This window comes from Thalassovita aquimarina (assembly GCF_018219815.1).
GTDB classification, from domain to species: Bacteria; Pseudomonadota; Alphaproteobacteria; order Rhodobacterales; family Rhodobacteraceae; genus Thalassobius; species Thalassobius aquimarinus.
In genome coordinates, this window is sequence record NZ_JADMKU010000014.1 from 1 (window position 1) to 57026 (window position 57026).

Here is a 57026-nt window from a genome sequence, read left to right on the forward strand (position 1 = left end):
GCGTCCCGTTGGCGCCTCAGCGCCGCCGGTGAAGGGGGTTCTAAGGATAACCACCAACCTCCGCAAGCAGTTTTTTCTGCCAAAGCATACTTTTTTCAAAGATTTTACAAAATCGAATGAAGTCAATATGATACACGCTGAAAAACTTGCCGCGATCTGATGCTGGTCCGAATAAATGCCGCTTCGCAGCGAACGCGAACACTACATCTAGGGTTATCGACGGAAACACCCCCCAAAAACCGGACGGAATCGCCCGAGTCGGCTGCAGATTCCCGCGAGATCGGCGCCCTTCACGGGCAGCCCCGCCATCGGCAGAATGACGTCACACCAGCCGAACCCGACGCGGGACCCTCAGACGCGACAGCAGCAGAGCGACCACCACCGCCAGATAGACCAGCGGCTCCAGCGGGAAGCCTTTCACCAGCAGGGTGAAATGCAGCGCCCCGAGCAGCACCACCGCATAGGTCAGCCGGTGCAGCTTGCGCCACCCCCGCCCCAACCGCCGCAGCGACGCATTGTTGGAGGTCAGCACCAAAGGCAGCATCAACAGGAACGCGGCCATGCCGACGGTGATATAGGGCCGCTTGACGATATCCGCCCAGACCCGTCCGGGCGTCTGCACATCCAGCACCGCCCATACCGAAAGATGCGCCACAACGTAGGCAAAGGCCAGCAGCCCCAATGCGCGGCGGAACTTCAGCAGGTTGATCCCCCCGTACCGGCGCAGCGGCGTGACCGCGAGGCCGGCGATCAGCAGCTTCAACGCCCATTCACCATAGGCATGTTCCAGCGCCTTGACCGGATCGACACCAAGCGCGCCGTTCAGGCCCTGCCAGAACAGATATGGGATCGGAATGAGCCCAATACAATAGGCACACCATGTCGGCAGCCTGCGAGCGCTGCGGTTCAGCCAATCGATCATGACCTGCCCTCGCAGCACCCGGTCCCCGCCTGCACCGGCGGGCAAGGATGCGTGCCATAAGAGCAAAAGACGCAGCAATCGCCCGCAAGCGGGGTCAGCAGCGCCGCGCAGGCCGGACACTCATAGAACCACTGGCAAGCGTCTTCCGGCATGGTTTCGGCCTGGGCATGGCCGCACTTGGGACAGGTCAGGACCGAAACCGTCTCTATGTCTCGTTGCGGCGCCATGATCAGAAGTTTCTCTTGAGATCCATGCCGCCGTAAAGCGATGCGACCTCGTCATAACCATTGAACATCAGCGTCGGGACCCGCTTGGCGAAAAGCCCGCCACCGATCCGGCGCTCCGTCGCTTGCGACCAGCGAGGATGGTCAACGGTCGGGTTCACGTTGCTGTAGAATCCGTATTCGCGCGCATTGGTCTTGTTCCAGGTGGTCGGCGGTTGCTTATCGGTCAGAGTGATGCGGACCACAGACTTGATCGACTTGAAGCCGTATTTCCACGGCACCACCAGCCGCAGCGGCGCGCCGTTCTGGTTGGGCATCGGTTTGCCATAGATCCCGGTCGCCATGATGGTGAGCGGATGCATCGCCTCGTCCAGGCGCAGACCTTCGACATAGGGCCAGTCCAGGATCGGTGCCTTCTGCCCCGGCATTTCCGCGGGCCGGTACAGGGTTTCGAAGGCCACGTAGCGGGCGCCGGACTGCACCCCGGCCAGGGCCAGCAGATCGGCCAGTTCGAACCCGTTCCACGGCACCACCATCGACCAGGCCTCGACACAGCGGAAGCGGTAGATGCGGTCCTCGATCGTCATCTTGCTCATGATGTCGTCGAAGTCGTAATCGCCGGGCTTGTCGACCAGGCCGTCGATCTTGACCGTCCAGGGCTTGGTGGTCAGCGTATGGGCATTGCGCGCCGGGTCGTCCTTGCCGGTGCCGAATTCATAGAAATTGTTGTAGCTGGTGATGTCTTCCCAACTGTTGGGCTGCAACGGCGCCGCCCGTGCCGCACCGCCAATTCCGGCCAGGCCAACCCCGGCCAGCCCCGCCATGATCTGACGGCGGTTCAGGAAGGCCGCCTCGGTCGTGACATCGTTTTCGGTCAGTGTGTTTTTCCAGCGTCCGGCCATTGCGGCATCCTTTGTTGCGAGATTGCCCGAAAGGTACCCCGCCCCGCCCCCGCGTCCAAACCACATCGGCTCACATTCCCGTGCCGGGGTTGAAATATTCCCCCACCTTGGCCGATAGAGTTTCTTGGCACAGAAATTTTTGACCTGAATCAAAGAGGTATTGTTGCCGCAAGTTAACCTGTGCCGAAGCTCAGCCACCAAGGCGACCGACCCAAGGGAGGATCAAAAATGAAATCGTTTATACTGGCCGCGGGCCTTGCCCTCACAGCCAGCATCGCCAGCGCCGATGGAATCGTCAGCTACACCACCGATGACAGCTTCGAAGATGTCGTCTTCGGGCTGGAAAACGCGATCCTCGATCAGGGGCTGGTGATCGATGGCACCAGCCACGTGGGAGATATGCTGGAACGGACCAAGGCCGATGTGGGATCGGACGTGACCATCTTCACGCATGCCGATGTCTACAGTTTCTGTTCGGCCAACCTGTCGCGCAAGGTGATGGAAGCCGATCCGATGAATATCCGCTTCTGCCCTTATGACATATTCGTGGCCCAGCTACCGGATGACGACGGCGAGACCATCATCGGCTACCGCACCTTCCCCGAAGGCCCGATGCAAGAGGTGCAGGCGCTACTGGACACCATCGCGCGCTCCGCGATCGGGATGGAGTAAGCCCCCGCCCCGACAGGGAACCGATATACAGAACCGGAAATGCCCCGCCCGAACCGGCGGGGTTTTTCATGTCTACCCATCGGGTCGGCCATTTTCGAAGGACGCGATTAACGTAAGGTAAACCTTACTTTGGGCAGAAGTCCCCTCGTGGTATTCTGCGGGCATCAGGAAGGCAGAATTCCCTCATGCCCCTTGCCGAATTGAATGACGCTCTCGAAATGATCTACAGCTCGGTCGACGACGACGCCGCGCTGTCGCGCCTTGCGCCCCGGCTGGGCCGGATGATCGGTGCGGCTGCGGGCGACATCGTGACCGAGCGTCCGCAAGACGACCTTATCGTCACCCATTCCAGTTTCGGCTTCGATCCCGCCTTCCTGGAAAATCACGACAGCGACTTCCTTGGCGAAAACACCTGGTTCGGCGCGTTGCGGCGTCTTCCGGCGGAACGGTTTCACGCCGTCGAGGACGAGGCGCCCATGCCGCGCGACACACGCTATTCCAACGGATGGGTCCGGCCGCAGCATTTCGACCAGTCGCTGGGCGCGGTCCTGGACTGCGCGCAGGGACAATATTCCTGGATCGGATTCGTGCGGGAAAGCGGCAGCCCTAAATACGGTCCCGAGGACCGATTCCTGAACGACCTCCTTCCGCATCTGCGGCGCATGATGCGGCTGCGCCGCCGTCTTTTCCAGACTGATGAGGAAAAAGTGGAAGCCTACGCTTTGCTGGACAGGCTGCATCTTCCGGTCTTCCTGTTGCAGCAGGATTTCAAGGTATCCGCCATGAACGAAGCTGCGGAACGCCTGCAGTCGGCCGACTGTTTCATCCGCCTGTCGCGCGACGGGCGGCTCATGATGGAGGGCTGCCAAAACGATCTGCTGACGCGCAAGCTCCGGCAGGCGGGGCAGCCGCACGAGGTTTCCACGAAGCCCCCGTTTGAATCGATGGTCATCCACGGCAAGGGCGGCAAGCTGGCGGTGATGCATTTCATTCCACTGCCCCACCGTGGACCCAGCGGCGCAGCGGGCCACATCGCCGCCGTCGTCCGGCCGGTGGATTGTCCGCTGACGGATGTGACCTGCCTGCTGGCCCAGGCCTACGACCTGACCGACACCGAAGCCCGGCTCGCCAATTTCATCGGGTCCGGCGCCTCGCTCTGCGATTTTGCCGAAGCGGCGGGCATGGCCCCCTCGACCGCGCGGTGGCATCTGAAGAATATCGAACAGAAAACCGGGACCTCGCGAATCGAACAGGTCGTGGCTCTGGTGCGGAACTTCCAATCCGTCCCCGCCTGAGCACTCCTTTTCCGAGAGACCGCCAAAACCCCTTAAAATCAAAGGTCGAAACCCCCGCCCGGATCAGGTCAGGAATCCCTTACCTTTGCGATGTTAGCGGCCGATCCCCCCCTGCATGGGAGGGGTCCGGATATCGCGATTGGAGGAAAAGAATACCTCCAATCATCGTCCCCCGGCATTTCCGGAACATGACGAACAACAGCAACCCTTCCAACAGGAGGCGCATGACTGCCATGTCCATCCCTCTCCGATCCCTTTCAGCACTCGTTCTTTCAGGCATCCTCTTTTCGACCGGAATCGCATCCGCGACGCACATCTCAGCGGCTGACGTCGCAGCCAAGAAACAGACGCGTGCCGGTCTTTATCTGACCGCCCTCGAAGCTGCCGACATGCTGGCCGATCCGGACATCCTGTTCGTCGACGTGCGCACCCGCGCCGAGGTGTCCTTCGTCGGCCTGCCGACCCGCGTCGACGCCAATATCCCGCTGATGCTAATGCCCAGGGACGCGGCCTATGACCCCAAGAAGCAGACCTACAAACTGCAGCTCAATCCCGATTTCATCTTTGCCTTTGAAAGCCTCCTTGCCGATCTGGAATACGACGAAGAGGCCCCGATCGTGCTGATCTGCCGGTCCGGATCGCGCAGCGCGAAGGCGGCCAACATGCTGCACGAACTGGGCTATGCGAACATCTATTCGGTCATCGACGGTTTCGAAGGTGACAAGGTGAAAAACGGCCCCCATTCCGGCCACCGCGAAGTGAACGGCTGGAAAAACGCCGGCCTGGGCTGGAGCTATTCGGTCACCCCGGCACAACACTATATCATGGACGCGGATTGATACCTGTTTCCCCAATCCCCATCGGATCAAGCCCGTCCATGAAAAAGCCCGCCCCGATCCGGGGCGGGCTTCGTTCTTTCTCAGGCGCCGGGATCAGTGAACCACGGCATCCTCGGGCGGCTGCCGGTTCGACGATCCGATCCGGTCACCGATGATAAGCCCCTCGGCCCCGGCGGAGACCTCGATCACGTCGCCGTCCTTCACGTCGCCCGCCAACAGCAGTTCCGCCAGCGGATCCTGCAACGCGCGCTGGATCACCCGCTTCAGCGGCCGTGCGCCAAACACCGGGTCATAGCCTTCGTCGGCCAGCCATTTCTTGGCGGCGTCGTCCAGGTCCAGCGTGATCTTGCGACCAGCCAGACGCTTGGCCAGGCGACGCAGCTGGATATCGACGATGCCATCCATGTCAGCCCGGCCCAGCCGGTCGAAGATGATGGTTTCGTCCAGACGGTTGAGGAATTCGGGCCGGAAATGCGCCCGCACCGCATCCATCACGTCGCGCTTGGCATCGGACGCATCGGCCCCTTCGGGCAGCTGGCTCAGCGCCTGCGCGCCCAGGTTCGAGGTCAGCACGATCAGCGTCTGCTTGAAATCGACCTTGCGGCCCTGACCATCGGTCAGCACGCCATCGTCCAGCACCTGCAACAGCACGTTGAACACGTCCGGATGCGCCTTTTCGACCTCGTCGAACAGTACCACCTGGTAGGGCCGGCGACGGACCGCTTCGGTCAGCACCCCGCCTTCGTCATACCCGACATAGCCCGGAGGCGCGCCGATCAGGCGGGCGACGCTGTGCTTTTCCATGAATTCCGACATGTCGATGCGCACCATCGCGTTATCGTCGTCGAACAGGTACTCGGCCACCGCCTTGGTCAGCTCGGTCTTACCGACACCGGTCGGCCCGAGGAACAGGAACGACCCGAGCGGACGGTTTTCGTCGTTCAGACCGGCCCGCGCGCGGCGCACCGCGTTGGCCACCGCCTTGACGGCCGTATTCTGGCCGATCACCCGGCGGTGCAGTTCCTCTTCCATCCGCAAGAGCTTGTCGCGTTCGCCTTCCAGCATCTTCGCGGTGGGAATACCGGTCCAGCGCTCGACAACGGCGGCGATCTGCTCGGGGCGCACGGCCTCTTCGACCATCATGCCCTGCTCTTCCTGCGCTTCCGCTTCGGAAAGCTGCTTTTCCAGACCGGGGATGACGCCGTAGGACAGCTCGCCGGCCTTGGCCAGGTTGCCTTCGCGCTTGGCGATTTCCAGCTCGGCGCGGGCATGGTCCAGCTGTTCCTTAAGGTCGCGGGCAGACGCCAGCTTGTCACGCTCGGCCTGCCAGCTGGCGGTCATCTCGGCGCTGCGCTGCTGCAGGTCCGACAGTTCCTTCTCGAGGGTTTCCAGCCGGTCCTTCGACGCGGCGTCGTCCTCCAGCTTCAGCGCCTCGACCTCGATCTGCATCTGCAGGATCTGCCGGTCGAGCTGATCGAGCTCCTCGGGTTTGCTGTCGACTTCCATCCGCAGACGGCTGGCAGCCTCATCCACGAGGTCGATCGCCTTGTCGGGCAGGAACCGGTCGGTAATATAACGGTGCGACAGGGTCGCCGCCGACACCAGGGCGCTGTCCGAAATCCGCACCCCGTGGTGCAGTTCGTACTTTTCCTTGATGCCGCGCAGGATCGAAATCGTGTCCTCGACGGTGGGTTCTTCCACCATCACCGGCTGGAACCGGCGGGCCAGTGCGGCGTCCTTTTCCACGTATTTGCGGTATTCATCCAGCGTGGTCGCACCGATGCAGTGCAATTCGCCCCGCGCCAGCGCCGGCTTGATCAGGTTGGCGGCATCCATCGCACCGTCGGTCTTGCCCGCGCCTACCAGCGTGTGCATCTCGTCGATGAACAGGATGATTTCGCCCGCAGCTGCTTCGATTTCCTTCAGGATCGCCTTCAGGCGTTCCTCGAATTCGCCGCGGTATTTCGCACCTGCAATCAACGCGCCCATGTCCAAAGCCAGCAGCTTCTTGTTCTTCAGGCTTTCGGGCACGTCACCATTGATGATGCGCAGCGCCAGGCCTTCCGCGATCGCGGTCTTACCCACGCCGGGTTCGCCGATCAGAACCGGGTTGTTCTTGGTCCGGCGGCTCAACACCTGCATCGAGCGGCGGATTTCCTCGTCCCGGCCGATGATCGGGTCGATCTTGCCCTGTTCGGCGGCCTCGGTCAGGTCGCGGGCGTATTTCTTCAGCGCGTCATAACCTTCCTCGGCCGAGGCGCTGTCGGCGGTGCGGCCCTTGCGGATGTCGTTGATCGCGGCGTTCAGCTTCTGCGGCGTCACGGCGCCTGCATCCAGCGCGTCCTTGGCCTTGGATTTGACCATCGCCAGCGCCATCAGCATGCGTTCGACCGGCACAAAACTGTCGCCCGCCTTGGTGGCGAGCTTTTCCGCCTCGTCCAGAACCCGGGCGGTGGTGTTGTCCATGTAGACCTGACCAGCATCCCCCGAAACCTTGGGCTGCTTGGCCATCGCGGCCTCGATCGCCTCGACCACGCGTTCGGGCGTGCCGCCGGCGCGCTTGATCAGGTTGGCCGCAAGCCCCTGATCATCGTCCATCAATGCCTTGAGAATATGTTCGGGAACCAGTCGCTGATGGTTTTCCCGCATCGCGATCGTCTGCGCTGCCTGGATGAAGCCGCGGGACCGTTCGGTGAACTTGTTCAAGTCCATCGTTTTCTCCTTTTCTACAAGCGCCCAAATCCTGTTGCGCCCGCTTCGCGGCACGCCCCGTTATGGGCCTCACAAATGAGGTGGTTACTCATCACGGATAGTTCAAGACCTCGCCAACAGCAGGTCTCAACAAACAACGATTCGGGACGTAATTGAAACATGAGGGGACCTTAGCACCCCGTACTCAGTCAGTCGTGAACCGGTATGGAGCCTTGGCCTTGAATATCACGCGGATCGAAGTCTCGCAGATGATCGGCGGCAGGGAAACCGGTCGCGTATCGGGTTTCGTGTCGCTTCATTCCTACGAGGGCCATGTGCAAATGCATTGCGCCGTGTACGGAACCACCCCATCCACCTGCCGCGACGCATTGATTGCCGAAGCATTGCGGCAACTGGGACGGATGCCGGAATTCCGTTCGGGCGCGCGCAGTTTTTCCTGCGCACCGGGGATTCTGGCGGCGCAAACGGCCCACGCTTGACGCATCCGCGATATCCCGCGAAAAGGGCGCAATCTTCTTACAGGAGCCCCCCATGTCCGATGACCGTCTGATCGTAGCCCTTGATGTTCCCAACGCCCTCGAAGGGCTGCAACTGGCCGAAAAGCTGGGCGATGCGGTGTCCTTCTACAAGATCGGCCTTGGTATGCTGACCGGGGGCGGTCTGGCCCTGGCCAATGAGCTGAAGCAGGATTTCGGCAAGCGCATCTTTCTGGACATGAAACTGTTCGATATCGGCGCGACGGTGGAAAGCGCCGTGCGCGGGCTCGCGCAGTTCGATCTGGATTTCCTCACCGTGCACGGCGATCCGCATGTGGTGCGCGCCGCCAAGGAAGGCGCGGCCGGCAAGGATCTGAAAATCCTCGCCGTGACGATCCTGACCTCACTCGACCGTGACGACCTGGATGCCAGCCTGATCAAGCCGGGCAAGGTGGGCGACCTTGTTCTGGAACGCGCCGCCCGCGCGTTCGAGGCCGGTGCCGATGGCATCATCGCCTCGCCGCAGGAAGCCGCGCAGATCCGCGCCCTGCCCGAGGCCGAAGGCCGCCTGATCGTCACCCCCGGCGTTCGCCCCGCAGGCGCCGATCTGGGTGACCAGAAACGAGTCGCCACCCCGGCACAGGCGGTGGCCGACGGCGTCGACCACATCGTGGTTGGCCGTCCGATCTGGCAGGCAGAAGACCCGCGCGCCGCAGCCGAGGCAATTCTGGCGGAAATGAACAGCGCGCAGGCCACGGCGCCCAACGCCTGATCGGTTCGGGCACCATACAAGCCGCGCCGGGGGCCAGTCATTGCCGATACGGCGCCCGGTGCCCTAATCCCCCCGATCACGCAGATAGAGCCACAACCGCTCGGCGAAATGAGGAATCGCCCTTGGGTGGGCCAAGTAGGCGCCGGCCTCCATCAGTTGCCAACGCTGCCCTTCATTGCCCAGCCTGATATCGGCCGCCCGCGCCGCGCCCAGATGCGCGGCAAAGAACCAGACCGGCAGCCTGTCGTCGCTCTTGAAACTGCGCTTCCAGATCAGGTCACTGTCTTGCAGCACAACCGACAGCTCTTCGCGGGTTTCGCGGATCACGCATTGTTCCGGCGTTTCCCCCGGATTGCTGCCGCCGCCGGGAAAATCCCAATAGCCGGGCCACGGTATCCCCGGCTTTTCGTCGCGCAGCATCACGGCAAGCTTGTCGCCGATGAAAAGCGCCAGCTTTGCGCCGCGAAATGCTGTATTCTCTGTCCTGCCGGTCATATACCCGCCCTTGCACGTCTCACTGGAACATCCCGCCCATGCCATCGCTTTGTCGAGATTGCCTGACCAGTTTTGACACCGGCCCACGCTGCCCCGCCTGCGGCCGCCCGAGAATCGTGCCCCATCCTGAACTGTTTTCACTGTCCATCGCACATATGGATTGTGACGCATTCTATGCATCGGTGGAAAAACGCGACAATCCCGACTTGGCTGACAAACCCGTGATCATCGGCGGCGGGAAACGCGGCGTGGTGTCCACCGCCTGCTATATCGCGCGCATTCGCGGGGTGCGGTCGGCCATGCCGATGTTCCAGGCGCTGAAACTGTGCCCCGACGCTGTGGTGATCAAACCGCGGATGCAGGTCTATGCCGAGGTGTCGCGCGAGATTCGCCGGATGATGCAGGATCTGACGCCGGACGTGCAACCGCTATCCCTGGACGAAGCCTTCATGGACCTCAGCGGCACCGAACGGCTGCACGGCGCGCCGCCCGCCGTGATGCTGGCGCGGCTGGTCAAGCGGATGAAGGACGAACTGGGCGTCACCGGGTCGATCGGGCTGAGCCACAACAAGTTCCTCGCCAAGGTCGCGTCGGACCTGCAGAAACCGCGGGGGTTTTCGGTGATCGGCGAAGCGGAAACCGCCGATTTCCTGCGCGACAAACCGGTGCGGATGATCTGGGGCGTCGGTCAGGCGACGCAGGCGGCGCTGGACAAGGCGGGGATCAGGACCTTCACCGATCTGCTGCGATGGGACCGGGAGGATCTGAATCAGCGCTTCGGGTCGATGGGCGACCGGCTGTGGCACCTGGCGCGCGGTCAGGACCGGCGCCGCGTCACCGCCCATGAACCGATCAAATCCATTTCCAACGAAACGACGTTTTTCGAAGACACCTCCGACCCCGATATCCTTGACGGTCACCTGTGGCGGATGGCGGAAAAGGTCGCCGACCGGGCCAAGGCCAAGGGGTTGGCGGGCCGGGTCGTGACGCTGAAGCTCAAGCGGGCCGATTTCAAGACGCTGACGCGCCGCCACAAGCTGCACAGCGCGACGCAGCTGGCCGACGCGATCTATCGCAACGCCCGCGCCCTGTTCGATCAGCTTCCGGGGCGCGGTCCGTACCGGCTTATCGGTGTCGGGTTGTCGGAACTTTGCCCCGAAGCCCAGGCCGACCTGTCGGGTGACCTGCTCGACCCCGGAGCGGCGACCCGCGGCAAGGCCGAACGCGCCACCGACGCGATCCGCGAACGTTTCGGCAAGGATGCGATCAGGAAAGGCCGGGCCCTGCGCTGATCATTCCGCCGCCAAACGCTTGTCCTGCGCCCCGATATCCGCGATCCGCGCGACGACCCCGCGCAGCAGGCGGCGGAACGCGGCGAAATCCTCGTTCGGCCGGATCGCCTTTTCATCCATGTAAAGCGACCGGTCGATTTCCACCTGCACCGTGTGCTGGCGCCGCGACGGGCGGCCGTAATGCTGCGTGGTATAGGCCCCGGCGAACGGCGCGTTGCGCGCAACGCGCAGCCCCGCGTCGCGAAAGGCCGCTTCGATCTGATCGACGATATCGCCCGAAGCGGACGCCCCGAACCGGTCGCCCAGCACGATATCCGGGCGCGGTGTGCCGGAACGCACGACATTTTCCAGCGCCTCATGCGGCATTGAATGGCAATCGATCAGGATCGCTTCGCCGAAACCGGCATGCGATTCGTCCAGGAGCTTCTGCAACTGCTGGTGATAGGGCACCCAGTAGCCGTTGATTCGCCGCTGCGCCTCGGCCAGCGATATCTTGCCGCTGTAAATCGCCCGCCCATTGGCCACCACGCGCGGCACGATGCCCAGACCGGACGCGATTCGCGGGTTGTGCCCGCCGCCGCGCACCCCTTCGATCAAAGCCGGGTCCAGTTCCTCGGCACTGCGATTGAGATCGATGAACGCCCGCGGCGGCCCCGCCATCAGGAACGGCGCACCGAATCGCGGCGCGCAGTCGAACAGCTTGTCCACAAAGGCGTCTTCGGAACTGCGGATCAATTGGCGATCCAGCACTGTACGGCGCAGGAAAGATGCGGGATAATCACAACCGCTGTGGGGGGACGCGAAAACAACGCTTGTACTGCGTTTTTCGGGGTGAACGATCTCGAATGCGACCTTGGGCAAGACGGGCTCCTTTTCAGGAAATATCATAGCCCGATTATTCTTGTTGCCAAAAGCCCTTGATCCCCCCGCCGACTCCTTTTATAGAGCGCGAACCGGCGCGGAATTCCGCGCCCCTTTCTTTGGGGCTCGGGGCCAAACTGGACAAATACGGGCGATTAGCTCAGCGGTAGAGCACTTCGTTGACATCGAAGGGGTCACAAGTTCGATCCTTGTATCGCCCACCATTTACTTCGCTTCCCAGGAAGCGACCCGCAACCCAGGCGCAAAGGCGCGCCGCGAATGAAGGAGATGACCATGAAGGTCAAGAACTCGCTCCGCTCGCTGAAGCAGCGTCACCGCGACTGCCGTGTCGTGCGCCGTAAAGGCCGCGTTTACGTGATCAACAAGACGCAGCGCCGCTTCAAGGCCCGTCAGGGCTAAGCGTAGCTTCCATAGCTTTAAAAAGACCGTCCTGATTTCAGGGCGGTTTTTTTTTGCGCAAGCCGCCGGCACTTGGGCGCATGTTTGCGCGGCCCTGCGATTCCCGGCATCCCCGCCGCTCCGCTCAGGCCGGCATCTGATCTGTGTCATAAAAGAATGACCCGAATCACTGCATGGAACATGACAGCAATCAGCGAACGAGTTTCGACATGACAGCCCCCGCCTCCAAGCCGACCGTCGCACCGCGCCCCAAAGGCGAAACCACGCAGCAACCTGCCAGCGCGGCGAAACCGCCGCTGCCGCCACGCCACAATGCGCCGGGCACGACCGTCCACCCGCATGACGCGCTGGACCGGTCGCTGCGCGCCGCCATGGCCAAGTTCACCGCCGGCGTGTCGCCCTATGCCGCTTCCGAGGCCTGGGTCGACTGGGCAACGCATCTGGCCTTCGCGCCGGGGCGGCAATCCGAATTGATCGCGCAAGCCCAGAAGAACATGTTCAAGCTCGCCGCTTTCGCCGCGAACCAGTTTTCCGACGCCCCGGAAATGCCGTTCCACCCTAACGGCAACGACCACCGCTTCACCCATCCCGACTGGACCAAACCACCATTTTCCCTGATGCAGCAAAGCTTCCTTGCGATGCAGGACTGGTGGGACCAGGCCACGACCGACACGCCCGGCGCTCAGAAGAAGAACACCGACCGCGTGTCCTTCATGATCCGTCAGATGCTGGATACGGCATCGCCGTCGAACATACCGCTGCTCAACCCAGAAATTTTGGAAACCGCACGCCAGACCAAGGGGCAGTCCTTTATCGACGGATTGCAGAACCTGGCCGAAGACATCTCCGATCTCATCACCGAGAAACCGTTTGACGCGCCCAAGGAATTTCGCGTCGGCGAAACTCTCGCCGCCACGCCGGGACAGGTGGTGTATCGCAACGAATTGTTCGAACTGATCCAGTACAGCCCGCAAACCGCACAGGTGCATGCCGAACCGATCCTGATCGTGCCGGCCTGGATCATGAAATACTACATCCTCGATCTCAGCCGCCACAATTCGCTGATCGGGTATCTGGTGGCGCAGGGCTTCACCGTCTTCGCCATTTCCTGGGTCAACCCGACCGCCGATCAAAGCGACCTGTCGATGGAGGATTACCGGCAGGACGGCGTGATGGCGGCGCTGGACGCGGTATCGGACATCGTGCCGGACCGGAAAATCCACGCCTGCGGCTATTGCCTGGGGGGCACGATCCTGTCGATCGCGGCGGCCACCATGGCCCGCGACGGCGATGACCGGCTGGCCTCGGTCACGCTGCTGGCGGCGCAGACCGACTTTTCCGAGGCGGGCGAACTGATGCTGTTCGTCGACGAAAGCCAGATCGCGTTCCTCGAGGATATGATGTGGTCGCAGGGTTACCTCGATCAGCGGCAGATGAGCGGCGCCTTCCAAGCGCTTCGGGCCGAAGATTTGGTCTGGACCCGCGCCGTGCGCCGCTATCTCATGGGGCTGGAGGACCGGCAGGCCGATATCTCGGTCTGGAACATGGATGCGACGCGGATGCCCTACCGGATGCATTCGCAATACCTGCGCGGGCTTTTTCTGGAAAACCGGCTGAGCGCGGGGCGCTTCGCGGTCGACGGGCGGGTGATCGCACTGAAGGACATCAAGGCGCCGTTCTTCGTCGTCGCGACAGAGAAAGATCACATCGCGCCCTGGCGATCTGTCTACAAGACCAAGCTGTTCACCGATGGCGACCTGACCTTCGTCCTGACCAAGGGCGGCCATAATGGCGGCATCGTCAGCGAACCGGGCCACAAGGGGCGGTATTACCGAATCGGGTTCCGGCCCGCCGATGCGCTATACAGCGACCCCGACAGCTGGGTCGCTGCGCATGATCCCAAAGATGGATCGTGGTGGCCGGAATGGTCCGACTGGCTGAACAGGGCGCAATCCGACGACCGCAAGGTCGCCCCGCCGACGATGGGCGCGCCAGACAAGGGCTATCCGCCGCTGGCACCGGCGCCGGGAACCTATGTGTTCCAGAAATAGATCAGCGCAGGATACCTGTCGTCAGCAATACCATCGTGCGCTGTGACACATAGCCGGTCGCGGGCAATTCGTTCGCACGCTGGAACTGGCGCAACGCTTTGCGGGTCTGCTTGTCGAAATTGCCGTCTATCTTTCCCGGGTTGAGCCCAACCCTTTTCAGAGATTGCTCCACCAGCAGCCGTGAAATGGGATTTGCGGCGACCGTGCGTTCCTCTGCCTTGTCGCGTTCGATCTGTTCCCGGTCGACACGATCCCGTTCCAGTTCGGCGATCCGGTCGCGCGCGTCCCGGGCGTGTGCGCCGAAGGGATATGTGTCGAGGTAGTTCCGGTAGGCCGCGATCGTATCCGCCCTGCGCGCCCGGTCCCATGCCGCCGGTTCGCCCCGGCTGCGTTCGATTTCGGCCAACCGGTCACGGGCGGTTTCGGCGTAAATGCCGTTGGGATAACGGTTGAGGTAGTCACGGTATCCGGCTTCGGTCCCAAGCGCACCGCTGCGCTGCCAATAGGCCCGGTCCTGCCGTTCCAGTTCCTCGCGCCGCTGTGACGCCTCGCGACGAATCTGCCCCACCTGCTGCGCGGTCAGATACCCCGTTTGGGTATAATTCCGGCTTTTCTGGTAGCGCCGGATCGCGGACCGGCTATTGGCGCCGAAAACGCCGTCCACGCCGCCGGTGTCGAAGCCCAGCAACGTCAGGTCCCGTTGCAGGTTGCGGCGGTCGTCCCAGGACAGGCCAAGCGCTTTCTCCTCCGCTTCCGCACGAAGGCGCGGTTCGTCTTCGGCCTCCGCGATCAGGCGGCGCGCTTCCCCCGCGAACAAACCGTTCGGAAACCGATCGAGATAGCTGCGATAGGCCGCAACCGTGCCCAGGTCGCGCACGGCGCTCCAGTAAGCCGCATCGCTTTCGTTCACCGGGTCGACATCGCCGTCCCCCAGCCCGAGCGGAAGGTCATCGGGCAGATACCCCCTCATCGTCACGCCTTTTGGCAGGTTGCGCGCGATCCGGCCCAGCGGCTGCGGCGCAGCCATCACCGCGTTGCCCAGCAACGGCTGCAGCTTGTCCGCCGGCCCCTCCAGGAGCGCGACGCCCTGGGCAAGCGGCAGTCGCCGCGCCCCGACACGCAATCCCGGTCCGGGGGCTTCGCGGCTGCTCCAGGACGGAGCCACCACCAGAACGCCATGCCCCGGGTGGCCGCCGAGGATTTGGGCCAGCCCCCCCAGAGAAACCCCGTAGCGTCCGACGGTCATGTCCGACAGGTCGCGGTAATCGCGCCCCAGAAGCCAGCTGTCGGTGGAAGAGGCCACGATACGTCCCGATGCGATCACGACGATCCGGTCGGCATCGCCCTTGGCCAACGCGCTGCGAAACGATTCCGCCGCGCGTGTCATGGTCGTGGCTTTCCAGTCTTGGCCGCCGAAAACTTCAAAACCGGCCTCGCGCAGGATGCTTGACCATGTGTCGAAGGACGCCGCGCGCGGTTCGGCCGGGGCGTTGTCATAGCTCCGGTTGGTCAGGATCAGCGCGTAATCCGCCGCTCTGGCATCATGGGTCCACAGCAGCATTGCGGCCACTAGACCGGTGAAAACGGAAGATATTCGCATGGCAGCCCCCTTAGGTTCTGCCCCCAGCTTAGTCGTAACTGCGCTGATCCTCGATAACTTTTCCGTCGTTGGGCAGAGATCCGGGCGAAACCAGCTGAATCTTGCCCTTCATCTTCAGCAGGTCGATAACCGATGACGCATAGGCATCGGGTTCCTGCGCCTCGGTTTCGATCTGAACCGTCATCGTGTCCATTTCGCCATCGCGCCCGGCGATGACGCGTGCCTTGACGATGTCATCATGCTTGGCGACCAGTTGCGCCACCTGTTCGGGGCGCACGAACATACCCTTGATCTTGGTGGTCTGGTCGGCCCGGCCCATCCAGCCCTTGATACGCATATTGGTGCGACCGCAGGGGCTTTGCCCGGCCATCACCGCGCTCAGGTCGCCGGTGGCGAAGCGGATCAGCGGGTAGTCGGGGTTCAGCGTCGTCACCACGACTTCGCCCACCTCGCCCGGGGCGACCGGGTCGCCGGTGCCGGGGCGGACGATTTCGACGATCACGCCCTCGTCGACGATCATGCCTTCCATCGCCTCCGATTCGTAGGCGACGTTGCCCAGATCGGCGGTGGCATAACATTGCATGCAGGTGATGGCGCGATCCGCGTATTCCTGCCGCAACGAGGGGAACAACGCGCCGCCGCCGACGGCGGCCTTGGTGATGCCCAGCTTCAGCCCCATCGCTTCGGCCTTGTCGAGGATGATCTTGAGATAGTCGGGCGTGCCGGCATAGGCGGTGACGCCAACGTCATGGGCGGCGCGGGCCTGCAACTCGGTCTGGCCGGTTCCGGCGGGCAAAACCGCCGCGCCCACGGTGCGCGCGCCGTTTTCGAAAATCATCCCCGCCGGGGTCAGGTGATAGCCGAAGCAGTTCTGCACGATATCGCCCTTGCCGATGCCGCAGGCATGCAGGAAGCGGCCCATCCGCCACCAGTCGTAATCGGTCCCGCCGGGTTCATAGATCGGGCCCGGCGACTGAAAGATATGCGCGAAACCGCTGGCAGGCTTCGACGTCAAACCGCCGAACGGGTAATCCCCACCCTGCGCCCGGACCAGATCGGATTTGCGCACCACCGGCAACCCGGCCAGGTCCGCCACCGACTTGATCGCCCCCGCATCGACATCCTTCAGGCTGTCGCCATAGCCGGACAGGGGCTGCGCCCGGGCAATCTGTTCCGGCAGGGCCGTGGCCAGGGCGGCGGCGCGTTCATCCGCGCTGCGGGTTTCGAGATCGTCAAAAAAGCGGCTCATGGTAACAGTCTCCAGTGCGGGTGGCTTGGCAATTGTTCACCCGGCTGATTGGCATCCAGCTGGGGCAGGACGCTGCCCTGCCCGTTTTTCAGTTTTGTCTCAGCTCAGCCAGCGCTTGCGGCGGCGGTAGGACCGCACGTCGCGGAAGCTCTTGCGGCCCTCGTCGGACACGCCAAGGTAAAATTCCTTAACGTCCGGGTTTTCGCGCAAATCCGCAGCCGGGCCATCCATCACGACACGCCCCGATTCAAGGATGTACCCGTAATGGGCAAAGCGCAGCGCGACATTGGTGTTCTGCTCCGCAAGCAGGAAGGTCACGCCTTCCTTTTCGTTAAGGTTCTTCACGATGTTGAAGATTTCCTCGACCAGCTGCGGCGCCAGTCCCATCGACGGTTCATCAAGAAGGATCGTTTCGGGGCGGCTCATGATCGCGCGACCGATGGCCACCATCTGTTGCTCACCGCCCGAGGTATAGCCGGCCTGGCTTCTGCGCCGCTCTTTCAGGCGCGGGAAGTACTGATAGACCATTTCCAGGTCCGCATCGACCGCGCCCTTGCCGTCCTTGCGGGTATAGGCGCCGGTCATCAGGTTTTCTTCCACGGTCAGGTGTTCGAAGCAGTGACGGCCTTCCATCACCTGGATCACACCCTTGTCCACAAGTTCGGCGGGGGCCCGATCCTGCACGCGTTCACCACGATAGAAAATGCTGCCTTTGGTGACCTCGCCGCGTTCTGAATGCAGCAGGTTCGAAATGGCCTTCAGCGTGGTGGTCTTGCCGGCGCCGTTGCCGCCCAGCAGCGCGGTGATCCCGCCCTTTGGCACCTTCAGAGACACGCCTTTCAGCACCAGGATCACGTGGTTGTAGATCACCTCGATATTGTTGACCTCCAGAAGGGTCTCGTCGGTGGGTCCTGCATCCAGCATCTGCGTTAACTTTCTGGTTATCGTTTGGTGGGGTCCCGGCCGCGCGCGATGGCGCGGCCGGAACGAGGGGAGGATTAGTTACAACGCTCGGCGATGTTGTTTTCTTTGGCATACGCCTCGGAATCCGCGGCAACCAGCGGCGCCAGAACGTCCTGATCCGACTGCATGTAGTCGGTGATCATGCTCCAGGTGCCGGCTTTCGCGTCCCACTGGGTCACAGCACCGAAGCCATCACCACCGTGGTTTTCACAGCTCACCTTGAAGGACGGGCCGAAGTTCGGCAGACCAAGCATGGTCATCTTGCCTTCGGTGATCTCAAGGTTTTCCATACCATCGCGCATCATCGCGGGGGTGATGGCCGAGGTGCCGTGGATCTGCTGAGCGGTCTTGGCCGCTTCGGCCGCCAGCATCGCCGCGTAAAGGCCGCGGTTATACAGGACGGTACCGATCTGGTCACCCGCGCCCGCTGCCTTGCCTTCGTCGACAACATAGTCCTGAATGTCCTGGAACAGCGGATAATCCGAACCCACGTTGTGGAAGGTCAGCGCCTTGTAGCCATCCGCGGCTTCGCCAGCGGCTTTCACGTCGTTTTCCGAACCCGACCACCAGACACCGATGAAGTTTTCCATCGGGAAGCGGATGTTCACGGCTTCCTGGATCGCGACCTGGTTCATCACGCCCCAGCCCCACATGATCACGTAATCGGGACGTTCGCGACGGATTTGCAGCCACTGCGATTTCTGTTCCTGACCGGGGTGGTCCACCGGCAGCAGGGTCAGATCGTAGCCGTGCTTCTTGGACAGCTCTTCCAGGGTACGGATCGGTTCCTTGCCGTAAGCCGAGTTGTGATAGACCAGCGCGACCTTCTTGCCGCTGAGGTCACCGCCGTTGATGTCAAGCAGGTGCTTGATCGCGATCGACGCCCCGTCCCAGTAGTTCGCCGGGTAGTTGAAGACGTTGCTGAACACCTTGCCGTTCTTGGCCGAGGTCCGGCCATAGCCCATCGAGTGCAGCGGGATACCATCCGCGGTCACCTTGGGGATCAGCTGATAGGTGATACCGGTCGACAGCGGCTGATAGACCAGCGCGCCGGAACCCTTGGTGGATTCGTAGCATTCGACACCTTTTTCGGTGTTATAGCCGGTTTCGCATTCGATCAGGTTGATCTTTTCGCCGCCGATACCGCCATCGCGTTCGTTCAGCAGGGTGAAATAGTCGGCATAGCCGTCGGCAAACGGAATGCCGTTCGCGGCATAGGGGCCGGTCCGGTAGCTGAGCGACGTGAAGGTCAGGTCAGCCATGGCCGGCGATGCCGCCATAAGAGCAGCAACCGCTGCCGTGATCAGTTTCATTTTCATCGGTAAAATTCCTCCCTTTGGTCATATCCGATGGATTGGTGCCGGGGTTATTCTCCCGGGCATTTGGCAGGGCCCGTCCTTAGTGCGGGAAGGGCCAAAGCCTTAGTTTTTCCTTGGCGACGCGCCACAGTTGCGCCAGCCCGTGAGGTTCGGCGATCAGAAAGATGATGATCATCGCCCCCACGATCATGAATTCAAGATGCGCGGCCAGATCGGTCGGCCAGCCCAGCTGCCCCACCAGAATGTTCTTCAGCAACACCGGCAGCAGCACCAGGAAGGCCGCCCCGGCAAAGGATCCGAAAATCGACCCCAGGCCGCCGATGATGATCATGAACAACACCAGGAACGATTTGGTGATGCCGAAGGCCTCGCCCACCTCGACCGCGCCGAGATAAACCGAGAAGAACAGCGCGCCCGACACGCCGATGAAGAACGAACTCACGGCAAAGGCGCTGAGCTTGGATTTCAGCGGATCGACGCCGATGATTTCAGCCGCGATATCCATGTCGCGGATCGCCATCCATTTCCGCCCCTGCATGCCGCGGGTCAGGTTGCGTGCCACGATCGCGCAGATCGTCACAAAGACGAGGCAGAACAGATAGGCCGCCCAGGCATGGGTGTTGGGGCCGGTCACCGCGATGCCGAACACGGTGCGTTCCGGCGACGAAATCTGGCCCGAGGCCGAGTAGTTGTAGAACCACGGCACCTTGTTGAACAGCCACACCAGAAAGAACTGCGCCGCCAGCGTCGCCACCGCGAGGTAGAACCCCTTGATCCGCAAGCTGGGCAGGCCAAAGGCCACGCCGACCAACGCGGTCACGCCACCGGCCAGCAGCACGTGGAAGAAGATGTTCACTTCCGGGAAGGAGGTCATGAGCTTGTAGCAGGCATAGGCGCCCACCGCCATGAAACCGCCGGTCCCCAGCGACACCTGTCCGCAATAGCCCACCAGGATGTTCAGCCCGATCGCCGCGATCGAATAGATCAGGAACGGCATGAAGACCGCGTTCACCCAGTAATCGTTGATCACCACCGGGACGATCAGAAAGGCGAAAAACAGGACGAAGTAATAGCGGTACCGGTCGAACTTGATCGGGAAGGTCTGGTTGTCGTCGACATAGGACGTTTTGAAGTCGCCCGCCTCACGATAGAACATGTTTATTCCTCTTCGAATTCTGCGCTTACAGCGGGTGCTGCGCCTGCGCCTCTTCACGGCGCGCGGCATCGAGTTTCTTGGACTTGGCGGCATAGCCGCTGTCTTCGGCGAAGCGGACCAGCTTCAGGTAGGCGAAGATCCCCACCGCGAAACCGACGAAAGCCAGGATCGCCGAAATCGTCAACTGTCGCCCGGAAAACCCATCCGCGGTCAGGGCCAGGTAGCCGAAGGCCCAGAACCCTGCCCAAGCGACGACGTTGATCAGTGCGAGAAGCTTCTGCATGGCTCAGACCCTTTCGATGATCTTTTCACCGAACAGACCCTGCGGACGGAACACCAGGAACAGCAGCGCCAGCACATAGGCGAACCAGTTCTCGGTCGCGCCGCCGACCAGCGGTCCAATGGTGAATTCGAACATCTTTTCACCCACGCCGATGATCAGCCCGCCGACGATGGCCCCGGGGATCGAGGTGAAGCCGCCCAGCATCAGCACCGGCAGCGCCTTCAGCGCGATCAGCGACAGCGAAAACTGCACGCCCGATTTCGCGCCCCACATGATGCCCGCGACCAGAGCCACGAACCCGGCCACCGACCACACCATCACCCAGATGAAGTTCAGGCTGATGCCGACCGACAGCGCCGCCTGGTGATCGTCGGCCACCGCGCGCATTGCCCGGCCCTGCTTGGTGTACTGGCTGAACAGAACCAGCACGACCACCAGAATTGCGGCGATTCCTGTCGCGACGATGTCGAGCTTGTCGATGAAGAAGCCATAGAAATCTTCGTTGCCGAAGCCCAGCCAGCGGCTGTTGTCTTCGATCCAGAAACTGCCGCCCTGGGGCAGGCCCACGTCCAGTTTCTTGATGTCCGACCCCCACATCAGGTCGCCGAAACCTTCCATGAAGTAGGCCAGGCCGATGGTCGCCATGAACAGGATGATCGGTTCCTGCCCGACAAGGTGGCGGAACACGAACTGCTGCACGCAATAGGCCAGGATGATCATCACGCCCATGGTCAGGATGATCGAAACCACCGCATTGATATGCCAGCCGAAGTGATGCACCTCGGTGCCCAGTACGGCGTTGATCAGGTGGCTGAAGGGCACCTGGCCATCCATGATCCCGACCAGCGTCAGCGCCGCGAACAGCGCCATCACGCCCTGGGCATAGTTGAAGATTCCGCTCGCCTTGTAGATCAGAACAAAGCCAAGCGCGACGAGAGCATAAAGAACGCCCGCCATCAGGCCGTTCAGAAGCACCTCGGTCCCGAAAAGAAGCTGCGTAGGCATCTGTTACGCCCCCTTACCCTGTTGAAAGTCGTGCGCGAAATCAGTCATGGGACACCCCCAGATAGGCGTCGATCACGTCCTGGTTGCTGCGCACTTCGTCCGGGGTTCCGTCCCCGATTTTCTTGCCGTAATCCATCACGACGACGCGGTCGGACAGGTCCATCACCACGCCCATGTCGTGTTCGATCAGCGCGATGGTGGTGCCGAATTCATCATTCACGTCGAGGATGAAGCGGCTCATGTCCTCTTTTTCTTCGACGTTCATGCCCGCCATCGGTTCATCGAGCAGCAGCAGCATCGGTTCGGCCGCCAGCGCACGAGCCAGTTCGACCCGCTTTTTCAAACCATAGGGCAGACGCGCGACCGGCGTTTTGCGGATCGACTGGATTTCCAGGAAGTCGATGACCTTTTCGACCACCTCGCGGTTTTCCACTTCTTCCCGCTCGGCCTTGCCCTTCCAGATCGCCTGCTGAAACAGGCCGGACTTCATGTAGTTCAGCCGCCCGGTCATGACGTTGTCGAGAACGCTCATGCCTTCGAACAGCGCGATGTTCTGGAACGTCCGGGCAATGCCCTGCTGCGCCACCTGGTAGGGTTTCATCGGCGGGCGTTTCGCGCCCTTGAACCAAACCTCGCCCTCCTGCGGCACGTAGAAACCTGAAATCACGTTCAGCATCGAGGATTTGCCGGCCCCGTTCGGGCCAATGATGGCGCGAATTTCGCCTTCCTTGATGTCGAAGCTGATATCGGTGATCGCCTTCACCCCGCCGAAACGCAGCGTGATGTTCTTCATCTCCATCAGCGTGCCGCCGATCTTGCGACCGTCGTCGGTGACATATCCTTCTTCGTTGCTCATTCTGCCGCCACCTTCTGCGTTGTCACCGGCACCACCGCGGCATCGATCAGCTTCAGCGTCGCGCTGATCGATCCCTTGCGGCCGTCCTCGTAGGTCACTTCGGTTTCGGTGAAGATTTCATCCTTGCCGCCATAGAGCGCATCGATCAGATCGCTGTACTTGTCCTCGATGATCCGGCGGCGCACCTTGCGGGTACGGGTCAGTTCGCCGTCATCGGCATCCAGTTCCTTGTGCAGCACCAGGAAGCGGTGGATCTGGCAACCCGACAGCATTTCGTCCTGCGCCACAGATTTATTGACCTCTTCCACGTGATCCTTGATCGCGGCCAGAACCTGCGGATGCCCCGCCAGTTCCTGGTAGGAGGAATAGGCGATGTTGTTGCGTTCAGCCCAGTTGCCGACCGCGGACAGGTCGATGTTGATGAAGGCCATGCATTGGTCGCGGCCATTGCCGAACACCACCGCCTCGAGGATGTTGGGGTAGAATTTCAGCTTGTTTTCAACGTATTTCGGCGCGAACAGGCTGCCATCGGCCATCTTGCCGACATCCTTGGCGCGGTCGATGATCCGCAGATGCCCGGTACCGGGTTCGATGAAACCCGCATCGCCGGTTGCGACCCAGCCTTTGGCATCCTTGGTCGAGGCGGTGCTTTCGGGGTTCTTGTAATATTCCTCGAACACGCCGGGGCTGCGATAGAACACCTCGCCATTGTCGGCGATCTTCAGCTCGACGCCGGGCGAGGGCACGCCGACCGTGTCGGAACGCACTTCGCCATCGGGCTGCGCGGTGATGAACACCGTCGCCTCGGTCTGGCCGTAAAGCTGTTTCAGGTTGATGCCCAGCGAACGGTAGAAATCGAAGATTTCCGGCCCGATCGCTTCGCCCGCGGTGTAGCCCACGCGCACCCGGCTGAAGCCCAAGGTGTTCTTCAGCGGTCCATAGACGAACAGGTTGCCCAGCCAGTATTTGAACCGGTCCCCGAAGCCCACCGGCTTGCCGTCCAGAATCGACGGGCCGACCTTCTTGGCGTGGGCCATGAAATAGTCGAACATCCGCTTCTTCAGCTTGCCCGCGTCTTCCATCCGGATCATCACGTTGGTCAGCTGGGTTTCGAACACCCGCGGCGGGGCGAAGTAATAGGTCGGGCCGATTTCGCGCAGGTCCACCGTCAGCGTATCGGCGCTTTCGGGGCAGTTGACGCAGAAGCCGCACCAATAGGCCTGCCCGATCGAGAAGATGAAGTCGCCCACCCAGGCCATCGGCAGATAGGCGAGGATTTCTTCGTTCCCGCGCAGATGGTCGAATTCAGCGGAATTCTTGGCGCTTTCGATCACGTTGCGGTTCGACAGAACCACGCCCTTGGGCTTGCCGGTTGTGCCCGAGGTGTACAGCATCACGCAGATGCTGGAATAATCCAGCTTGGCTTCGCGGCGGCGCAGTTCCGGCGTCAGTTCATCGCGTGCGGCGTGGCCCTGTTCCTGGATATGCGCGAATTCGTGCAGGCGGGAATGGTCGTATTTCCGCATCCCGCGCGGATCGAGATAGATCATGTGCTCGAACTGGTGCAGGCGATCCTGAATCTCGATCACCTTGTCGACCTGTTCCTGGTCCTCGGCGATCACGAAACGCGCGCCGCAGTGATCCAGAACATAGGCCATCTCTTCCGCGGCGCTGTCCTGATAGAGCGGTACCGGGATCGCGCCGACAGATTCGGCGGCCACCATCGACCAGTACATGTAAGGACGGTTGCGCCCGATGATCGCGATGAAATCGCCTTCGTTGACGCCAAGATTGATCAGGCCCAGTGCGAGATTGGTGATCTCTGCCTCTGTCTCTTTCCAGGTCCAGCTTTGCCAGATGCCGAATTCTTTTTCCCGATAGGCGGGACGATCGCCGTATTCGGTGGCGTTACGGTGCAACAACGCCGGGATGGACGTCAGTCCACCCGCCGCCTGTGACGGTTGTGCCAATTCTGTTCCTCCCAAATGCTCGTTAGTTCCGAGCGTGCGACCGAGTAGCCGCGATTCTCCCTCCTCCAAGGGATCGAATTAAGGATTCACCGTCAACTTTTTCCTGATCATTTCCCAATTGTAACGAATTGTAACAGGCACACGCGCAATGCTTTTCGCCGCCCGCGCGGGATGTTAGCCATGTCACAGGGAGAGAATAAAATGGGCCGGAAACCCCTTGATACCGCGGCGATGACGATGGCCGGGCTGAATCTGATTCAGCAGGGCCTTTCGATATACGACCGTGACCTGAAACTCGTCGCCTGCAATCGACCTTTTCGGGAAATGTTCGACCTTGGAAGCGATCAGGTCCGGCCGGGCGCGGGGTTCGAGGACACCATCCGCTATCTTGTCGAGCGCGGCGAATATGGCGAGATCGACGACGTCGACGAAGCGGTTCGCGTCCGGGTCGAACAGGCCAAAACCTTCACGCCGCATTACATGGAACGCAAGCGTGCGAACGGGCAATGGATTTCGGTCGAGGGATCGCCCCTGCCACAGGGTGGCTGGGTGACGGTTTACACCGACATCTCCAGACCCAAGCAGCAGGAAGAATTGCTGCGCGCCCGGTCCGAGGAACTGTCGGACAAGGTGCTGACCTATGCCGAACAGCTGGCCACCGCCAACCGCAAGCTCGCCGCGACCGTCACCGCGCTGGAAGAAGCCAAACATCAGCTGACCGAAACCGAGGCCCGCACCCGCCAGACCACCGAAATGATGCCCGCCCATATCGCCCATGTGGGGATGGACCGTTATTACACCTTTTCCAACCGGAAACTGTCCTCGGTAATGCCGGGGCGGCCATCAAACATCGTCGGGCTGCATATCGAGGACGCCCTGGGCACGGATATCTACGCCGCGATCCGGCCGCACCTGGAAGAGGCCTTCGCCGGCACGGCCTCGGTCTTCGAATTTTTCGACGAAGCCAGTTCGCGCCGCATCCGTGCCGCGTTCACCCCGGCACAGGATACCGGCGGCGAAGACGACGGCGTTTACATCCTGTCGATGGACATCACCCGCGAAACCCAGGCCCGGACCGCCCTGCAACAGACAAGGCGGCGCGAAATGGCGGCGCAGTTGACCAGCGGCATGGCGCATGATTTTTCCAACCTGCTGACCATCATCCTGGGCAGCCAGTCGCGGTTGCAGAAAATGGACCTGCCCGCCGACGCCAAGCGCCAGATCGAAGCCACCCTGTCGGCGGCGCATCGCGGCGGATCGCTTCTGAACCGGATCGCCGACATCACCGGCGCGCGCGAATGGCACCCGGTCCCGGCCGATGTCGGGCTGCTGCTGGACGATCTGCAAATCCTCGCCGCCCCGGCGCTGCCCGCCAATTTTTCGCTCAACATAAGCAACCTGCTGCATGACAACCGGCTGATGCTCGACACCGGGATGTTGCAGGATTCGCTGCTGAACCTGATCCTGAACGCCCGCGACGCCTGCGGCAAATCCGGCGAGATCAGCCTGACCGTCGCCCCGGTGCAGAACCTGTGGGCCGAATTCATCCTCGACGATACCGGCCCAGGATTTTCCGACACCGCGCTGGAACACGCGCTGGAACCCTTCTTCACCACCAAGGGCGGCGAGGGGTCGGGGCTGGGCCTTTCGATGGTCTATGACATGACGAAACTCGCCGGCGGCCGCATCGGCGTGTCCAACACCGAAACCGGCGGCCGGGTGGTGATCCGGCTACCGCTGCAACCGGCGCCGCCGCCGCTGGAACCGGGCCTGGTGCTGCTGGTCGAAGACAGCCCCGACCTGCGCGAAACCGTGCGCTCGATGCTGACCGCGCTTGGCAACACGGTGATCGAGGCCGAAACCGTGGACGAGGCGCTGGCGTTGCTCGACGGGTTGCCCGACATCGGGCGCATCCTGTCCGACATCACGCTGGCGGGGGAAAAGACCGGGCTCGATCTTCTCGACGCGCTGCCCGCCGGTCACCCGCCGCTGTCGCTGATGACATCGCTGCCCCCCGATCACCCGCTTTCCCGAACTGCCTCGACGCAGGCGCCATTGCTGCGTAAACCCTTTACGCAGTCGCAGCTGACAACCTTCTTGCAACAGGAAACCGCCGCCGAATGACCGCGCCCCTTGTCACCATCCTGGACGACGAACCGGAAATCCGCTCGATGCTGGCCGATGCGCTGAACGAGGCCGGGTTCCGCACCATGAGTTTCGGGCGCGCCACCGAATTCGAAGCCGCCCTTAAATCCGCCACCCCCGACGTCTGCCTTGTCGATCTGTCGCTGCCGGACAAGGACGGGCTGACGCTGGTGCACCGGCTGGCGCTGGAACAGGGCGCGACGGTGATCATCATTTCGGGCCGCGCGCAGGTACAGGACCGGGTGACCGGGCTGGAACTCGGCGCCGACGACTACATTATCAAGCCCTTCGACCCGGCCGAGGTCGTGGCCCGCATCCGCGCCCGGCTGCGCCGCGGCCAGACGCCGCCGCAATCGGGAAACACCGCCAGTTTCAACGGCTGGACCGCGCATTTCGACAGCTACATCCTTGAGGACGAAGAGGGCCTTGAAACGCCGTTTTCGCATGCCGAAGGCGAAGTGCTGCGGCTGTTCCTCGAACGCCCCAAACGGCTGATTTCGCGCGCGGTGATGCAGGAAACGCTGGGTGGCGCGGCCGGGGAAAGCTTCGACAGGGCGATGGATGTGCGGATCTCGCGGCTGCGCACCAAGCTGCGCGAGGATCCGAAAAATCCGCGCCTGATCAAGACGATCTATGGCGCTGGCTATATTTTCCTGGGCGACGTGAGCTGGAGCTGAAATTCCCTACGGCGGCGTAGGGACGGGCTTGATCCGCGCGAATCACATGCCTAGAATCACCCCATGACCAGCTGCCTGCTCTATCGCCCGACGCCTCAGTCCTTCCGGCCCCGCTACTACCGGGTCGAAATCGCCATGAACCTGCTTGAAGAGGTGTCGGTCATGCGCGAATGGGGCATCAGCGGCGGCAAGGGGCAATCCCGGATCGACCTGTTCGGCAATCTGCGGCAAGCCTCGGAACAGGCCGACCGGCTGCGCAATGCCGCGCTGAAACGCGGCTATCATCGCAGCGACGCGGCCTGACGCGGTTTCCCCGCCGATTTCATGCATTTCCGCGACGTGGGCCATTGCACCCGCGCCCGCCTTTGCCTACCCATTCGCTGAACCGCAAAGGCAGAAACGATGTCCACCATCACACTGATCCGCCACGGCCAGGCCAATACCCGGGCGCAGGACGAAACCAGCTATGACAAGCTCAGCGAACTGGGCACGCAGCAGGCGGCCTGGCTCGGCGATCATCTCCGCGCCACCGGCGAACATTTCGAACGGGTCTATAGCGGCACCCTGACCCGCCATGTCGAAACCGCCCGCGCGATGCAGGCTGAAACCCATGGCGCCATCGTGCAGGACGCCCGGCTGAACGAAATGGAATTCTTCACGCTGGCCAACCTGTTGCGCGATCAGCAGGGCATTCCCCTGCCCGACACGCGCGAAGGTTTTGTCACCTACATGCCGATGCTGCTGGGCAAGTGGCAGGCCGGTGCAATCGGCGACACGCCCGAAACGTTCCAGGATTTCGAAACCCGCGTCGACGCGGTGATCAACGAAATAAATGCGGGCCACGGACCCGCCCTGGTCGTCACGTCGGGCGGGCTGATCGGCATGGTGATGCGCCACGTTATGGGGCTCGCAATCCCGGCCTTCGCCAAGGCTTGCATTGCCATCCAGAACACCTCGGTCCACCGTCTGCACCGCGTCGGCGACGACCTGGCGCTGACCCAGTTCAACGCGGTGCCGCATCTGGACCATCCCGACCGGCAATATGCCCAAACCCATCTCTGACGCCCTGCCCGACCGAAAGGAAGGATCGAAACCATGACACATCTCTGGGTCCGCGCAGAACAGCGCCCGAACGAAGACCGGGTCGGTCTGACGCCAGAAGGCGCCGCCGCGCTGATCAAGGCGGGCATCCGCGTCACGGTCGAGGAAAGCCGCGTGCGCGCCATCCCGATCGACGGCTACCGCGATGCGGGCGCCGAAATCGCGCCGGAAAATTCATGGCCCGAGGCGCCGCGTGATGCGATCATTTTCGGGCTGAAGGAACTGCCCGAGGACGGCACGCCGCTGCCGCATCGTCACATCATGTTCGGCCATGCCTTCAAGGGGCAGCATTCGGGCAAGGCGCTGCTGGAGCGGTTCAAGGCCGGCGGCGGCACGCTGTACGATCTGGAATACCTTGTCGATGAAACCGGCCGCCGTGTCGCGGCCTTCGGCTACTGGGCCGGCTATGCCGGGGCGGCGGTGACGCTGAAAACATGGGCGGCGCAGCAGCGCGGAGAGATCTGCGGCCCCGTGGGCGTTTACCCCAGCAAGGACGCGCTCAATGCCGAATTGCTGGCAGAACTGGACGCGACCGGAACCGGTCGCCCGCGCGCCATCGTGATCGGCGCGTTGGGCCGGGTCGGCACCGGGGCGTCGGACCTGTGCACCGCGATGGGGGTCGAGGTCACCAAGTGGGACATGGTCGAGACCGCCAGCGGCGGGCCGTTCCCGGAAATCCTCGACCACGACATTTTCCTCAACTGCATCTTCGCCCGCCCCGGCACCCCTGTCTTCGTCCCGCGCGAGTCACTGGATAAGCCGCGCAAGCTCAGCGCCATTGGCGACGTGGCCTGCGACCCGGACAGCGATTACAACCCGATCCCGGTCTATGACCGTGCCACCACCTGGGCCGAACCGGCGCTGCGCGTAGCGACCGATCCGGTGTTGGACGTGATGGCGATCGACAACCTGCCCTCTATGCTGCCGGTGGAAAGTTCGCAAGATTACGCAGCGCAGCTGCTGCCGTCGCTCTTGACGCTGACCGATCTGGACAGCGGCGTCTGGGGCCGGGCCAAGGCCACATTTGACAGTCACACGGGCTGAGCATGGAAATCTATATCGGTTACCTCGCCGGGTTTCTCGGCACCGTCTGCTGGGTTCCTCAGACCTGGAAGGCCTGGTCCACCCGCGACACCTCCGGCCTGTCGCTGGCGGCGAATTTTCTGTTCCTGCTGACCGTGACACTCTGGCTGCTCTATGGTCTGCTGGTGAAGGACTGGCCGCTGATCATCGCCAATGGTTGCGCGACTTTGATCGTGCTGAGCATCGTCGCGGCGAAACTGAAATACAAATAGTTACAGACAAGGGAGCAATTCATGACCATTCACTGGTGTGGCACCGGCCTTTCGGCCATTCCCGGCCTGCGTCGCCTGATCGACAACGGTCACAAGGTCACGGTGTGGAACCGGACCGTCGAAAAAGCCAGGGAAGCGGTCGGCGACCTGACCGACGAAATCCGCGCCTTCGACATGGACACGCTGGCCGAAGCGGTTGCCGAAGGCGACGTGGTCGTCTCCATGCTGCCCGCCGATCATCACGTGCCGCTGGCCAAGCTGTGCCTGCAAAAGGGCGCGCATTTCGTATCCTCGTCCTACATCGCGCCGGAAATGCGGGCGCTGAATGACGAAGCGAAGGAAAAGGGGCTATGCCTAGTGAACGAAGTCGGGCTAGACCCGGGCATCGACCACCTGATGGCGCATGCGCTGATGGCAGATTACAAGGCGTCGGACGCCTTCGACCCGGCAAATGAGCTGTCCTTCATTTCTTATTGCGGCGGCGTGCCAAAGAACGAAAACCCGTTCCGCTACAAATTCAGCTGGTCGCCGCTGGGCGTGCTGAAGGCGCTGCGCTCGCCCTCCCGCTCGATCCGCGATTCCGCCGTCTTCGACGTCGACCGTCCTTGGGACGCGATCAGCAGCTATACCGCCCCCCTGCCCAGCCCGGAAGATTTCGAAGTCTACCCGAACCGCGATTCGATTCCCTTCATGGCCGAATACGGTTTCGAAGCGGATTGGCCGGTGCGCCAGTTCGTGCGCGGCACGCTGCGGCTGAACGGCTGGACCGATGCTTGGTCGGACGTGTTCCGCGAAATCGAAACGCTGGAAGGCCCCGAGGGCGATGCGCGCCTGAAGGAAATGTCGGATCAGTTCTGGGCCGAAAACGCCTATGACGAAGGCGAACCGGACCGCGTTGTCCTCTGCGTCGCGCTGAGCGCCGAAAAGGATGGCAAGGAGGTCTGGCACAAGACCTATGTCATGGATGCCTGGGGCGACGAGCGCGGCAACGCGATGGCGCGACTGGTATCGGTACCGGTGTCGCTGGCCATCGAATCGGTGCTGCAGGGCAAGATCACACCGGGTGTTTCGGCAGCTCCGGCGGAGGCCCCGCTGGTCCAGGGCTGGCTGGCAGAGATTCAGAAGCTCGCACAGCACATGGAACTCGTCGATCACCTGGGTTGAATTTCAACCGCGATGCAAAAGAAAGACGCCCGCCAAATGGCGGGCGTCTTTTTGTGTTAGAGCACTACGAAGATCAGCGCAGGCTGACGTTTTCCAGATTCGCCAGCGATCCGAAAACGTGAACCGGCACGGTTTCACCCCGATACTGCCCCTCGTCACGGGTGAACAGATAACCCGACGCCGCGAGGGTGTCTTTTTGCCCCACGGTGACCGACAGGGTATCGCCCGAATAGAGGCCGCGATCACGGTCGGCCTCGTGGAACGCGGCCGGCACGCTGCGGGTCATGACCGTTTCAGCAGTATAATCCTGCCCCGCGAAAGCGGCGGAAGCGGCGGTCAGGGCGAAGGCGGCGGTTGCAATAACAAGTTTCATCTCATGTCCTTTTGAGTTGCTTTTGGTCTGTCGCTGGTTGCGACCTGAGCCTCATATGGCGCTATCAACCCCGCGCTTCAATGCGATTAAGCCCCTGAAATATGTGCATAAACGGCCCCCTCCCGCGCAAAATTGCACGACACGTCCTTGTGAACATGCATACACATGGAAATCTTGTTGCTGCGGTGCGGAATCGCACGGAGTGTTTCGGTATCTCCGCGTATTTCCCATCGGTTCAGGGCTGGTTGGCAAAGATCCAGAAGCTCACACAGCACATGGAACGCGTCGATCACCTGGATTGAATTCAACCGCGATGTAAAAAAAACGCCCGCCAAATGGCGGGCGTCTTTTGATTAACAGGATCGTTTGTCCGCGGATCAGCGCAGGCTGCCGTTTTCCAGATTCGCCAGCGATCCGAAAACGTGAACCGGCACGGTTTCACCCCGATACTGCCCCTCGTCACGGGTGAACAGATAACCCGACGCCGCGAGGGTGTCTTTTTGCCCCACGGTGACCGACAGGGTATCGCCCGAATAGAGGCCGCGATCACGGTCGGCCTCGTGGAACGCGGCCGGCACGCTGCGGGTCATGACCGTTTCAGCAGTATAATCCTGCCCCGCGAAAGCGGCGGAAGCGGCGGTCAGGGCGAAGGCGGCGGTTGCAATAATAAGTTTCATCTCATGTCCTTTTGAGTTGCTTTTGGTCTGTCGCTGGTTGCGACCTGAGCCTCAGATGGCGACGCCAACCCCGCGCTTCAACGATATTAAGCCCCTGAAATATGTGCATAAACGGCCCCCTCCCGCGCAAAATCGCACGACACATCCCCGTGAATATGCATAGTCATGGAAATCAACGGCTTAGCCGCGAGACGCAGACCAGACCACCGCTAGCGCTCACACCCGTTCATACGGACGGATCACGAAATCCAAAGTTCGTGTTCACGCCGGCGCGACGAAAAAAGGCCCCGCCTGTGAGACGGGACCGTGTACATTCGCCGCTTGCCGCGGGATCAGCCGCCGCGGATCAGGTCGTCTTCGTCGTCCATTGCCGAGAGGCCCAGAGCGTCGAGCCCGTTTTCCAGGTGATCCGACAGGTGCGGCGTCCCGATCAGGTAATCGGCGGTGGGTGTCGTGGCCTCCGCCATCGCGGTGGCGCGCGCCTCGGACCATTCTTCCGCCTCGAAACTGCCGCGCCCGACCCACATCAGCGTGACCAGATCAATCTGCTCTTCTTCGGTCAGTCGGTCGATGAAGGCCCGCAGTTCACCCTCCGCGCGGTTCAGTTCCCGCGCCATCAGGATCACGTTCGCCACCTTGCGTATGCTGATTTCTAGCACGTCTCATCCTCCTGTTCGCGCGGCTTCGGCCACAAGATGCGCCAAACGGGGCGCACCCGTCCTTGATCTGGATTAAGTCAGCCCTTCGGCCGTTCCAGCGGCACCACGGCGCTTTCGCTCTCGGGCGCCAGTTCCTCGAAATCGAAATTGTCCAGCCGCCGTGCCCGGCGGCCGGCCTTGTCTGCGCTGATCTTGATTTCCGAAATATCCTTGGCCGCCTGCCCGAAATGCCGGTCGAGGTTTTCCACCCGCGTGCCCAGCCGCTCGACATCGGCAAACAGCATCGACAATTCGCGCCGGATCGCTCCGGCCTGTTCGCGCATCCTTGCATCCTTCAGGATCGCCCGCATCGTGTTCAGCGTCGCCATGCAGGTGGTCGGCGATACGATCCAGACCCGTTTGTCGAAGCCTTCACGTACCAGTTCAGGGAAATTGGCGTGCAGTTCGGCATAGACCGCCTCGGAGGGCAGGAACATCAGCGCGCCGTCGGCGGTTTCGCCCTCGATCAGGTATTTTTCCGAAATCGCCTTGATATGCGTCCGCACCGTCTGGCGCAGGAATTGCGCCGCGCGGGTCAGTTGTTCCTGCGTTTCGGCCCGGCGCAGCGCCTCGTAAGCTTCCAGCGGGAATTTGCTGTCGATCACGATCGGGCCCGGCGGGTTGGGCAGGTGGATCAGGCAGTCGGCGCGTCTGCCGTTGGACAAGGTCGCCTGCCAGGTGAAACTGTCGCTGGGCAGCGCCTTGGTCACGATATCACGCAGCTGGATCTCGCCGAATGCGCCGCGGGTTTGCTTGTTCGACAGGATGTCCTGCAGGCTCAGCACGTCGCCCGACAGCTTGGTGATGTTTTCCTGCGCCTTGTCGATGGTTTTCAGCCGCTGCTGCAATTCGCCAAGTGACTGCGCGGTGTTGCGGGCCGATCCCTGCAGGTTTTCGGTCATCTGCTGCTGCACATGCGCCAGGCGCTTTTCCATCAGCTGCAGCATGTTGGTCTGCGATGCCGATTGCGCCTCGGCCACGTGGGTCAGCCCGCCGGCCAGTTGCTGCTGACCGTCGCTGAGCGCCTGCACCCGCTGGCCCAACTGCCCCATCTGCATCGCCAAGGGTTCGGCAAGCCGCGCAGACCGGCCCGTGGCCCGCACCGTCATGATCAGCAGGATCAGCACCAGCAATCCGATGCCCGCCGCCGCCAGAACCGCGATCCCCAGCGGATCGCCCAAACCGTAAACCTGCCCGTTAATTTCGATCATGTCCGTCCAAACAACCGTTCGATATCGCTCAATTTCAGTTCCACGTAAGTGGGGCGCCCGTGATTGCACTGGCCGGAATGGGGCGTCGCCTCCATTTCCCGCAAGAGCGCGTTCATCTCCTCCGCCCGCATCCGCCGACCCGACCGGATCGACCCGTGGCAGGCAACCCGGCTCAGGATCGCTTCGATCCTTGCCTGCACCGTTTGGCTGTCACCCAGATCCGCCAGTTCGTCGAGGATATCCAGAACCATCGCCCGCGCGTTCACCTCGCCCAGGATGGCGGGGGTTTCGCGCACCGCGACGGCGCCGCCGCCGAACGCTTCGATCCCCAGCCCAAGCTTTTGCAGGTCGTCGGCGATCTCCATGATCCGGGCGCAGTCGCCCTCGGACAGCTCGACGATTTCCGGGATCAGCAGCGCCTGAGCCGCAACCCCGTTTTCGGCCATCTGGTGTTTCAACTTTTCATACACCAGCCGTTCATGCGCGGCGTGCTGATCGACGATCACCATGCCGGTTTCGGTCTGCGCGATGATGTAGTTTTCATGCACCTGCGCCCGCGCCGCACCCAGCGGCAGCGCCTCGACGGGTGTCTCTTCCGGCCCTTGCGGGGGTGTCTCGATGACCTCTTCCACCCGCGCGCTGTAGCTCTGACCGAATTCGGCAAAGCCCGGTTCGGGCGCCTGCGCCCGGTAGCTCTGGCTGATCGCCTGCTGCGACGGGCGGTCCATCTGGTAAATCCGGCCCGGCGTCGCCGTCCCCTGCTGCGGCACCGGTTCAGGGCGAAACGCGCCTAGGGTGGCCCCCGCCACCGTGGTCGATGCGCGATGCCCGGCCTCGGCCAAGGCATGGCGCAGCGCCGACACGATCAGCCCGCGCACCATGCCGGGGTCGCGGAACCGCACCTCGGATTTCGCCGGGTGCACGTTGACGTCGACCTTGTGCGGATCGCATTCGATGAACAGCGCCGCCGCCGGGTGCCGGTCGCGGCTGAGGAAATCGAAATAGGCCCCCCGCAACGCCCCGATCAGCAGCTTGTCCTTCACCGGGCGGCCATTGACGAACAGGAACTGCGCCACCGCCGATCCGCGCGAATAGGTCGGCAAAGCGGCGTAGCCTGTCAGCATGAATTCATCGCGTTCGGCATCGATCTTCAGCGCGTTTTCGGCGAATTCCGCGCCCAGCACCCGGGCCAGGCGGCCATGCAAGGCGTCGAACAGGTCGCCGCTTTCGGGTTCGGCGCGGAAGGTCACCCGGCCTTCGCCGCCACCCGACACGTCGCGCAGGGTGAAACCGATGAACGGTTCGGCCATCGCCAGCCGTTTCACCACGTCGTTGATCGCCTGGGTCTCGGCCCGGTCGGTGCGCATGAATTTCAGCCGCGCCGGGGTGGCGTAAAACAGGTCGCGCAATTCGACCACAGTGCCCTGGTTCAACGCCGCCGGTTTCACCGGGCCCATTTCGCCGCCCGCGACTGCGATTGAAGCAGCCTCGCCGCCAGCAACCCGGCTGGTGATGGTCAGCCGCCCCACCGCGCCAAGCGATGGCAGCGCTTCCCCACGAAACCCGAAACTGTGAATGTCGAGCAGGTCCGACCCGTCGATCTTCGACGTCGCATGGCGCGACAACGCCAGCGGCAACTGGTCTTCGGTGATGCCGCAGCCGTCATCGGTGACCCGGATCAGCGTCTTGCCGCCATCGGCGATCGCGATCTCGATCCGCCTTGCGCCCGCGTCGATGGCGTTTTCCACCAGTTCCTTCACCGCCGAAGCCGGTCGTTCGACCACCTCGCCGGCGGCGATGCGGTTGATCGTGCCTTCGTCCAGCTGTCGGATTACGGGCTGATTTTCGCTTATGTTGGGGGAAGCCTGAGCCATACAACAAGACCTAGCACAATCGGACGCGATTCGACCATTGCCGAATTCGCAACAGGGTTACAGGGCGGCAGTCTTGAACAACTTCACCTTCAGCCCGCCATGGGCAATCGGCGGCCCCGAGGGTTCGAACGGCAAACCGGTCGCGTTGGCCAAGGGCGTTTCGCTGGTGACGATGCCGACACGCCAGCCGGAAAACCGTTCCTTCAGCACCTGCCCCAACGATCCGTAGAGCGCGAACAGGTCCTTCTTCTTGCCAATCCGCGCCCCGTAAGGCGGGTTGACGAAGACCAGCCCCGGCGGCCCGTCGGGGCGTTGCAGATCGCTGATCGGCGCGGGGGTGAAGCGGGTGCAATCGGCCACCCCGGCGCGTTCGGCATTTTCCTTCGCCATCCCGATCACGTTGACGTTGCGGTCCGAGCCGTAGAACAGCAGGTCGGTCGGGTGCGGTTTCGTTTCACCGCGCATGTCCTGCCACAGCGCATCGTCGAATCCGTTGAGCTTCTCGAAGGCGAAGTGGCGCGCCCGGCCCGGCATCAGCCCCTTGGCGATTTCCGCCGCCTCGATCGGGAAGGTGCCCGAACCGCACATCGGGTCCAGCACCGGTTCCTGCCCGTCGTAGCCGCAGGCGCGCAACAAGAGCGATGCCAGCGTTTCGCGCATCGGCGCCTTGCCGACGCCCGCCTTGTAGCCGCGCTTGTGCAGGCTTTCGCCCGAGGTATCGACGCTGAGGATCACTAGGTTATCGTCGATCCGCGCCTTGATCTGAACCAGCGCCTCGTCCGAAATCGGCGCGCCCAGTTCCTCGGCAATCGCGGTTTCCAGCCGCTGTTTCGCGGCACCGGCGTGGTAGATCTTGGATTTCCGGTTGGTCGATACCTCGACCCGGACCGGTTCGTCCGGGCGCAGGACATCGCCCCAGGGGAATTTCCGCGCCCGTTTGTCGAGCTGCGCAAGATGGAAGGCGCGGAACGATCCGATCCGCGCCAAGACCCGTGTTGCGCCGCGCAGGGTCAGGTTGGCGCGCCAGACATCCGCCCAGCCGCCGGTGAAGGTGACACCGCCGGGCACGGGCGTGGCTTCGGCAAAGCCCTTTTCGCGGGCCTCCTCAGCCAGAACAGGTTCCAGCCCCGGCGGGCCGACGAGGAAGATTTCGAATGTGTCGTCCATTGCGCCTGATTAGCGGGGTTCAGGGCGAGGTGCGACAGAAAACTATCGTGTATCGAAATAACTGGGATTCGCGCCCGCCCTGAAGGGGGAGGCCGGGCGCAAACCGGATCGCAAGCGATCCGGGGAAAATCACCCTTTGGTGGCCGCCTCGTACCAGGCGACGATCTTCGCCCGTTCCTCGGGTTCGATGAAGCTCAGGTTGGCGGGCGGCATCGCGTGGCTCAGCCCCGCCTGCAGGTAGATCGCGCGCGCCTGGCTGGCGATCTGGTGCGGGGTTTCCAGGCGCACCCCCTTGGGCGGCCAGTGCAACCCGTCCCAGCCCGGTTCCTCGGCGTGGCACATCGAACAGCGGCCCATGACGATATCGGCGACTTCTTCGAATCCTTCGACCTCGGCGAAGCGCAGGGCGGGGCCATGGGCTTCCTCGACCTCCTCGGCGCGGAACATCGGCGCGGTGGACATCCACATGATCGCGATGAACAGCAATGCGGTGGCCAGCCAGGTCCAGGTCGGGTTTCCCTTCCGCGCATGCAGCGAGTTGAAATAGTGCCGGATGGTGACGCCCATCAGGAACACAAGGCTGGCGATGATCCAGTTATATTCGGTGGCGAAGGCCAGCGGGTAATGGTTCGACAGCATCATGAAGATGACCGGCAGCGTCAGGTAGTTGTTATGGGTCGAGCGCTGCTTGGCGATCTTGCCGTATTTCGCGTCCGGCTTGCGCCCGGCGATCAGGTCGGCCACCACGATTTTCTGGTTCGGGATGATGATGAAGAAGACGTTTGCGCTCATGATCGTGGCGGTGAAAGCGCCCAGATGCAGCATCGCGGCGCGGCCCGAAAACACCGATGTGTAAAAATAGGCCATGCCGACCAGCACCACGAACAGAGCCACCATCAACGCGGTCTGGTTGGCGTTCACGAACTGCTTGCACAGCGCGTTGTAGACCACCCAACCGAACGCCAGCGACGCCATGGAAATCAGCACCGCCTGCCAATTGGCCAGTTCCATCACCGCCGGATCGACGAGGTAGAATTCGGCCCCCATGTAATAGACCACGGCCAGCAACGCGACCCCCGACAGCCATGTCGAATAGCTTTCCCATTTGAACCACACCAACCCGTCGGGCATGTTGGCCGGCGCGACCAGGTATTTCTGGATGTGATAGAACCCGCCGCCATGGACCTGCCATTCCTCGCCATCGGCCCCTGTTGACAGGTTGCGGTCGCGTTGCAGCCCCAGATCCAGCGCGATGAAATAGAAGGACGATCCGATCCACGCGATCGCGGTGATCACGTGCAGCCAGCGCACCGCGAATTCCAGCCATGCGCCCATGGCGGCAAAATCATACATCGGGACCTCCTGAGGATCGGTTTTCTCTAGGCTATCGCCCGTCGCACTTGTTTGTTAATTCTTCAAATCGGAAGAACAGTTTCAAGAAGCGTTTGAAAATGGCCTATGTAAACAACATCCGGATGTTCCTGCGCGTCTACGAATTGGGCAACATGAGCGCCGCGGCCCGCGATCAGCGCACCTCGCCGGCGGTCGCGTCCTCGCGCATCGCCGAGCTGGAAAAGCATCTCGGCGTGCGGTTGTTCAACCGCACCACCCGGGCGCTGCACGCCACCGAGCATGGCAAGCTTTTCTATGAAGGCGCCTGCAAGATCGTCGAGGCGATCGACGAGGCCGAGGCCAAGGTCATGCACGCCACCCAGTCACCGCGCGGCACGCTTTTCGTGGCGGCCCCGTTGGGGATCGGCCGGCGGTTCATCGCGCCGCTGGTGCCGCAGTTCAAACGGCAATATCCGGATATCGACGTGCGCCTGCGCCTGTCGGACCGGCACATCGACGTGACCGGCGAAGGGCTCGACCTCGCCTTTCAGCTCGGTCCGCTGCAGGACAGCGACCTGAAGGTGCGCGTCATCGCCGATTGCCCGCGCATATTGTGCGCCGCGCCCGAATATATCGAACGGCGCGGCAAGCCCGAAACAGGTGACGACCTGCTGGAACAGAACCACGACTGTCTGAATCTGCGCTTTCCCGGCGCCAAGGAATTCCAGTGGACCTTGCAAACGGCGACCGGCCAGCGCCGGTTCGAAATCACCGGCCCGTTCGAATCCGACGATGGCGACGTGCTGACCGGCTGGGCGCTCGACGGGGCGGGCATCGTCCTGAAACCCATTTTCGAGGTCGCCGAGCACCTTGCTGCGGGCACGCTGGTTCCGGTGGCAGAACAAACCCCGCCCCTTTCGGTGCCGCTTGTCTGCCTGTCGCCCAGCCGCCGACTGCGTGATCCCAAGGTGCAGTTGTTCGCGGAATTCATGATCAAGACCTGCCGGGACAAGCTGGCAGAGCTACATGCCTCATGATTGGTTGATCCGGACCGTCAGGCTTCAATTCAGGGTGCAAAATGCCGGAAAACATTCGCCAGCAACGCACTTCGCCGCTTTGCTCTCTTTTCGTTCTTATATAATCTTTACTAGTCCCTTCGTCGCATCCGGCATGGGGCATTTGTGAAACGCCTTGGCGGAAGATTTCTGCCAAGGCTGATTTTAACCGTTAACAAGTACTGCGCGTGATCGTGTGAGAACCATCTTTGCTATCCCGGTCCGCTCGTTTTTGAGGAGTGACACCACTTTGAACATATCGGGATCTGTTTCAGGCCTGCCCGGACCGCTGTGGCATGGGTACGACACCGCGGACGTCTGCCCCGTCGGCCTGTCCCCGGTTATGCGTCGCCGGAGAGACGCGCATGGTTCGTAGTTCAAAACCCGTCATCCCCATTATCGCATTGGTCTACACGCTGGTGATCGCAGGATTGATCGCGGGCTATGTTTTCATCGACAACGCGCTGGACCGGAAATACCGCGACGACCTTTCCGCACGGTTACAGGACAGCCTGGTCGCAACCGGGGCGGCCCTGAACCGCTGGGCGGACGGACGGACGCGCGAAGCGATCGCCGCGGCGCAGTTGGAGATCGTTCAAGACGCAGCCCGCAACCTGCTGGCGATCGCGGATGACGAAGACGCCCTGATTGCCCACCCGGATCAAAAACGCTTGGCCACGCATTTCCGGCCCTATCTGGCGAGCCAGCATATCGAGGGCTACTTCATCATCGCCCCGAACGGCATCAGCCTCGCCTCTTCCCGGGTCGCCAATACCGGCACGCCCAATCTGCTGCTGGCGCAGCCCGACCAGTTCATGGCGGCCTTGTCCGGCGACCCCATGGTCACCCGCCTGCAGCAGTCCGATGTGCCGCTGACCGGCGAAGCAAGCCCGCGGGGCAACTCGACGCTTTTCGCCATCGCACCGATTTGGGATGGCCAAGGCACCGTAATCGCACTGATGGCTCTGCGCCTTTCGCCGCGGATCGACCTGTTCCCGCTGGTGGAAACCACCGCCACTCGGTCCCAGTTGAATGCCTATGCGTTCGATTCCGAAGGCAACCTTTTGTCACGGACTCCCGATTTCGAGATTTTCGAAAACGGCAGCGTTAGGCATGACGGCACAGCCCGGCTGCTGGAGCCGGGAACCGAAGCCCAGCCGGAGTTCATCCTGCCGGTCCGGCAGGCGCTGCAGGGAAACGATAACGTTTCTGTCGATGGCTATCTGAATTTTGCGGGTGAAACCGTGGTCGGGGCGTGGCTCTATGATGAAAACCTCGGCTTGGGCTTCGTCAACGAAATCGACAAGGCGACCGCCTATGACCTGCGGGATTTTTTCAAGCGGCTTGATCTGGCCTCGCTCATCATCGCGATCGGCCTTTCAACGCTCGGAGCGCTGGTCGCCCTGCGTATCTCGCATGAGGCCGAACACAAAAAGCGCTTCGTGATGTCCCTGATGACCGCCAACAAGGACGTCAATTTCGTGGTGAACGCCAAGGGCATCATCACCAATGTGAACCCGGCCTTCCGAAACGTGTTCGGCTCCGGCAGGCAAGCCGCGATCGGATCGCCGATCAGCGATTTCGCCCGCATCGAAAACGACGCCGACGGCGACCTGTCGGCAAAGGGCCTGAACATCCTGGCCCGGAACCGGTCCGACAGCATGATCCGCGCGCACGGCACCGGCAAGGGCGGGTCAGCGATACCGATCGGCCTGCGCGTCGAAACCATCGATACCGACAGCACCAGCGAAAGCTACCTGGTGGTGGTGCATGACTACAGGGACATCGAACGCCGCGAAGCCGCCCTGCGCGAGGCCTATGAACGGGCCGAGGAAAGCAATCGCACCAAGGCATCCTTCCTGTCCACGATCAGCCACGAATTGCGCTCGCCTTTGGTCAGTGTGATTTCGGCCCTCGACCTGATCGGCGACCGGATCGGCAAGGATGAAGACCGCAGCCTGGTTTCCTCTTCCCGACGTTCGACCAAGCTGCTCTTGGGCATGATCGACGACGTGCTTGACTATGCCCGCATGGAAACCGGCAATTTCGAACTCACGCCGCAGGACATATCGCTGGAAAACGTTCTGCAGGATACGGTCGACACGCTGCGCTGGCAGACCCAGAGCAGCAAGACCAAGCTAATCCCGTTCTGCGACCCCGAACTGCCGATGGTGCACGCGGATGGATTGCGGGTGCGGCAGATCCTGCTGAACCTGGCGGGCAATGCGATCAAGTTCAGTTCGCAGATGCAACAGGACGGCGAAGTGCAAATATCGATGCAGAATGGGGCCGTCCGCAACGGCATCCAGCATGTCGTGCTGCAGGTTCGCGACAACGGGATCGGCATGACCGGGGAAACGATCGCTCAGATATTCCGCCCGTTCACGCAAGGGGACGGATCGATCCGCCGCCGCTACGGTGGCACCGGGCTGGGCCTGTCGTTGACCCGGCGACTGGTCGAACTGATGGACGGCCGGATCGACGTGCAAAGCACTCCCGGCGAAGGCACTACCTTCGAAATCGACATCCCGATGCAGGCGGTGGCGGATCGCGGCGAAACCGACCTCAAAACGGCCCCGGCGCTGCATGGCAAGGCCGTCTTCTTCTTCTTCGGAGCGAACCCGGACATCGCCGCCATCCTTCGCTGCTACGTCGAAAATGCCGGCGCTGTGTTCGTGTCGGACGAAATGCCGACCAAGACAAATCGCCACCTCAAGCCGGACTATGTCATCGTATACGGGGAAACGGCCGCTGATCTGGAAATACTGACCACGGGCCATGCCGGTGTTCCGCGTCTCGAAATCGTCGGCCTGCCCGACGAAAGCGACCGGACTCCGCGCGACAGCCGGATCGCGCTGGCCGAACTGATGCCTTCGTCGCTGATCGCCAAGTTGACCGGCATGAAGGCGCAAGAGGAAGCCAAACCGGCCGGGGCGGCCATTCCGCAAAGCAAGGTTCTGCTGATCGAAGACGACCGGATGACCCGCGAAATCACCATGCGCATGCTGGACAAGCTGGGCGTTGCCGCCGACGCGGTGGAAAACGGCAAGGAAGGATTGGACCATTGGCGCAGCGGGGCCTATTCGCTGCTCTTGTCGGATTGCCATATGCCGATCATGGACGGGTTCCAGATGGCCGCCAGCATCCGCGAAGAAGAACTGGACAAGCATTTGCCGAAAACGCCGATCGTCGCCCTGTCGGCGGACCTGACGATGGAAATCAAGCAGCTGTGCCAGAGCTGCGAAATCGACGAATATGTCCCGAAACCGTTGACGCCGCGCAAGCTCAAGACGCTGATGGCGACATATGCGTCGGACGGCACATCCCGTCCCGATGCCTGAGCCACGTCGGGGCAGTGCCCGTTCCGTACCCCTGAAGCAAACGGCCGCCCGGTGTCCGGCGGACGGGGCGGCCGTTGCTGGGCAGTCCAGCGGATGATCAGAAAAAGATATCCGACAGGTCGTCCTCTTCGGCGGCGGCCGGTTCCGCCGCGGCGACGGGTTGTGCCACCGGTGCTTCTTCTTCCATTTCGCCCTCCAGTTCGGCGAACATGATTTCGTGAATGTCGCGCTCGGCCTGCATCGTGTAGGCGTTGTACAGCTCTTCCAGATGCCGCGCGAAGATTTCCGAGGTGACCGCGTCGGCCAGCGGCAGCGGCTCCACCGACACCGGGTCGTCCTCGGCCAGCTGTTCGAGCTCGCGGAAGAACGAAAAGAAGGTGTCGGCGCTGGACGAAATCGCATTCGCGATCTGCGGCGCGTCGTTGTTCAGGCTGGGCAGCAGCTTGCCCAGCACGGCGCGCGCTTCGGTCAGGGTCGGGTCTTCTTCATCCATCCCTTCGATTTCGTCATCGACCGCGCCGGCTTCACGCGATGACCATTCATGCATACGCTGCTTGGTCTGCTCCATGATGTCGGCGAACTGGCTGAAGGTCACCGGCGCTTCGGAAATCACTTCGTTGATCTGCTGCGAGATCATGATCATGTCCATCGCTTCGCGGAAACCGCGGGCGCAGGTGATGATGGTGTTGAGCGCCGCAAGCTTCATCTGGAAGGCGCAGTCGGACAGGATCTTGCTGCGATCCGCCAGCGTTTCATCGGCATCCTGCAGCCGCAGTTGCGCCTTTTCCTGCGCCTTCGCGCTGGCGGCAAAGTCGAACTTGCGCTCTCCCGGGCCGCGGGCGCCGCCATAGCCGCCACCAAGCGTTTCCATGTCGAGCGTCCGTTCGCATTCCGCGAAGGAAGACGCGATTTCCCGGCACCGGGCCAGGAATTCCTGCTGCCGCCCGGCCAGGCTGGCGAACTGGGTACTGGCCTTGCGGGTGTCGGTCACCGCTTCGTTCACCGTCTGCTGCATCTGCGCCCGGGCTAGCAGCATCAGGCTGTGCGCCTCGGCCGATTGCGACGGGTAAAGCGAAGCCCGGCCGGTGATCAGCCGGACATGTTCGGCACGCTGCCGGCTGCGATCGCCGACCTGCAGCGCGGAAATCACCGCCGACACGTCACGTTCGGCCACGGTGACATATTCCGACAACCAGACAGATGCGGAATGCGCCGCCGTCATTCCCTTTTCCAACGAGGTCAGCGCGGTTTCCAGCGCTCGCGCTTTCGGTTTCAGGGTCGAAAACAGCGCCGCGGCGCGCTGTTCGACATTCTGCCCCATGTCGCCGGTCGCATCGACGATGCTGTCGATCACCTCGAACATTTCCTGCACCAGAACCGATGCATCGTTGGAAATGTCCGACAGGCTTTCGGCCAGCCGCACCAGCTGATCGCCAAGCGGACGGTGCCGGTGGCCCTGTGCGATGATCCGCGCGTTCAGCGACACGATGTTCGACGACTGGATGATCTTCGACAGTTCCTTCAGCGTCGAGGACATCTGCCGGCCGTTGTCGCGCAGGTCCTGCACGAAGGCCTTGGCATCGCCGCTATTGGCGTCGATCTGCTCCATCAACTCGGCGACCGAGCGCAGCCGCGCGTTGACCCGGGTCAGGTTCGACGGATCGAGCAACTGGCCAAGATCGGCCACGCCCTCGCGCAGCTTCTTTGTTTCGTCAAAGGCAAAGAACAGCTTGTCCAATATGTCGCTCAGAACGGTTTCGATGCGCTGGAACGGCCCGTCGTTCAGACCGCGCGTATTCACCGCCACCATACGAAATTCTTTCATGTCATTACCCTTTCAGAGCGGCCTTGGCATGGCGTTCAGCATCAAAGTTCATGATCTGTGCAGCGATCTTGGACAGGTGGACCGCGCTTTCGGCACCGCCGCGTTCGACGGCTTCGCGCGGCATACCGTAGACAACACAGCTTTCTTCGTTCTGGGCCAGCGTCCGCGCCCCGGCCTGGCGCATTTCCAGCATGCACTGGGCCCCGTCATCGCCCATGCCGGTCAGGATCACGCCCATCGCGTTTCCGCCCGCTTCGATCGACAGCGACCGGAACAGAACATCGACGGAGGGCTTGTGGCGGCTCACCGGCGGCCCCTCGATCACCCGGCAGGTATAGGCGCGGCCACGCCGTTCAAGCGTGATGTGATGGCTGCCCGGCGCCACCAGTGCCAGCCCGCGTTCCATCTTGTCGCCGTCGCGGGCTTCGCGCACCTCGATGTCACAAAGCCGGTTCAGACGGTTGGCGAAGGCTTCGGTGAACTTTTCCGGCATGTGCTGGACGATCGCGATCGGCGGGCAATCCTTCGGCAGTTCCTTCAGCACCTTGGCCAACGCCTCGGTGCCGCCGGTCGACGCGCCGATGCCGATGATTGGCGGCGTCTTCATCACCGCCGGCGCATTCGGGTTGCGCGCCGGCATGATCACGTCGGGGGATTGCTTCTTCTGCGGGTTGAAGTCGCGAACAACCTTCTTGCGCGCCTTCGCCTTGGGGCTGATCCGCGCCTGCGACGCCGCCCGCACCGCGTGGCACACCCGTTGGGTACCTTCATCGTTCTTCGACAAGGCGCCGACATCGGCCTTCGACAGAACCTCGACCGCGCCCATTTCCAGCGCCTTCATCGAAGCGGCCGATCCCTGCTGGGTGTGGTTGGAACAAATCACCACCGGGATCGGGTGCTGCGACATGATCCGGCGCAGGAAGGTCAGCCCGTCCATGCGCGGCATTTCCACGTCCAGCAGAATGACATCGGGCAGCGCCTTGCGCATCTTTTCGGCCGCGTCGTACGGATCCTTGGCCATGTCGATCACCCGCAGGTCGGGCGCGGTTTCGACCATGTGCTTCAGCATGGTGCGCGCGGTCAGCGAATCCTCGACGATCATCACCCGCACCTGGTCCTGGGTCTGAAAATGGGCAGTCATCAAACGGCCTCCTTACGGAACACGGCAGCGGCGTGCTGGGTCAATCTGGGATCTGTCGCGGCAGCGGATTCGGAATGGCCGACAATCAGGTATCCGCCCGGCCGCAAATGGTCGGTGATCGCCTTGATCACCTGCCTCTGCATCGCGTCGTTGAAGTAGATCAGGACGTTGCGCAGGAAGATCACGTCCATGTTCTTGTCCACGGGATAGGGCATGGCGGTCAGGTTCATCTGGGCGAATTTCACCTTTTCGCGCAGCGGCTTGATCACCCGGGCCAGGGCGCGCCCATCACTGGAATGGCCCAGCTCGAGGTAGTCGTCCTGCATCGGCTTGGGAATATCAACGATTTCATCGCGGCTATACACGCCCTGCCGGGCCTTGCTGACCACGGTCGATGAAATGTCCGTGCCAAGGATCGTGAACTGGAACCCCGGTTGCCGCTTGGCATATTCCGCGAACACAATGGCGGTGGTGTAGGCTTCTTCGCCGGTCGAGCTTGCCGCGCTCCAGAACCGCAGCGCACGGCGCGTCTGGTGCTTCGGCAGGATGTGTTTCGTCATGAAGTCGAAATGAGCGTTCTCGCGGAAGAAATCGGTCTTGTTCGTGGTCAGAACATCGATGATATGCGGCAATTCGGTCGCCAGCTGACCGCCTTCGAACACCAGTTCCAGATAGGTCCTGACATCGGGAACCCCAACAGCCCGAATCCTTTTTCGCAACCGTCCCTCGATCATCGCGGACTTGTTTTCGGGCAGTTGGATGCCCGTTTTCTGGGTCACGATCGCGCAGAGTTTTTTACGCAATTCACGATCAACGGCTACGATGGCTGACGTCATGGCTCCCCCCGGAGGTTCAGGTTGCTTCGGCGTCTTCCACGGACTGGTGGAACTCCGAAATCACTTTCGAACTCAGCATCCGGTCGAGATCCAGAACGGTGACGAACTTGCCCTCGCGGCGGCCGACACCGGCGACCATGCGGGTATCCCAGTTCAGCAGGCCGTTCTGGGCGAAGGTTTCAAGCTTGTCGTCATCCAGCCGGGTGACTTCGAACACCTGATCGGCACGCAACCCGACCGGAGTCTCGGTTTCGCCGGTCTTGACCCACAACACGACGATCCGGGTGTCGGTGGTGTCTTCCTTGTAGGGCTGCGCAAGCAGCAGCCGCATGTCGACAACCAGGATGCTTTCGCCGCGCAGGTCGATATATCCCAGCAAGAATTCGGGCGCGCGCGGCAGCTTGGTGACGGGTTTCGGATCGAGGATTTCCATCACTCTCGATACCGGCAGAGCGACGCATTCATCGCCCAACCTGCAGGTCAGGAAGGTTTTCTGAAGCTCGTCTGTCTTAGGCTGCTGATCAAACATGTTCGGCGTCCTGTCTTGCGTTTGCTTGGGCGGTGACGGCGTTCGCATCTGGCGAGAACCGGACCGGTTTGTTGGGGCGGGGAAACTGATCCGTCATGATCCTGGCTCCCTCAGGCTGCGTGGTCGGCCGCTTGGTCGGCGCCCAGGTGCTGTTCGGCGACCCGTTCCAGATCGATCAGGTTGACGAAACGATCCTGCCAGCGGCCGATGCCCTTGATGGTCTGGGCCGGCCAGCGGGTGCCGACCGTCGGCACCGCCTGTACGGTTTCGGGATCCATCGACAACACCGCATGCACCTTTTCGGCGATCACGCCGATCGTCATCGGACCCGCGTCGAGGTTCAGTTCCAGAACCAGGATCCGGGTGTCGATGTCGAAGTCCTTCTGCGGCATGTTGAACAGCGGACGCAGGTCGGTCACCGGAATGACCACGCCGCGCACATTGATCAGCCCCGCCGAATAGACGCCGGCCATCGGGACCCGGGTGATTTTCGGCGGTTCGATGACTTCGCGCAGGATCCGGGTGGGAACCGCCAACAGCTCGCCGCCCATTTCGAAGGCGACCAGGTCCTTCAGATCTTCTTCGGTCGATACCAATGCCAAGGTCATGCTGCTTGTTCCTTGTTCTGATTGTCCAGCCCCTGCGAGCGGACCAGCTGCGCCACGTCGACGATCAGGGCGACATCGCCATCGCCAAGGATGGTGGCGCCGGAAAAGACGTTCAGGCGGCTGTGCATCGGCGACAGTTGCTTGATCACCGTCTGGTAGGACCCGATGATCCGGTCGACCGCGAGGCCCACCTGGGTGCCGCCGGTTTCGACCAGAACCACCTTGGGGTGTTCGTTGGTCGGGCCGTCGCATTCGAAAATCTCGCGCAGGCGCAGGATCGAAATCAGTTCCTCGCGCAGCTCGATGACGGTGGTCGGCTCAGAGCCCTTCTTCAGTTCCTCGGGCTGTTCGACGATCCCGCCAACAGCGGCCAGCGGCACGGTGAAGCGTTCATCGCCCACCTGCAGCAGCAGGCCCTCGATGATCGCCAGCGTCAGCGGCAGGCGCAGGGTGAAGGTGCTGCCGGCTCCCAGTTCGGATTCGATTTCCACCGACCCGCGCAATCCTTCGACGGTGGACTTGACCACATCGGTGCCAACGCCGCGCCCCGACAGATCGGTGATTTGTTCGGCGGTCGAAAATCCCGGCTCCATCAGCAGCGCGAAAATCTCGCTGCGGCTGAGCACGGCATCTTCGCCGATCAGCCCGCGATCGATGGCGCGGCCGCGGATGAAGTCGGGATCCAGCCCCTTGCCGTCATCCTTGACGCTGATCAGAACGTCGGCGCCGGAATAGCGCGCGCTCAGCGTGACGGTGCCGCGTGCCGGCTTGCCCGCTGCGATCCGGGTGTCGCTGTCTTCCAGCCCGTGATCCACCGCGTTGCGCAGGATATGGACCAGAGGATCGGACAGTTTTTCGATCACCGTCTTGTCCAGCTCGGTTTCCTCGCCTTCGATGACGAAGTCGAAGTCCTTGCCGGTCTTGCCCGCAAGGTCATGCGCCAGGCGCTGGAACCGTCCGGTGATGCTGGACACCGGGGTCAAGCGGATCGCCATGGTGGTGTCGCGCAGGCCAAGCGCCAGGCGCTGGATGTTTTCCACCACTTCCATCAGGTCGGAATTGCCCAGCTTGGAGGCGAGGTCGGTCAGCCGCGCCTCGGCGATCACCAATTCGCCGACGCGGTCCATGATGTCATCCAGCCGTTCGGCGGAAACGCGCATCTGCACCTTGGCGGTGCCGCCCTTGCGATCCGAAGCCGCGGCTTTCTTCTCGGCTTCCTGTTGCTGGGCTCCCGGTTGCAGTTCCTCTTCGCGGAGGTCCTGCTGCACCGCGGGCTTTTCCTTCCGCACCGGCTTCAGCGACAGTTCCATCTGGTCCTCGTGGAACATGAAGACATCCATGATGTCCGATTCCGAGGCGCCACCGGGCAGTATCACTTCCCAGCCGGTATGCATTTCCGCCGGGTTCAGATCCGCCAGCGCCGGCAGGCCGTCAGTCAGCGCACGCACCTTGGTGTCCGCGCCGCCGATCTCGATCAGTTCGTCCAGCATCGCGATCGGGTTGCCGCCGATTTCCATGAAATCCGGCGGCAGCTTGAAGGTCAGAATCCAGGCCTCCACTTCGCCGTCTTCGGCAACGTCTGGCTCAGGGGCGTCGATTGATGCCGCCGCGGGCGCATCGCCTGCGGTCACCGCCGCCAGCGCGGATTTCAGTTCAGCGTCGCGCTCGACCGGGGGCTCTTCCCCCTCCAGCAACGCGACGATCAGGTCATAGGCTTTCAGCGAAACCGCAATCAGATCCGGTGTCACCGTGGCATTGCCCGACCGGACGGCTTCGAAGGCCGCCTCGAAATCGTGGATGAACTCGGCCAGGCGGGCGTAACCGAACATCGCGCCGGTTCCCTTCAGCGTGTGCAGGTCACGGAAGACCTGGGTCACCAGTTCGGCATCGTCGGGCGTTTTGTTCAGGGCCAACAGGGCATCCTGCAGGCTCTCGATCAGGGCCTCGGTTTCCTGACGGAAAATCTCTTGGGTTTCTGCATCAATCATTAGCCCACCACCTTGTTCACCACGGCCAACAGCTTGGCCTGTTCAAACGGTTTCATGATCCAGCCCAGGGCACCGGCGGAACGCGCCTGATCCTTTAGGTTGCCTTCGCTTTCGGTGGACAGGAAAATGATCGGCACACCGCTGCTGCTGGGATCGTTGCGATAGGCCTGGATGAATTCGATCCCGGTCATGTTGGGCATGTTCTGGTCGGTGATGACCATGTCGAAACGCTTGGATTTCGCCGTTTCCAGCCCCTGCGCGCCATCTTCGGCCTGGGTTACCTCGAATCCTTCCTGCTGCAGCGTCATCGCCACCATGCGGCGGACGGACGGGGAATCGTCGATGATCAGGATTTCTTTGCTCATTGTTCTCAACTTTCAGCGTTTTCAGTTTATTCCGTCAGTTCGGAACCGAACCCTGTCCGGGCCAGCATCGCGCCGAACGGGGCATGTCGATCCGCGAGCGCAGACAGGTTGCCGGTGTCCACGCGGTTTTCCTTCTTGGCGGCGCACAACACCTGGCCAAGCGCGAACAGAACCGATGGCGACACGTCCTCCGCCACATCCATGGCAAGTTCGGCCGGCGCGCCTTCCGGCGCTTCGGCAAGCGCATCGCGCAGCGGCACCAAGGCTTCGAAGGTGCTGGACCCGTCAAGGGTGATTTGCAGGGCAGTTTCGGGCATCAGATGTTCCTCGTTCAGTCCTTCACATGCATTCAACGTCGTTCGGCCAGCCCGGCAGCGCAGCCGCCGCCGGGGGCTTGATCACGACGCCAGTTTGAAATCGGCCTCTTCACTGGCGCCGTCTTCATCACCGAGATTGAGCTCGGCACCGGTTTCCTTCTCGGCCCCGTCTTCCGCCACGGCCTCCGGCGCGGCGGAACCTTCATCGATCCGGAAGAAGGAAATCACCTCGGCCAGCTGTTCGGCCTGGCTCGACAGTTCGGTCGCCGCGCTCGACAATTCCTCGGCGGCCGAATTGTTCGACTGCGTGACTCTGTCGAGGCGCTGCACCGATTCATTGATCTGGGTCGATCCGATGGCCAGTTCCCGCGTCGCCGAAGAAATGTCGCTGACCAACGACGATGTCTTTTCGATATTCGGCACAAGGCCCTGCAGCATCTCGCCGGCCTTGGTCGCGGTGGACACGGTGTTCGACGACAGCGCTGAAATCTCGGCCGCCGCCTGCTGGCTGTTTTCGGCCAGCTTGCGGACTTCGGCGGCCACCACCGCGAAGCCGCGGCCATGTTCGCCGGCACGTGCCGCCTCGACCGCCGCGTTCAGCGCCAGCAGGTCGGTCTGACGGGCGATTTCCTGCAGGATCATGATCCGTTCGCCGATCGTCTTCATCGCTTCGACCGCCTCGGACACCGTCGATCCCGACACCTGTGCATCCTGAGCGGCCTTCGAGGCGATTTCCTCGGTCGCGGCGGCATTGTCCGAACTGGCCGAGATATTGGCCGACATCTGCTCGACCGCAGTCGACACTTCCTCGGTCGATCCCGCCTGCACCGAGGCGCCTTCTGACAGGCTTTCCGAGGTGCCGGCCATCTGGGTTGCGCCCGCCGCCAGGTTGCGCACCGCCGAAGCCACGTTGCCGACCGTTTCGCGCAGATGAACGACCATATCGTTCTGGGCCTTCAACAGGTCGGTGATTTCGTTGTTTCCGGAAATTACTGCAGTATTGCGCAGGTCGCCTTCTGCCACGTTGCGGGCCAGCGCGATGGAGCGTTTGAAACCCCGCGAAATCTGGCGCATGACCAACAATGCCGAAAGGCCGCTGAGTACGAAGACCACCGCGACGATCATGGTCAGGTTCCGGATGGTTTCTTCCAGCGCGGTTTCCGCCTCCACAACCGCCGCCTGCATCGCTTCGTTCAGTTGCTGGGTCAAATCCGCGGTCACTTCAAGCGCCGTGGTCGTGTATTCACCCGACTGGTTCTGGAACAGCGTATTGGCCGCGATGCCCTTCGCCTTGCTGTCGCTCATGGAATAAGACACCACCTGTTCGTTTGTTTCGAATGCCAGGTCATGCATGGTCTGCAGTTTCGACAGAGAATCTGTCTTTTCCTCGTCGACCTTTTCCTGCAACGAAGAAATCAGTGCGCGGAACTTTTCGTTTTCCTCCTTGATCAGCTTCAGCAGGTTGGGAATGCGCTCATCCGAGTCGACCCGCAGGGGAATGAGAACCTCGGCGACCTGGTTCCGCATCCGCTGTTCGATCGCGGCGATTTCCTCGATCTGGCTAACCTTGACCATTTCGCCGTTAACAACATGATCGAAGCTCTCATTGGCAAGCTGGAGTTGGCGCACGGCAAAAAACATGCTGCCGGCGAAGGACACGAAAACGAACAAGAAGGTGAATGCCAATCTGGCATTGAGCGTAAAGCGCATCATTGATCCTTACGAATAGCTGGGGTCTGGGCGCGGGGGCGAAAATTCGGCTGTCGGGTGAAATGTAAAAGAGGCCAGCCACCGCACAGTGCGGTGGGTTTGTCGGCGCGGATCGAACGCAGGTATCGCGTTGCAACAATGGACCCGTACATCCAGAAACCCCTTACTCTATTTTTACAATCACGCAGGCGCACGAGGCGCAGTGACTCTAAAAACGGCATATTTCCTGGGATTTTATAGAAAGCTTCGAATGTGACTGCGGGGTGCCAAGCAGGCAGGGCGCCACGGGAAAAAGTTGATACCCATACCGCCTTATTGATGTGCCATCATACCAATGAGAAACTTGGAATCAGGGGGAACGGCACAGGACTAAAGTCCTAACCGTGCCGGCAGCCGCGACGACATGCGCCGGGCCGGAAAAAAATTCGGATATTGGCAAGAAATATTCCCCGTCCACGGCAAATCCCGGGATCAGAAGCTGTTTTCATCTGGGGGGAAGTGGTGGCGGTGCAGGGACTTGAACCCCGGACACAAGGATTATGATTCCTCTGCTCTAACCAACTGAGCTACACCGCCGAAGTGGGATGCGAATTACGAAAGGCGGGCGGTGGCGTCAAGGGCGAAAATGCGTCTTCGGGACACTTTTTCACCGCGCACCGCGATCCCGCCCCAAACCCGTCAGACCGAAACCGCCTCGACCAGCTCCTCGCGGGTCAGTTCGGACTTGGCGCCGCTTTTCAACACCGATCCGCGCCGCATCACCACGAAATCGTCGGCCAGCCCATAGGCGAAATCGAAATACTGTTCGACCAGCACGATCGCCATGGTTCCCTGTGCGCGCAGATATTCGATCACCCTTCCGATCTGCTGGATGATATTGGGCTGGATGCCCTCGGTCGGTTCGTCCAGCAGCAGCAGCTTCGGCTTGGTGATCAGCGCCCGCGCAATCGCCAGCTGCTGCTGCTGCCCGCCCGACAGGTCGCCGCCACGACGGTGCAGGAAATCCTTCAGGATCGGGAACAGCTCATAGATTTCATCGGGGATGAAATGTTCCGACCGGGGCAGGCAGGCATAGGCGGTTTCCATGTTTTCCTGCACCGTCAGCAGCGGGAAAATCATCCTCCCCTGCGGCACATATCCGATGCCTTTCCTGCCCAAAGCATGCGCCGGCAGCTTTCCGATGTCTTCGCCATCCAGCTCCATCATGCCCCCGGATCGAGGATGGTTGCCCGAGATCGCCTTCAGAAGCGATGTCTTGCCCACCCCATTGGTGCCCATCACGCAGGTCACCTTGCCGGTTTCCGCGCTCATCGAGATGCCATGCAGGATTTGCGAACTGCCGTAATGCAGGGTCAGGTTGTCGATCTTCAGCATCTTAACGCCCCAGATACACGTCGATGACGTCTTGGTTTTTAGTGACATGGTCGAGCGACCCTTCGGCCAGGACCGATCCTTCGTGCAGCACCGTCACCTTGCAGTTCAGTCGCCGGACGAACTCCATGTCATGTTCCACCACCACCACCGCGCGGGTCTTGGCCGCCTCGACCAGGATATCGGTGGTGTGCTCGCGTTCGGCCAGCGTCATGCCGGCGGCGGGTTCATCGACCAGCAACAGCCGCGGTTCCTGCGCCAAGAGCATGCCGATTTCCAGCCATTGCTTCTGGCCGTGGCTCAATTCGCCCGCCTTGCGGTTCAATTCATCGGTCAGGCCGATTTCGCTGGCCAATTCCTCGACCCGCGCCAGATTCCTGAACTTGGGCCGGAAGAACAGGACCGACCACGGCGCCCGGTCGTTTTTCAGCGCCATCAGCAGATTGTCATGCACCGACTGATCCTCGAATACGGTGGGGCGCTGGAACTTGCGCCCGATCCCTTCGCGGGCGATCCGCGCCTCGGACATCTTCAGCAGCGACAGCGATTTCTCACCCCACAGAACGCGGCCTTCGTCGGGGTGGGTCTTGCCTGTCACGATGTCCATGAAGGTGGTCTTGCCGGCCCCGTTCGGCCCGATGATGGCGCGCATCTCCGCCTCGCCGATCTGAAACGACAGGTTGTTGATCGCCTTGAACCCGTCGAAACTGACCGAAACGCCGGACACTTCCAGAAGCGTGCTCATTCCTGCGCCTCCCTTTCCTGCAACGATCCGGCGTCAGGCCCCAAGGGCGCGCCGTGACGCTTCGGGCTGCGGATACCCTCCAGCAAGTCGAACAGCCCGCCGATCCCCTTCGGCGCGAACAGCGTCACCAGAACGAAGCTCAGCCCCAGTACCACCTGCCACCAGTCGACCCATTTGATCGTACTGAACCCGAGCGGCAGATCGGGCACCTGCCCGCCGGTGAACCATGTCGACACCAGGCTGACCAGGGCCGCCCCGATCACCGCGCCATACAGCCGGCCGCGCCCGCCGATGGCGACCCAGACCGCAAGGTAGATGGACGCGATGGGGGCGATTTCGGCCGGATTGATGATCCCCGCCTGCGGGTAATAGAGCGCGCCCGCAATGCCCGAGATCATCGCGGTAATGACGAAGATGAACAGCTTGTAGCCCTCAACCGAATAGCCCAGGAAACGCACCCGCACCTCGTCATCGCGGATGCCGCGGATGACGCTGCCGAACTTGCCCGACACCACGAATGCGGCCAGCAGATAACCAAGCGCCAATGCCAGCGCCGAGGCCCAGAAAAACCAGATCGACACCATGCTTTGCGGGATGTCGCCCGCGCCGGGCAGGTTCTGCAGCCCGGAAAGGCCGTTGTTGCCGCGCAATCCGCTGTCGTTCTGAAACAGGTAAAGCGCCAGCGCCAAGGTCATCGCCTGCGTCAGGATCGACAGGTAGACGCCGGTCACGCGCGAGCGGAAGGCCAGCCAGCCGAAGACCAGCGCCAGCAGGCCGGGCACGGCGACGACGAGGATCAGCTGGATTGCAAGGCTGTCGGCGAAGGCCCAGATCGCGGGAAAGTCGCTGCTGCCCACAACGCCGAAAATCTGCGTGCCGATCGCATCGGTGATTTCCTGCGCGGTTGGCGGAATTTCGGCGTTGGCGAGCGAGCCCTCGACGATCTGCCGGGTGCGTTCATACATCAGCCACATGCCGATCATGTAGCCACCAAGGCCGAAGAAGGCGAAATGGCCCAAGGACAGGATGCCGGTATAGCCCCAGACCAGATCCATCGCGATTGCGATCAGGCACAGGCAGAGCGTCTTGCCCAGCGTTTTCACGAAACTGGTGGAAATCAGCCCGGCGCCGGTGGCTTCCGACATCAGCGTCACGGCGAGGGTGAACAATGCCAGCAGTCCAAGGAAGATCAGGATGGACGGGTTGCGCATCAGGAAGGTGTTTTTCATGTCAATCTCCTGCGGCACGGCCCTTGAGGGCGATGATGCCCCTTGGCCGGAACTGGATGAAGATGATGATGAAGATGATCATGTAGGTCTGGGCCGCCAGCGTGTTGGACGGGTTCAGCCATTCAATCCCCTTCTGCAACGCGCCGATCATGGTCGCGCCCAGCAGCGTGCCCCAGATATTGCCGACGCCGCCCACAACCACGGTCATGAAGCTTTGCACGATGTAATCGGACCCGAGTTCCGAAGTCACCTTGGCGTAAAGCCCGATGGCGACGCCCGCGATCCCCGCGATGCCGGATCCGAGTCCGAAGGTCAGCATGTTCACCCGGTCGGGATTGATCCCCATCGAGGCCGCCATGCCCGGATTCTGCGTCACCGCGCGGGTTTCCAGCCCCAGCCGGGTCTTTTTCATCAGGAACAGGAAGAACAGCAGGAAGATCAGCGCCAGCACGAAGATCGCGATGCGGATATAGCTGATCGAGACCACATCGTTCAACACCCACGCACCGTCGAGCCAGCCCGGCGAGGTCAGCGGCCGCGCCTGGGTGCCGAAGATATTCTTGGCGAGTTGTTGCAGCGCGATCGAGATCCCGAAGGTCGCCAGCAGGGTTTCCAGCGGCCGGGAATAGAGCCAGCGGATCACCAACCGTTCCATCGCCACTCCGGCGGCGAAAGTGACGGCAAAGGCCAGCGGGATCGCGACGATGATCGACACGGTGTAATTCGGCACCACCTGCTGCACCACGTAGCCGGTATAGGCGCCCATCATGATGAATTCGCCATGCGCCATGTTGATTACCCCCATCACCCCAAAGGTGATGGCAAGCCCGATGGCGGCGAGGAAATAGATCGAGGCGAGCGACAGCGCGTCGAGCCCCAGGTCGAGCCCCTGGTTCAGCGCCACCTTGGCTTCGATCGCCTTGAGCGCCGCGCCGGCCGCATCGGTGACGGCTTGCGACTGCTCCTCATAGATATCGGCGAAACGGTGGGTTTTCACCGCCTCAGTCGCCTGCGCATCGGTGACGGCGGCGGGCACCGCGCCCGCTTCGGCCAGGGCGGCATAGGCGCGGATGCGGACCTCATCCGTGTTCAGGTCTGCCACCGGCACGCCGCCGACCGCACCGTTTTCGATATTGGCCAGCATTGCGGCGCGCAGGTCATCGGCGGTGAGCCGCGGCGGGCCGAGCTTGGCCGCGACGATCAGGTCATAGGCTTCTGCTTCGGGCAGCGCGTCGGCGCCCGGTTTCAGCATCCGTGCGATGTTGAGGCCCACGGGCGGGTCGCCAGCGAACACGCGACGCGTTGTCGTCAGGATCGGGTTCAGCGCGGCGCGGACATCGACGCCCAGATCGCCCGCGAAGCTTTCAATCGCCGCGATCCGGGCATCGTCATCTTTATCGAAAGAAATCGTCAGCAATCGTTCCAAACGCTGCTTGCGTGCCTTCAGCGTGGCGTCGGTTTCCCCGCCGATTGAACCGCTCAGGGGGGCAAGGGTCGACGCGTCCGGAGCGCGTTCGATGGCGGTCAGCGCCTCCGCGCGCCGGGCCGGGTCGGGGTCGGAAAGCTGGAACTGCACCAAAGCGGTGGCGATCAGCGCACGGATGCCGGAATTGGGTTTGAGTTGCTTCAACGCCTTCTTGTCTGCCTCGCCGACGACGTCGCCGGTATCGAAATCGGTCAGCCGGATCGCCTTGGAGGGTAGCGTTTCGCCCTTGAAGAACAGCCCGTCCTCTTGCCGCAGCCACATGTCCTTGGCCTGCCAGACCTGTAGCACCTGCTGCGCCTGCGGCAGCCCGCTGTTTGCCAGCGCGTCGATCGCCGGCTGGATCGTCTTGCGCGACGATTTTTTCAGGATCGTGCTGTGTTCCTGCAGGATGTCCTGCACCGGACCAGCCTGCACCGGCAGCGAAAGCGCAAG

53 protein-coding genes and 2 tRNA genes (1 of these 55 running past the window's edge) are annotated in these 57026 nt (G+C 62.1%); 19 read left to right on the forward strand and 36 right to left on the reverse strand.

Annotated elements, in window-relative coordinates:
* Positions 1-322 precede the first annotated feature (322 nt).
* The 3 genes from msrQ to msrP are packed head-to-tail and all read right to left on the reverse strand — an operon-like array spanning position 323 to position 2048.
* Positions 323-922, reverse strand: coding sequence for a protein-methionine-sulfoxide reductase heme-binding subunit MsrQ (gene msrQ, locus IT775_RS14515; protein WP_212701840.1), 600 nt, complete (start codon positions 920-922; stop codon positions 323-325).
* The gene (locus IT775_RS21305; protein WP_246525609.1) at positions 919-1149 is read right to left on the reverse strand and encodes a GDCCVxC domain-containing (seleno)protein; all 231 of its coding nucleotides are present in this window, start codon (positions 1147-1149) and stop codon (positions 919-921) included. Before IT775_RS21305 ends, msrQ begins: the two co-directional genes overlap by 4 nt.
* Positions 1150-1151: 2 nt before the next feature.
* Complete coding sequence (msrP, locus tag IT775_RS14520; RefSeq protein ID WP_212701841.1) at positions 1152-2048, reverse strand: protein-methionine-sulfoxide reductase catalytic subunit MsrP; 897 nt, start codon at positions 2046-2048, stop codon at positions 1152-1154.
* A gap of 228 nt (positions 2049-2276) precedes the next feature.
* Here msrP and IT775_RS14525 point away from each other — a divergent pair, with 228 nt between their 5' ends.
* From IT775_RS14525 to IT775_RS14535, 3 genes are all read left to right on the forward strand, one after another.
* Positions 2277-2720 carry a DUF302 domain-containing protein gene (locus IT775_RS14525; RefSeq protein WP_212701842.1) on the forward strand — a complete coding sequence of 148 codons (444 nt, stop codon included), beginning with the start codon at positions 2277-2279 and terminating at the stop codon, positions 2718-2720.
* A 185-nt stretch (positions 2721-2905) separates the two neighbouring features.
* Entirely contained in the window at positions 2906-4015 is a 1110-nt protein-coding gene (locus IT775_RS14530) for a helix-turn-helix transcriptional regulator (RefSeq protein ID WP_212701843.1), read from the forward strand.
* Between the two features lie 233 nt (positions 4016-4248).
* A complete protein-coding gene (locus IT775_RS14535) occupies positions 4249-4854 on the forward strand; it encodes a rhodanese-like domain-containing protein (RefSeq protein WP_212701844.1) in 606 nt (201 codons plus the stop codon).
* A gap of 93 nt (positions 4855-4947) precedes the next feature.
* Here IT775_RS14535 and clpB read toward each other — a convergent pair whose 3' ends face one another.
* The gene (clpB, locus tag IT775_RS14540) at positions 4948-7566 is read right to left on the reverse strand and encodes an ATP-dependent chaperone ClpB (RefSeq protein ID WP_212701845.1); all 2619 of its coding nucleotides are present in this window, start codon (positions 7564-7566) and stop codon (positions 4948-4950) included.
* Between the two features lie 218 nt (positions 7567-7784).
* Here clpB and IT775_RS14545 point away from each other — a divergent pair, with 218 nt between their 5' ends.
* Positions 7785-8045, forward strand: coding sequence for a hypothetical protein (locus IT775_RS14545; RefSeq protein WP_212701846.1), 261 nt, complete (start codon positions 7785-7787; stop codon positions 8043-8045).
* A gap of 52 nt (positions 8046-8097) precedes the next feature.
* Positions 8098-8814, forward strand: coding sequence for an orotidine-5'-phosphate decarboxylase (gene pyrF / locus IT775_RS14550; RefSeq protein WP_212701847.1), 717 nt, complete (start codon positions 8098-8100; stop codon positions 8812-8814).
* A gap of 63 nt (positions 8815-8877) precedes the next feature.
* Here pyrF and IT775_RS14555 read toward each other — a convergent pair whose 3' ends face one another.
* Entirely contained in the window at positions 8878-9309 is a 432-nt protein-coding gene (locus IT775_RS14555; RefSeq protein WP_212701848.1) for an NUDIX domain-containing protein, read from the reverse strand.
* A 38-nt stretch (positions 9310-9347) separates the two neighbouring features.
* Between IT775_RS14555 and IT775_RS14560 the strand changes: the two genes are divergently transcribed.
* Entirely contained in the window at positions 9348-10601 is a 1254-nt protein-coding gene (locus IT775_RS14560; protein ID WP_212701849.1) for a DNA polymerase IV, read from the forward strand.
* Here IT775_RS14560 and IT775_RS14565 read toward each other — a convergent pair whose 3' ends face one another.
* Positions 10602-11462 carry an N-formylglutamate amidohydrolase gene (locus IT775_RS14565; protein WP_212701850.1) on the reverse strand — a complete coding sequence of 287 codons (861 nt, stop codon included), beginning with the start codon at positions 11460-11462 and terminating at the stop codon, positions 10602-10604.
* A gap of 149 nt (positions 11463-11611) precedes the next feature.
* Here IT775_RS14565 and IT775_RS14570 point away from each other — a divergent pair.
* The 3 genes from IT775_RS14570 to IT775_RS14580 all read left to right on the forward strand — a co-directional run bounded on the left by IT775_RS14570 (position 11612) and on the right by IT775_RS14580 (position 13933).
* Positions 11612-11686, forward strand: a tRNA-Val gene (locus tag IT775_RS14570).
* A gap of 70 nt (positions 11687-11756) precedes the next feature.
* The gene (gene ykgO, locus IT775_RS14575) at positions 11757-11882 is read left to right on the forward strand and encodes a type B 50S ribosomal protein L36 (RefSeq protein ID WP_012177066.1); all 126 of its coding nucleotides are present in this window, start codon (positions 11757-11759) and stop codon (positions 11880-11882) included.
* A gap of 209 nt (positions 11883-12091) precedes the next feature.
* Positions 12092-13933, forward strand: coding sequence for a PHA/PHB synthase family protein (locus IT775_RS14580; protein ID WP_212701851.1), 1842 nt, complete (start codon positions 12092-12094; stop codon positions 13931-13933).
* Position 13934: 1 nt separating this feature from the next.
* Here IT775_RS14580 and IT775_RS14585 read toward each other — a convergent pair whose 3' ends face one another.
* The 9 genes from IT775_RS14585 to IT775_RS14625 form a co-directional block, all read right to left on the reverse strand.
* On the reverse strand, positions 13935-15533 hold the full coding sequence (locus IT775_RS14585; RefSeq protein ID WP_212701852.1) for a peptidoglycan-binding domain-containing protein: 1599 nt from the start codon (positions 15531-15533) through the stop codon (positions 13935-13937).
* 28 nt (positions 15534-15561) lie between these two features.
* Entirely contained in the window at positions 15562-16782 is a 1221-nt protein-coding gene (locus tag IT775_RS14590) for a phenylacetate--CoA ligase family protein (RefSeq protein WP_212701853.1), read from the reverse strand.
* Between the two features lie 99 nt (positions 16783-16881).
* Positions 16882-17706: an ABC transporter ATP-binding protein gene (locus tag IT775_RS14595; protein ID WP_212701854.1), complete on the reverse strand. Its 825-nt coding sequence runs from the start codon at positions 17704-17706 to the stop codon at positions 16882-16884.
* Between the two features lie 74 nt (positions 17707-17780).
* The gene (locus IT775_RS14600) at positions 17781-19064 is read right to left on the reverse strand and encodes an ABC transporter substrate-binding protein (protein WP_212701855.1); all 1284 of its coding nucleotides are present in this window, start codon (positions 19062-19064) and stop codon (positions 17781-17783) included.
* Positions 19065-19143: 79 nt separating this feature from the next.
* Entirely contained in the window at positions 19144-20220 is a 1077-nt protein-coding gene (locus tag IT775_RS14605; RefSeq protein WP_212701856.1) for a branched-chain amino acid ABC transporter permease, read from the reverse strand.
* Between the two features lie 25 nt (positions 20221-20245).
* Positions 20246-20503, reverse strand: coding sequence for a hypothetical protein (locus tag IT775_RS14610; RefSeq protein ID WP_212701857.1), 258 nt, complete (start codon positions 20501-20503; stop codon positions 20246-20248).
* Between the two features lie 3 nt (positions 20504-20506).
* Entirely contained in the window at positions 20507-21508 is a 1002-nt protein-coding gene (locus IT775_RS14615; protein WP_212701858.1) for a branched-chain amino acid ABC transporter permease, read from the reverse strand.
* Between the two features lie 40 nt (positions 21509-21548).
* Positions 21549-22364 carry an ABC transporter ATP-binding protein gene (locus IT775_RS14620; protein WP_212701859.1) on the reverse strand — a complete coding sequence of 272 codons (816 nt, stop codon included), beginning with the start codon at positions 22362-22364 and terminating at the stop codon, positions 21549-21551.
* On the reverse strand, positions 22361-24334 hold the full coding sequence (locus tag IT775_RS14625) for an AMP-binding protein (protein WP_246525610.1): 1974 nt from the start codon (positions 24332-24334) through the stop codon (positions 22361-22363). Before IT775_RS14625 ends, IT775_RS14620 begins: the two co-directional genes overlap by 4 nt.
* 201 nt (positions 24335-24535) lie before the next feature.
* Here IT775_RS14625 and IT775_RS14630 point away from each other — a divergent pair, with 201 nt between their 5' ends.
* The 7 genes from IT775_RS14630 to IT775_RS14660 all read left to right on the forward strand — a co-directional run bounded on the left by IT775_RS14630 (position 24536) and on the right by IT775_RS14660 (position 30716).
* Positions 24536-26458, forward strand: a complete 1923-nt coding sequence (locus tag IT775_RS14630; RefSeq protein WP_212701860.1) for a hybrid sensor histidine kinase/response regulator — start codon at positions 24536-24538, stop codon at positions 26456-26458.
* The gene (locus IT775_RS14635; RefSeq protein WP_212701861.1) at positions 26455-27156 is read left to right on the forward strand and encodes a response regulator transcription factor; all 702 of its coding nucleotides are present in this window, start codon (positions 26455-26457) and stop codon (positions 27154-27156) included. Before IT775_RS14630 ends, IT775_RS14635 begins: the two co-directional genes overlap by 4 nt.
* A gap of 63 nt (positions 27157-27219) precedes the next feature.
* Positions 27220-27459: a WGR domain-containing protein gene (locus tag IT775_RS14640; protein WP_212701862.1), complete on the forward strand. Its 240-nt coding sequence runs from the start codon at positions 27220-27222 to the stop codon at positions 27457-27459.
* A gap of 99 nt (positions 27460-27558) precedes the next feature.
* Positions 27559-28218, forward strand: coding sequence for a histidine phosphatase family protein (locus IT775_RS14645; protein WP_212701863.1), 660 nt, complete (start codon positions 27559-27561; stop codon positions 28216-28218).
* 33 nt (positions 28219-28251) lie between these two features.
* Positions 28252-29301 carry a saccharopine dehydrogenase gene (locus IT775_RS14650; protein WP_212701864.1) on the forward strand — a complete coding sequence of 350 codons (1050 nt, stop codon included), beginning with the start codon at positions 28252-28254 and terminating at the stop codon, positions 29299-29301.
* A gap of 2 nt (positions 29302-29303) precedes the next feature.
* Positions 29304-29552, forward strand: a complete 249-nt coding sequence (locus IT775_RS14655; RefSeq protein WP_212701865.1) for a SemiSWEET family sugar transporter — start codon at positions 29304-29306, stop codon at positions 29550-29552.
* A gap of 21 nt (positions 29553-29573) precedes the next feature.
* Positions 29574-30716 carry a saccharopine dehydrogenase family protein gene (locus IT775_RS14660; protein ID WP_212701866.1) on the forward strand — a complete coding sequence of 381 codons (1143 nt, stop codon included), beginning with the start codon at positions 29574-29576 and terminating at the stop codon, positions 30714-30716.
* Positions 30717-30789: 73 nt separating this feature from the next.
* On the opposite strand, the gene IT775_RS14665 is transcribed toward IT775_RS14660, so the two are convergent.
* The 7 genes from IT775_RS14665 to IT775_RS14695 form a co-directional block, all read right to left on the reverse strand.
* Positions 30790-31089 carry a hypothetical protein gene (locus IT775_RS14665; protein ID WP_212701867.1) on the reverse strand — a complete coding sequence of 100 codons (300 nt, stop codon included), beginning with the start codon at positions 31087-31089 and terminating at the stop codon, positions 30790-30792.
* Between the two features lie 377 nt (positions 31090-31466).
* The gene (locus IT775_RS14670) at positions 31467-31766 is read right to left on the reverse strand and encodes a hypothetical protein (RefSeq protein ID WP_212701868.1); all 300 of its coding nucleotides are present in this window, start codon (positions 31764-31766) and stop codon (positions 31467-31469) included.
* A 332-nt stretch (positions 31767-32098) separates the two neighbouring features.
* On the reverse strand, positions 32099-32425 hold the full coding sequence (locus tag IT775_RS14675; protein WP_212701869.1) for a DUF3775 domain-containing protein: 327 nt from the start codon (positions 32423-32425) through the stop codon (positions 32099-32101).
* 77 nt (positions 32426-32502) lie between these two features.
* Positions 32503-33675 (reverse strand): DNA recombination protein RmuC, encoded by a 1173-nt coding sequence (locus IT775_RS14680; RefSeq protein WP_212701870.1) that lies wholly within the window; start codon positions 33673-33675, stop codon positions 32503-32505.
* Positions 33672-35549 carry a DNA mismatch repair endonuclease MutL gene (mutL, locus tag IT775_RS14685; protein WP_212701871.1) on the reverse strand — a complete coding sequence of 626 codons (1878 nt, stop codon included), beginning with the start codon at positions 35547-35549 and terminating at the stop codon, positions 33672-33674. The genes IT775_RS14680 and mutL overlap by 4 nt, the downstream gene beginning before the upstream one ends.
* A 57-nt stretch (positions 35550-35606) precedes the next feature.
* Entirely contained in the window at positions 35607-36716 is a 1110-nt protein-coding gene (locus IT775_RS14690) for a THUMP domain-containing class I SAM-dependent RNA methyltransferase (protein ID WP_212701872.1), read from the reverse strand.
* A 129-nt stretch (positions 36717-36845) separates the two neighbouring features.
* Positions 36846-38069, reverse strand: a complete 1224-nt coding sequence (locus IT775_RS14695) for a urate hydroxylase PuuD (protein ID WP_212701873.1) — start codon at positions 38067-38069, stop codon at positions 36846-36848.
* 98 nt (positions 38070-38167) lie between these two features.
* Between IT775_RS14695 and IT775_RS14700 the strand changes: the two genes are divergently transcribed.
* Positions 38168-39085 (forward strand): LysR family transcriptional regulator, encoded by a 918-nt coding sequence (locus IT775_RS14700; RefSeq protein WP_212701874.1) that lies wholly within the window; start codon positions 38168-38170, stop codon positions 39083-39085.
* 383 nt (positions 39086-39468) lie between these two features.
* Entirely contained in the window at positions 39469-42444 is a 2976-nt protein-coding gene (locus IT775_RS14705; RefSeq protein ID WP_212701875.1) for an ATP-binding protein, read from the forward strand.
* A gap of 97 nt (positions 42445-42541) precedes the next feature.
* Here the strand turns inward: IT775_RS14705 and IT775_RS14710 are convergent, their stop codons facing one another.
* The 9 genes from IT775_RS14710 to IT775_RS14750 form a co-directional block, all read right to left on the reverse strand.
* Positions 42542-44269, reverse strand: coding sequence for a hypothetical protein (locus tag IT775_RS14710; protein ID WP_212701876.1), 1728 nt, complete (start codon positions 44267-44269; stop codon positions 42542-42544).
* Positions 44270-44273: 4 nt separating this feature from the next.
* A complete protein-coding gene (locus tag IT775_RS14715) occupies positions 44274-45410 on the reverse strand; it encodes a protein-glutamate methylesterase/protein-glutamine glutaminase (RefSeq protein ID WP_212701877.1) in 1137 nt (378 codons plus the stop codon).
* Positions 45410-46246: a CheR family methyltransferase gene (locus IT775_RS14720; RefSeq protein WP_212701878.1), complete on the reverse strand. Its 837-nt coding sequence runs from the start codon at positions 46244-46246 to the stop codon at positions 45410-45412. The genes IT775_RS14715 and IT775_RS14720 overlap by 1 nt, the downstream gene beginning before the upstream one ends.
* A gap of 16 nt (positions 46247-46262) precedes the next feature.
* On the reverse strand, positions 46263-46775 hold the full coding sequence (locus IT775_RS14725) for a chemotaxis protein CheW (protein WP_212701879.1): 513 nt from the start codon (positions 46773-46775) through the stop codon (positions 46263-46265).
* 110 nt (positions 46776-46885) lie between these two features.
* Positions 46886-47383 carry a chemotaxis protein CheW gene (locus tag IT775_RS14730; RefSeq protein ID WP_212701880.1) on the reverse strand — a complete coding sequence of 166 codons (498 nt, stop codon included), beginning with the start codon at positions 47381-47383 and terminating at the stop codon, positions 46886-46888.
* Positions 47380-49371, reverse strand: coding sequence for a chemotaxis protein CheA (locus tag IT775_RS14735; RefSeq protein ID WP_212701881.1), 1992 nt, complete (start codon positions 49369-49371; stop codon positions 47380-47382). Before IT775_RS14735 ends, IT775_RS14730 begins: the two co-directional genes overlap by 4 nt.
* Positions 49371-49736, reverse strand: coding sequence for a response regulator (locus IT775_RS14740; protein ID WP_212701882.1), 366 nt, complete (start codon positions 49734-49736; stop codon positions 49371-49373). Before IT775_RS14740 ends, IT775_RS14735 begins: the two co-directional genes overlap by 1 nt.
* Positions 49737-49762: 26 nt before the next feature.
* Positions 49763-50053, reverse strand: a complete 291-nt coding sequence (locus IT775_RS14745) for a hypothetical protein (protein WP_212701883.1) — start codon at positions 50051-50053, stop codon at positions 49763-49765.
* A gap of 81 nt (positions 50054-50134) precedes the next feature.
* Entirely contained in the window at positions 50135-51628 is a 1494-nt protein-coding gene (locus IT775_RS14750; protein ID WP_246525612.1) for a methyl-accepting chemotaxis protein, read from the reverse strand.
* Between the two features lie 15 nt (positions 51629-51643).
* Here IT775_RS14750 and IT775_RS21475 point away from each other — a divergent pair, with 15 nt between their 5' ends.
* Positions 51644-51769 carry a hypothetical protein gene (locus tag IT775_RS21475; protein WP_281414367.1) on the forward strand — a complete coding sequence of 42 codons (126 nt, stop codon included), beginning with the start codon at positions 51644-51646 and terminating at the stop codon, positions 51767-51769.
* 493 nt (positions 51770-52262) lie between these two features.
* Here IT775_RS21475 and IT775_RS14755 read toward each other — a convergent pair.
* From IT775_RS14755 to urtB, 5 genes are all read right to left on the reverse strand, one after another.
* Positions 52263-52339: transfer RNA gene (locus IT775_RS14755), tRNA-Met, on the reverse strand.
* A gap of 102 nt (positions 52340-52441) precedes the next feature.
* A complete protein-coding gene (urtE, locus tag IT775_RS14760; RefSeq protein ID WP_212701884.1) occupies positions 52442-53137 on the reverse strand; it encodes an urea ABC transporter ATP-binding subunit UrtE in 696 nt (231 codons plus the stop codon).
* 1 nt (position 53138) lies between these two features.
* Positions 53139-53879, reverse strand: coding sequence for an urea ABC transporter ATP-binding protein UrtD (urtD, locus tag IT775_RS14765; protein WP_212701885.1), 741 nt, complete (start codon positions 53877-53879; stop codon positions 53139-53141).
* The gene (urtC, locus tag IT775_RS14770; RefSeq protein WP_212701886.1) at positions 53876-55108 is read right to left on the reverse strand and encodes an urea ABC transporter permease subunit UrtC; all 1233 of its coding nucleotides are present in this window, start codon (positions 55106-55108) and stop codon (positions 53876-53878) included. The genes urtD and urtC overlap by 4 nt, the downstream gene beginning before the upstream one ends.
* Position 55109: 1 nt before the next feature.
* Positions 55110-57026, reverse strand: the 3' portion of a protein-coding gene (gene urtB / locus IT775_RS14775) for an urea ABC transporter permease subunit UrtB (RefSeq protein WP_212701887.1). The gene runs 39 nt beyond the window's last position; 1917 of the gene's 1956 nt are visible here — the last part of the coding sequence; its start codon lies off the right edge, out of view; the stop codon is at positions 55110-55112.

Bases quoted from the DNA above. Each gene is read 5' to 3' on its own strand.
- msrQ (WP_212701840.1), bottom strand. From the start codon at position 922: ATGATCGATTGGCTGAACCGCAGCGCTCGCAGGCTGCCGACATGGTGT.
- IT775_RS21305 (WP_246525609.1), bottom strand. From the start codon at position 1,149: ATGGCGCCGCAACGAGACATAGAGACGGTTTCGGTCCTGACCTGTCCC.
- msrP (WP_212701841.1), bottom strand. From the start codon at position 2,048: ATGGCCGGACGCTGGAAAAACACACTGACCGAAAACGATGTCACGACC.
- IT775_RS14525 (WP_212701842.1), top strand. From the start codon at position 2,277: ATGAAATCGTTTATACTGGCCGCGGGCCTTGCCCTCACAGCCAGCATC.
- IT775_RS14530 (WP_212701843.1), top strand. From the start codon at position 2,906: ATGCCCCTTGCCGAATTGAATGACGCTCTCGAAATGATCTACAGCTCG.
- IT775_RS14535 (WP_212701844.1), top strand. From the start codon at position 4,249: ATGTCCATCCCTCTCCGATCCCTTTCAGCACTCGTTCTTTCAGGCATC.
- clpB (WP_212701845.1), bottom strand. From the start codon at position 7,566: ATGGACTTGAACAAGTTCACCGAACGGTCCCGCGGCTTCATCCAGGCA.
- pyrF (WP_212701847.1), top strand. From the start codon at position 8,098: ATGTCCGATGACCGTCTGATCGTAGCCCTTGATGTTCCCAACGCCCTC.
- IT775_RS14555 (WP_212701848.1), bottom strand. From the start codon at position 9,309: ATGACCGGCAGGACAGAGAATACAGCATTTCGCGGCGCAAAGCTGGCG.
- IT775_RS14560 (WP_212701849.1), top strand. From the start codon at position 9,348: ATGCCATCGCTTTGTCGAGATTGCCTGACCAGTTTTGACACCGGCCCA.
- ykgO (WP_012177066.1), top strand. From the start codon at position 11,757: ATGAAGGTCAAGAACTCGCTCCGCTCGCTGAAGCAGCGTCACCGCGAC.
- IT775_RS14580 (WP_212701851.1), top strand. From the start codon at position 12,092: ATGACAGCCCCCGCCTCCAAGCCGACCGTCGCACCGCGCCCCAAAGGC.
- IT775_RS14585 (WP_212701852.1), bottom strand. From the start codon at position 15,533: ATGCGAATATCTTCCGTTTTCACCGGTCTAGTGGCCGCAATGCTGCTG.
- IT775_RS14590 (WP_212701853.1), bottom strand. From the start codon at position 16,782: ATGAGCCGCTTTTTTGACGATCTCGAAACCCGCAGCGCGGATGAACGC.
- IT775_RS14595 (WP_212701854.1), bottom strand. From the start codon at position 17,706: ATGCTGGATGCAGGACCCACCGACGAGACCCTTCTGGAGGTCAACAAT.
- IT775_RS14600 (WP_212701855.1), bottom strand. From the start codon at position 19,064: ATGAAAATGAAACTGATCACGGCAGCGGTTGCTGCTCTTATGGCGGCA.
- IT775_RS14605 (WP_212701856.1), bottom strand. From the start codon at position 20,220: ATGTTCTATCGTGAGGCGGGCGACTTCAAAACGTCCTATGTCGACGAC.
- IT775_RS14610 (WP_212701857.1), bottom strand. From the start codon at position 20,503: ATGCAGAAGCTTCTCGCACTGATCAACGTCGTCGCTTGGGCAGGGTTC.
- IT775_RS14615 (WP_212701858.1), bottom strand. From the start codon at position 21,508: ATGCCTACGCAGCTTCTTTTCGGGACCGAGGTGCTTCTGAACGGCCTG.
- IT775_RS14620 (WP_212701859.1), bottom strand. From the start codon at position 22,364: ATGAGCAACGAAGAAGGATATGTCACCGACGACGGTCGCAAGATCGGC.
- IT775_RS14630 (WP_212701860.1), top strand. From the start codon at position 24,536: ATGGGCCGGAAACCCCTTGATACCGCGGCGATGACGATGGCCGGGCTG.
- IT775_RS14635 (WP_212701861.1), top strand. From the start codon at position 26,455: ATGACCGCGCCCCTTGTCACCATCCTGGACGACGAACCGGAAATCCGC.
- IT775_RS14640 (WP_212701862.1), top strand. From the start codon at position 27,220: ATGACCAGCTGCCTGCTCTATCGCCCGACGCCTCAGTCCTTCCGGCCC.
- IT775_RS14645 (WP_212701863.1), top strand. From the start codon at position 27,559: ATGTCCACCATCACACTGATCCGCCACGGCCAGGCCAATACCCGGGCG.
- IT775_RS14650 (WP_212701864.1), top strand. From the start codon at position 28,252: ATGACACATCTCTGGGTCCGCGCAGAACAGCGCCCGAACGAAGACCGG.
- IT775_RS14655 (WP_212701865.1), top strand. From the start codon at position 29,304: ATGGAAATCTATATCGGTTACCTCGCCGGGTTTCTCGGCACCGTCTGC.
- IT775_RS14660 (WP_212701866.1), top strand. From the start codon at position 29,574: ATGACCATTCACTGGTGTGGCACCGGCCTTTCGGCCATTCCCGGCCTG.
- IT775_RS14665 (WP_212701867.1), bottom strand. From the start codon at position 31,089: ATGAAACTTGTTATTGCAACCGCCGCCTTCGCCCTGACCGCCGCTTCC.
- IT775_RS14670 (WP_212701868.1), bottom strand. From the start codon at position 31,766: ATGAAACTTATTATTGCAACCGCCGCCTTCGCCCTGACCGCCGCTTCC.
- IT775_RS14680 (WP_212701870.1), bottom strand. From the start codon at position 33,675: ATGATCGAAATTAACGGGCAGGTTTACGGTTTGGGCGATCCGCTGGGG.
- mutL (WP_212701871.1), bottom strand. From the start codon at position 35,549: ATGGCTCAGGCTTCCCCCAACATAAGCGAAAATCAGCCCGTAATCCGA.
- IT775_RS14690 (WP_212701872.1), bottom strand. From the start codon at position 36,716: ATGGACGACACATTCGAAATCTTCCTCGTCGGCCCGCCGGGGCTGGAA.
- IT775_RS14695 (WP_212701873.1), bottom strand. From the start codon at position 38,069: ATGTATGATTTTGCCGCCATGGGCGCATGGCTGGAATTCGCGGTGCGC.
- IT775_RS14700 (WP_212701874.1), top strand. From the start codon at position 38,168: ATGGCCTATGTAAACAACATCCGGATGTTCCTGCGCGTCTACGAATTG.
- IT775_RS14705 (WP_212701875.1), top strand. From the start codon at position 39,469: ATGGTTCGTAGTTCAAAACCCGTCATCCCCATTATCGCATTGGTCTAC.
- IT775_RS14710 (WP_212701876.1), bottom strand. From the start codon at position 44,269: ATGAAAGAATTTCGTATGGTGGCGGTGAATACGCGCGGTCTGAACGAC.
- IT775_RS14715 (WP_212701877.1), bottom strand. From the start codon at position 45,410: ATGACTGCCCATTTTCAGACCCAGGACCAGGTGCGGGTGATGATCGTC.
- IT775_RS14720 (WP_212701878.1), bottom strand. From the start codon at position 46,246: ATGACGTCAGCCATCGTAGCCGTTGATCGTGAATTGCGTAAAAAACTC.
- IT775_RS14725 (WP_212701879.1), bottom strand. From the start codon at position 46,775: ATGTTTGATCAGCAGCCTAAGACAGACGAGCTTCAGAAAACCTTCCTG.
- IT775_RS14730 (WP_212701880.1), bottom strand. From the start codon at position 47,383: ATGACCTTGGCATTGGTATCGACCGAAGAAGATCTGAAGGACCTGGTC.
- IT775_RS14735 (WP_212701881.1), bottom strand. From the start codon at position 49,371: ATGATTGATGCAGAAACCCAAGAGATTTTCCGTCAGGAAACCGAGGCC.
- IT775_RS14740 (WP_212701882.1), bottom strand. From the start codon at position 49,736: ATGAGCAAAGAAATCCTGATCATCGACGATTCCCCGTCCGTCCGCCGC.
- IT775_RS14745 (WP_212701883.1), bottom strand. From the start codon at position 50,053: ATGCCCGAAACTGCCCTGCAAATCACCCTTGACGGGTCCAGCACCTTC.
- IT775_RS14750 (WP_246525612.1), bottom strand. From the start codon at position 51,628: ATGGTCAAGGTTAGCCAGATCGAGGAAATCGCCGCGATCGAACAGCGG.
- IT775_RS21475 (WP_281414367.1), top strand. From the start codon at position 51,644: ATGATCGAAGCTCTCATTGGCAAGCTGGAGTTGGCGCACGGCAAAAAA.
- urtE (WP_212701884.1), bottom strand. From the start codon at position 53,137: ATGCTGAAGATCGACAACCTGACCCTGCATTACGGCAGTTCGCAAATC.
- urtD (WP_212701885.1), bottom strand. From the start codon at position 53,879: ATGAGCACGCTTCTGGAAGTGTCCGGCGTTTCGGTCAGTTTCGACGGG.
- urtC (WP_212701886.1), bottom strand. From the start codon at position 55,108: ATGAAAAACACCTTCCTGATGCGCAACCCGTCCATCCTGATCTTCCTT.